Here is a 45,844-nt window from a genome sequence, read left to right as displayed (position 1 = left end):
TATGAGGCTCTCAAAATGATCATCGGAAAAAACGGCCCTGCCGCTTCCGGGAAGACCCACGGAAACCCCTGCAATGGAAACGGCACCCGTGTAGAAACCAAAATTTTCATAGGCTTTCAGGCGAAGGCCTTCCTGCTCTTTCTCATATTCCTCCAAAAGGGCAGCTTCCATGCGGCTGCGGTTGGCCTCTAAAAACGCGGCAAACCCTTGGGTTTGATCCTTTTTCATGGCGGCATTTCCCCTGACTTGGGTCTGATTTCCGGTGGTATGGTTCTTGGGCTGTGGCGGTGTCTCTCTTTTTTCAGAGAGGGAATTTTTACTGCCAAGACTTACGAGCAGGGCCTCCATGCTGGCGGTTTCACCCTTTTTGGGGTCAATGGCAGAGCGCAGATCCAGCCCTTCCAGGCGGTGGCTGTCCACCAGACGGGCCAGAAGATTGCCCGGCCCCACCTCAAGGAAGGAGCGGCAGCCCTGATCATAGAGGTGACGCACCCCTTCCATGAACTCCACGGGAGAAACCATCTGCCGGGTAAGGAGTTCTTTCACCGCGTTCTCATCTTCGGGATAGGGTTTTGCCGTGACGTTGGAGATGATGCGGGGCAAGGCTTTAGTTTGAAAACGCAGGGGAGCGAGGGCCTTGGCCATGCCTTTGGCGGCATCGGCAAAGAGCGGCGTGTGAAAGGCTCCGGAAAGGTTCAGTTTGCGGAAAAGCACACTTTTCTGGGTAAGAAACTCCCCAAAGCGCAGCATGGCCGTTTTTTCGCCGGAAACCACGGTCTGGCCGGGGGCGTTCTTGTTGGCGATGTACACCCCTTCGGCATTGAAGGCCGCAATCAGATCCGCCACCTCCTGCGGCCCTTTGAAGACGGCCATGATGCTGCCGGGAAAATCTCCTGCGGCCCGCTGCATCAGAGAAGAGCGGGCGAGCACCAGAGAAAAGGCCGCATCAAAATCTAAAGCGCCGGAGGCAAAGAGGGCCGTATATTCCCCAAGGCTGTGGCCCAGCCAGGCATCGGGTTTCAGGCCCTTTTTCACAAGCAGGCTGTGGATGGCGGCAGAGGCCAGAAATACCGCAGGCTGGGTGTTTTCCGTGTGGTTGAGATCCCCGCCCTTTCCTTCAAACATCAGGCGTAAGAGACTTTTTCCCCGTTTTGCCTGAAAGAGCCTTTCCGCCCCATCCCCGAGGCTGCGGATTTCAGGATAGGCTCCGTAGAGCTCCCTCATCATGCCCACCTTCTGGGCTCCCTGACCGGAAAGGAGCACGGACATCCCGCTAAGGGTGGCTGGCAGGACCAGAGAGGGCTGCAGGGAATCGGTCCGCCTTTCTTCTTTTCCGGCCTCTTCTTTCCGGAGGAAGGGCGGCAGGGCAGAAACCACCATATGCCCATGGTTGCCCCCAAAGCCATGGAGGTTGGTGGCAAGGGCCGGTCTTCGCATCTGGCCAAGATCTTCGGCCGCATCCGGGCTCACCAGAGGACCGCCCGCTTCCATGAGGGTGGTTTCCGGATCAAAGCTGTGGTGGGGCAGTCTTTTTCTGTTTTTTTGCATGAGAAGGAGCCGGGAAAGGATAATGGCGGGATTGGCTCCTTTGTAATACCCGTATTCCGGCTTGATGTTGCCAAAGGAAATGCCGGAGGCACCGTCAAGGCCCATGTGCACGGCCCGTTTTTCCATGCTGTCCGGAATTCTGTGGCCAAAGCCGAAGGGATCGAGGTGGTGCAGGTCCGAAGGCAGCATGCCCGCTTCCCGGTAGGCTGCCCGCATTTCCCTTGCCAGCAGATTTTCTGAAAGGGCGAAAACACTTTCTCCCGCTCTGGAGGCCATGGCAATGCTGCGGATTTCTCCTAAAATGGGAAGCCCCTTTTCCTTTGCTTTCCCATAGGTGGTGAGCACCTGCACCGCAGCCCCTTCCGAGAGGTTCACCCCTTGAGACTTGCCCTTGTCCCAGAAGCGGGTGCCGTCCTTTGAAAGCAGGCCCAGACGCTTGAAAACGAGGAGGGCCGCAGGATAAAAGGCCGAATCCACCCCACCGCTGATCACATAATCGCAGCGGCCGGACACAAGGTGCATCATGGCTGCCCGCAGGGCAAAGCCCGAAGAGGCACAGGCCGCATCCACGGTGAAATTGGGGCCGTTGCAGTTCAGCACATTGGCCACCCTGCCGGACACGATATTGGTGAGCAGGCCCGGTGTGGTGTCTTCCGTATTGGGCGGCAGCCGTTTGCGGAAGACAGCGGTCAGGGCTTCCGCCAGCTTTGCGCTTTTTTCCGGAGAAAGGCCCTTGGTTTTTTCCATGCAGGCCGCCACAAAATCAAGGCGGATGCGGAGAATGTTTTCCACATGCCGGGTACTGGATATGGCACCCAGCATCACCCCGACCCGGTTGGCAGGAGTTTTCAGCGCCTCTTCCAGACCCGCCCCACGGATGGCCCGATCCGCCGCCGTAAGGGCCAGAAGCTGGCCTCTGTCAATGAAGGCAAGGCTTTTGGGCGGAATGCGAAAGCGCATGGCATCAAAGGTGAAATCCCTGCACAGACCGGCTTTGAGAAAGGGAATGCGGTATTCCCTGTCTTCTTCCGCATAGGTTTTTGCATCAAAGCCCAGATGGGCTTTTTCCGTGAGAAGGCTTTTTCCCGAAGCCATGGTTTCCATGAAGCTTTTTTCATCCCCGGTTCCGGGCAGCACCAGCCCCATGCCCGCCACCACGATGCGCTGATCATTGGGATCAAAGGAAAGGTCGGGAAACACCTCCCGCTTAAGGGGCCTGTAATCTGGGGTGGGGGCTTCCAGCACGCAGTGGTAGTTGATGCCTCCGAAGCCATAGGCGCTGACCGCAGCCAGTAGCGGCTGATCTTTTTCTGAAGGCCAGGGAGAGGCCTCCTTCACCACAAAGATGCCCGTTCCCGAAAGATCGTGCACCGGCCCCAGTTCCTCAAAATCCCCGTTGGGCGGAAGGATACGGTGGTTCAGAGCCAGAAGAGCCTTTAAAAGTCCTGCGGCTCCGGCCCCTCCCAGAAGATGGCCCACCTGACTTTTGGCGGAACTCACCCCAAGGCTTGGGTTTTTGCCATAAAAACCCTTCACGCTTTCAAGTTCTGCCGCATCGCCCATGCGGGTGGAGGTGCCGTGGGCTTCCAGAAAGGTGACGGCCTCGGGCGAAGCGGGCCGTTTCATGTTTTCAAAGGCCCGGCCCATGGCCAGTATCTGCCCCTTCACATTGGGAGCGGCAATGGCCTTGCCCTTGCCATCGGAGCTGGCCCCCATACCCCGGATCACGCCAAAGATTTTATCCCCTTCGGCCATAGCATCCCGCATGCGCTTCAGGATAAAAACCACAGCCCCTTCGCCCAGCACAAAGCCGTCGGCCCGGCCGTCAAAGGGCCAGGAACCTTGGGCGGACAAAGCGCCCATCTTGGAAAAGCCCACAAAGGTTTCCGGAGCAAGATTGGTATTGATGCCTCCCACGATGGCCGCCTGGGCCCTGCCGGAAAGAAGCTCCTGCATGGCGCAGTCTAAAGCCGCAAAGCTGGTGGCACAGGCCGCGTCGATGAGATAGTTGGGGCCTTCCACTCCCAGGCAGGCGGCTACCCGGCTGGCCTCGATGTTGAGGACAGCCGTATCCGGCGGCTCATTGCGGAATTTTCCCGCAAGGCTTTCTCTGATCTCTTTCACCAGAGCGGCCTTTTCCCCTTCTTCAAGGGCTTCAAACTCCTGCAGGTCTTTCAGGACAGAAAGGATTTCCGGAGTCCAGTATTTCATGTGCAGATCATGGGTGAGTTCATTGCCAAGGCAGGAAGCAAGAATCACAGGCGTTTCTAAAGGAAGGGTTTTACTCCCCTTACTGTTTTGCACAGAAAATCCACCGGAGTTGGCTGCCTGATACGCGGCTTCCAGAACCAGCTGCTGACTGCGGGAAAGGCGGGCTCCGGTTTTGGCATCCAGCCCGTATGTGACCGGATCAAAGGTAAAACCCCGAACATCAGCAGCAACCGAGGTGTAGCTTTTATCTTCCGCACCTTTATCCTCACTCACATAGAGGGACGGCAGGCGGCTTTCCTCCATCTTCCGGATGGAAACATGGCGGTGTAAGATATTCTCCCAGAAAGCCTCTGGCGAAGGAGCATCCGGCAGCACACAGCCCATGCCCACCACGGCGATTTCATCATAAATTTCCCCATCGGGCCGGGTGAGCCGTTCCAGACTGTCGAGATGCCGCCGCAGGGCCGTCTTGTTCTCAAAAAGATGAGCGTGAATGGATTTTATGGTGCAGGTATCTTGGAAGAAGACCAGGGAATCGCCCACGCAGAAGTTGCCCTTTTCAAAGATGTCCTCTTCTTTAAGCATCTCGCATTCGAGACTTTTTCCGGAAAAATCCGGCACCATTCCCTTGGCCGCAATGAGAAGGGAGCCCATGTTGTCCTTTTCAAAGGCATCTTTCCGCTCAGAAAGGGGATCGCCCTTTTCCATGCGGCTGTGCTCCAGCTCCCGCATTCTGAGGGAAAAGGGGCTGGCCAGCGTGCGGGAGGGAAGGCCTACGGTGCGGCCAATCACCTGGGTTTCCTTCTGGTGCAGCACTTCCTTCTGATACCGGGCATGGAGAGCGCCCGTTTCCACAATCTCACGGGTGAAAAGATAGGCCGTGCCCACCTGAATGCCGATCTTAAGGCCCCTTTGGGAAAGACCTGCCGCCATGCCGGAGATGAAATGGGAGGCCGCTTCCGTGGAAATGCCCCCTGCATACACAAGGGTTTTTTCCTGTAATGCAGCATCCTCCAGCTGAGACAAAAGCTCCGTGCCCATTTCCCAGAGCACAAGGCTTGAGAGGGAGCCCACATGGCCGCCGCACTCCGTACCTTCCAGAATGAAACGGGACACCCCGCCGACAAGGGCGTTTTCCAGCATGCGGGTGGCGGGGGTATGCAGGTAGGTGCGGATACCGGAGGCTTCCAGCTCCCGCACCTGGGCGGGGCTTCCCCCTGCGATAAGGGCAAAGGGAATGTTGAATTTGCGGGTAAGGTCCATGTGTTCCGCAAGGCGGCGGTTGAAGGCCTCAATGCCGATGAGCCCCGCACCGCAGGGAATGCCCTTTTCCGAAGCTTTCTCCAGCATGGTTTCCGCCAGTGGAACAGGCAGGCTGCCCATGGCAAAAAAGGGGAGGCCTCCGGCCTCTGCCACCTTCTCGGCAAAGTCCGCATTGTCGCTGATGTTGGCCATGGGGCCCTGCATGATGGGGTACCTCACCCCGTGCTCCATCGCAAGGGGACTCCCGGCCCGTAAGGGGTCGGCCGTTTCTAAAACGGCAAGGCTTTTTCTCACTTCCTCAAAAAGCCCGTGGATCATGGCTTCCACACCGTCGCCCCTGCGAAGAAAATGCCTTGCAAACACGGCATCCTGCCCCAGATAAAAAAGACTCTGCACGCTTTCCGCAGACCCATCGGAAAGATCGGCCATTTTTTCCTTCAGGGTTTCAGAAAGGATGCGGGCTTCTTCGCTTTTCTGATCCGCACCCAGCACAAAGCGGGGCTCCAGCTTTTTCAGATCCTGGGCCACACGGGTGCCGAGCCTTGCAAAAAAGCGGTAGCGGGAACCTTCCGGGCCTTCCAGCAGCAGGGTGTCGAGATCCTCCATGCCATGGAGAAGTTTGCGGAAATTCTCCCCAAGGGGAGATTCCCGGCAGAGCCAGAGCTGGGCATCCAGCACAAGGCCGCTGGCTCCTGCACTGAAAAAACCCGCTGCCGTGTGCATGCCCACCCCTCCGTGGATAAAAAGGGGAAGATTACTTGCCTCAAGATACTCCTGCATGAGAATGAGGGCCGTGTGCCGGGAAACGGAGCCTCCGGCCTCAAGGCCCTTCAAGACCAGCCCATGAACACCCATGCGGGAAAGCTCCGGGCCGTGGCCTGTGTGTTTGATCTCCAGAAGACGTTTGACGGGCCAGGCTTTCAGATCCAGATTCTTTAAGGCATCCTCAAAATCATAGGAAAAAATAAGGGCTTCCAGATACCGGGGGGGATTTTTTTTAAGCTTCTCCAAAAGGTCTTTTCGGGAAAGGGGAACCCGGATGGCAAAGAGGATGTTTTTTTCATCCAGCGTCCTGCCTGCCTCCAGAAGAGTTTCTGTGTCCATGAACTCCGCATCCAGAACCGGAAGGGCCCCTGCCCTGTGCAGGCTTTCCATGTAGCTGAGATTGAAAACTTTCTGGGGCAGACAGGCAAGCAGGGGAAGGCGGGAATCCAGTAGTCTCTGCATGGGTTTTTTTTCTCCTTTATGGCGGGGCCTTTAAAAAATTGTAAGGCCCGAATGTTGCGGAAGGATGGGTAAAAATAAAGGGGTCTCCCTGTTCACGGGGAACCGGAACAGGGCCTTCAGCAGGATGTGTGCCAGAGAATGAAAAAGATGGGGGAGAAGGGGGGGTGGGCATGACTTAACGGTTTAAAATCAAAGGGATTCATGGGTGAAGCGGATTGCGGGCAGGGGGCGGATTGTCCCTTGATAAATTCTGTGTGTGTACATTCTGTGATAGGGTATGCTCAGTAAATGGACATGATTGGAGGCCCTGGGTCTGGCCCATGGAAAAAGCCTGGATCGGGATGGGGGCAGAAAAAATTGGGATGCCGTGAAAAAAATGACCCGGCTTGCAAAACGGTGAAATCAGAGGACAGGAGCGGCCTGGGTCTGGTTTTTGTTTCAGCACATGGTAAAGAATAGGAGTGAGGCCTTTTACAGGGGGCCAGGCCCTGTGCTCAGTGGGCCTGCCTGGTCAGGGTCTGGGGATTTTTCAGGAAAGGATGGGAATTACATGCTGAACCTGCTGGAGTGTACGCCCATTGCGCAGTTTGCCATTGGCCTGGATCATAGGGTTGTGGTGTGGAATAAGGCCTGCGAATTGTTATTCGGGATTCCTGCCCGCGAGATGATCGGAACGGATTTTCAGTGGAAAGTTTTCTATGAGTACAAGCGGCCCGTTCTGGCCGACCTCATCATTGAGCAGGATTATGAGAAGTTTCTCGAGATCTATGAAGGGAAGAATCCGGCAAAATCTGAAATTGTCCCCCACGCATGGGAAGCTACTGATTTTTTTGAGAATATTAATGGTAAAGCCCGATACATTTATTTTCTTGCCGCTCCGGTCTTTGACAGCAAAGGCAGGATGAGCGGAGCGGTTACCACGATTCAGGACATCACCCAGCAGAAGCTCTGGGAAATCCAGATGAGAAAGGAGTCAGAAGCCCTGCAACAGCAGAACAACCTTTTACGATCCTCCATGAAGGAACGTTTCAGATTCTGCGACATCATCGGTAAAAGCCGGAAAATGCAGGAGGTGTACGATCTTATTCTCAAAGCAGCGGACTCATCGGACAACGTGATCATTGTGGGAGAGTCTGGTGTGGGCAAGGAGTTGGTGGCCAGGGCCATCCATGACATCAGTGAGCGTAAAGACAGGCAGTTTGTTGCTGTCAATTGTGGGGCCATTCCTGAAACGCTCATCGAAACAGAATTTTTCGGCCATACCCGAGGCGCTTTTACAGGCGCGCATACGGAGAAAAAAGGTTTTCTCGACAAAGCAGACGGAGGCACCCTTTTTCTCGATGAAGTGGGGGAACTTTCCCTCGGGATGCAGGTGAAGCTCCTCCGGGCCATTGATGGGGGCGGTTATTCACAGGTGGGCAGCACTGAGGTGAAGCACTCGGATTTCAGAATTGTCGCCGCCACCAACCGCAATCTGTATGAAGAAGTGCATATCGGCAGGTTCAGGGAAGATTTTTTTTACAGAATCTATGTGCTTCCCGTGACCATTCCTCCCCTGCGTGAAAGAAAAGAAGACCTGGCCCTGCTTGTGGATCACTTTCTGAGTACCCTGGGATCCACCCTGAACATTGACGCCCTACCCGGAAGGGATATCGAGGCCCTTTACAATTACAACTGGCCGGGAAATGTCCGGGAGCTGCAAAACGTCCTTCGCCGTTATGTGACCCTCAAGCAGGTCGATTTTACGGGCAGGGGTCGAAAAGTTGGATCTGCGGAAAAAGAACCCATCTCCGATGGACTTTCCCTGAATGAGGCCCTGGAGCGTTTTGAGAAAAATCTTCTTGTGAAAACCCTTGAGAAGAACCGCTGGCATCGGATTCATACGGCCCAGGCCCTGGGGATTTCCCGGCGTACCCTGTTTCGGAAAATGGAAAGGTATGGGTTGGAAAAGGCTCAGGATGAGACATAGGTGGCACATTGTGGTATATGGCTTTATTTTTAGGTGTTTATCTTAAATATTTTTTAATTCTGTGACATTTATGGCTCATTCCGGATGGATTTTTTTGCGCGCCAAAGCTTTGTTTTCTTAAGCCTGAGAAAAGATTTCTCCAGCAGGAGTAGTTTTCATTCTTCTATGAATTCAAGATTTTAATTGTTTTCCCCCCAGGATCTCTCCTTTTTCCCTTTTCCTTTTGAACGCCCATGGACAAAGGCTTTGGACGTTTTTTTATAAAAAAAGAAGCAAGACCTTTTTTCTTTTTGAAAAAGGAGACTGGCACTCCCTTTGCTATCCCCCATTACAGACTTGCCATTTCCGCTGGCCTGGCAAGAAACAACGGAGACCCGGAACGGATCCGGGAGATCTGAAAAGAGTTCGCAGGGGTTGGCGCATCGGGTGGGGAAGGCCTTACCCGAAAGGATAAAAAAACAGATCTTTTTTGCAGGAAGGAGCGTTTGATTCATGAAGAGTGATACCTTGGCGAATCCTGGCCCATTGGGGCTTATGGGCTTTGGCATGACCACCGTTTTACTCAACATCCATAATGCGGGTTTTTTCCCCATCAGTTCCATGATTCTTGCCATGGGGCTTTTTTACGGCGGTCTTGCACAGATCATCGCCGGGATTCTGGAGTTCAGAAAAGGCAACACCTTTGGTGTTACGGCTTTTATCTCCTATGGACATTTCTGGCTGACCCTTGTGGCCCTGATCCTCATGCCCACCATGGGATGGGCGGAGCCAACCCCGCCGATTTTTATGGGATGGTATCTTTTTCTCTGGGGAGTATTCACGCTTTTCATGTTTTTCGGAACGCTCAAATCGAACAAGGGGCTTCAGTTTGTCTTTGGCAGCCTGACCCTGCTTTTCTTCTTGCTGGCCATCAAGGATTGGACTGGTTCCGAGCTGATCGGCAGAATTGCCGGTTTTGAAGGTATTATCTGTGGCTTAAGCGCCATTTATCTCGCCATGGCAGAAGTTCTTAATGAACAATACGGCAAAGCCGTCCTGCCTGTTGGGCAACATTAGATCCTCCTCCCCCGTCCTCCGGGAATACTTTTCCGGAGGACACCCCCCTTTTTTTCCGGCTTGTTCCTTTCCATCCTCATGAAGTGTGTTTTCAGCCTGAATCCATCCTTGTGGCAAAAGAGCCAGGGCCCATGTATAAACAGATCCAGCCCCAGGCGGCTGGGACCCTGGGATCATGCGTCCTTGTTCTGATTTTTTATCCAGAATCAGGAGAGGGAGCGGACCATGAAACCCCCTGCATTTTCATCTTTCATCTCAACACAGAGGAAATCATGCTATTCACACCCCCATTGAAAAGCAGGAGCATGAAAATCATGCTCCTTGGCAGTGGCGAGCTGGGCAAGGAAGTGGTGATTGAGGCAGCGCGCCTTGGCCTTGAAACCGTGGCTGTGGATTCCTATCCCCATGCCCCGGCCCATCTTGTGGCCAATCGCTCCCATGTTATTGACATGAAAAACAAAGAAGCGCTTCTCGATCTGATCCGCCGGGAAAAACCTGCATTTATTCTTCCGGAAATTGAAGCCCTGAGCATTGAAGCCCTGGAGGATGCTGAAAAAGAGGGATTTCATGTGATCCCCAACGCAGAGGCGGTGAGAAAAACCATGAACCGCAAAAACATCCGCGAGTTTGCGGAAAAGGAGCTGGGGCTTAAGACAAGCGCCTACCGCTTTGTGAAAACCCATGGGGAGCTGAAAGCCGCAGCCGGAGAGCTGGGCCTTCCCTGCGTGGTCAAGCCTGTGATGAGTTCTTCAGGCCACGGCCAGAGTGTTATCCGTTGTGAAGCGGATGTGGCCCGGGCATGGGAGCACGCCAAGGAAGCCAGAGGGGATGCCAGCGAGCTGATCGTGGAAGCCTTTGTGGATTTTGATTATGAAATCACCCTGCTTACGGCACGTACGGAAAAGGAGACGGTCTTCTGCGAACCCATAGGCCATATTCAGGAAGACGGGGATTATGTTCTCAGCTGGCAGCCCATGGACATGCCGGAAGCCGTCCTCAGAAAAGCCCAGGCCATGGCGAAAACCATCACCGAGGGTCTGGGAGGCAGGGGAATTTTTGGGGTGGAATTTTTCGTGAGCAAGGATGAGGTCTATTTCAGCGAGGTCAGCCCAAGGCCCCATGACACGGGCATGGTCACCCTCATCACCCAGAGTCAGAGTGAGTTTGCCCTGCATGTGCGGGCGGTTCTGGGGCTGCCCCTGGATTTTGTTTTTTACGGGCCGGGAGCCAGTGCGGCATTCAAAAGCAGCGAAAAAGCGTCTCTGCCCATGCTGGAAGTGCCGGATACGGCCTTTTCCCAGAATGCGTTTATCCGCATTTTCGGAAAACCCGTCAGCCATGTGGGCCGACGCATGGCTGTGGCCCTGGTCTTTGATGCTGTGGAAGCTGCAAGGAAAAAAGCCAGGGACATTGTGGCTTCCATCCGGGGATAGAAAAAGCGATCTCCAGAGCCCGGATCTTGTCCTGACTCCATAAGAAGGTCTCTGGGTTCTGGAGTCGCTTTGTCCTTTGTTTCATGCCTTTCCAGGGGCTGAGGTTTCAGCCTGAGGTTCCCGTTTTCCATAGGTGGTGTGCAGCAGTTTGTGGCTGAGGCAGCCGCAGGGACCATCGGTGAGAAATTCTTTGTAAATGGCCTGCACCACGGGATTTTCGTGGGACTTTCTCAGGGCGAGATTTTCCTCTTCCTGATACAGGGCCCGCGCCCGGGCTTCCCGGATTTCCGGGCTGGTGGGAATGGGTTGTCCGCCTCCGCCAAGGCATCCGCCCGGACAGGCCATTACTTCAATGAAATGCACATCCTCCAGCTCTCCGCGGGAAAGCATCGCCAGGATCTGCCTTGCCTGGCTGATGCCATGGGCCACCATGACCTTGAGGCTGAGGCCTTCGAGGAATTTCCAGGGTTTTTTTGCCTTCAGGATGGGTAGCTCCGCCCGCCGGATTCCCTGCATCCCCCGCACAGGCTCCACGCGAAGCCCGGAAAAGGGCACTTCTTCCCCGGTTACAATCTCGTAGGCCGTGCGAATGGCTGCTTCCATCACCCCGCCTGTGGCACCGAAAATCAGTCCGGCTCCGGAGCCTATGCCCAAAGGATCATCAAAAGAACTTTCTTCCATCAGGGTTAAGTCCATGCCGCCTTCCCGGATCATGGCCGCAAGTTCCCGGGTGGTCAGGACAAAGTCCACGTCTTTGTATCCCGAGGCCCGCATTTCCGGCCGTTCGCACTCAAATTTTTTGGCCGTGCAGGGCATGAGTGAAACCGAGACGATATGCTGGGGATTCAGCCCCATCTTCTCCGCATACCAGGTTTTGATCAGAGCGCCGAACATCTGCTGGGGACTTTTGGCTGTGGAAAGATAGTCAAGGCAGGAAGGATGGAAGGATTCGATGTACTGAATCCATCCCGGAGAACAGGAGGTCAGCTGGGGCAGCTTCACCCGGGTATCCTGGTCTGCGTATCTTTTTTTGAGCCGGAGTAAAAGCTCGGTGCCTTCTTCCATGATGGTGAGATCTGCGGTGAAATTGGTGTCAAAGACCTTGTTAAAGCCCATGTGTTTGAGGGCTGTATTGAGCTTATGGGTAAGAGAGACACCGGGAGGGCAGCCAAAGGCTTCTCCGATGGCCACACGGGGAGCCGGAGCGGTCTGGATCACCACGTGCTTTTCCGGGGTCTCCAGCGCTTTCCAAACCTCGGCTGTGTCGCTTTTTTCATGAAGGGCACCTGTGGGACAACGGTTCACACATTGGCCGCAGTGAATGCAGAGGGAGGCGGCCATGGGCAGATCAAAACAGGTTCCGATTTTGCTTTCTTCCCCCCGGCCCAAAACCTCCAGAACCCCCACCCCCTGCATATGCATACAGGTTCGCACGCACCTGCGGCACAGGATGCATTTGTCCATGTCCCGCACCAATACGGGGGAGGAGAGGTCTTTTTCGTAACGGGGCCTTTCCTGATGGCCAAAGGCATGGTCTGTGATGCCGTATTCCATGCACAGGGCCTGGAGCTCGCAGCGCGTGTTTTTGGTGCAGGCATAGCATGTTCCATGGTGGTTGCGCAGCATGAGGCTGAGAATATTCCTGCGCGCCCTTCGGATGGCCGGAGACCAGGTTTTCACACGGATGGGGCTGAAAACGGGATAGGCGCAGGATGCCTGGAGTGTGCGCTGGCCCTCCACTTCCACAAGACAGATTCTGCAGACGCCTGTGAAACAGAGGTCCGGGTGGTGGCAGAGGGTGGGAATGCGAATGCCGATACTGCGGGCGGCTTCAAGGATGGTTACGCCCCTGGGTGCATACAGGCTGATGCCGTCAATGTTCAGGGCTACCTGGCCTTCCGGGTTCACCCCATTGAGAAAGGGCTGGGAACCGGGGTTGGTGGACTGAGGGAAGATTTTTTCGGTAAGGGCTTGGTTTGTCATGGCTTTATACCTCCACCGTGATCCGTTGATATTCCTCGGGAAAGAGATTCAGGACATCGGAAAAAACCTTGGATGCCGTCTGTCCCAGTCCGCATTTGGAAGCCAGACGCATGGTTTCGGATAAAGAAAGGATTTTTTCGAGAAGACTGGCCTCAAGCCCCCTCTGGCGGATGGTCCGCAGGCTTTCCAGGAGAAACCCGATTCCTTCCCGGCAGGGGGTGCACTGACCGCAGGATTCTTCCTGAAAAAACTGAAGAAAATTTTCCGCCATATCCAGAAGATTCCGGTGTTGCCCCAGAATGATGAAAGCGCCGCTGGTTGCGGCATCTTCATATCCGAGTACACGGTGAAAACTTTTCCTGGGCAGGCAGGAGCCCGCAGCGCCTCCCACCACAACAGCCTTGGCCTTGTCTGCCTGAACCATGTCCAGGATATCTCCTATGGAAACGCCGTATTCCACCTCATACACCCCAGGGGCGCCGCAGTCTCCGGAAACGCTGAGAAGCTTGGTTCCTGAGGATTGTGCGGTTCCCAGTCCCTTGAACCAGGATGCTCCGTGGACGAGAATGGATGGCAGGCTGGCAAGGGTTTCCACATTGTTGACCAGGGTGGGCGCGCCCTGGTACCCCACCTCCACGGAAAAGGGCGGACGATTGCGGGGTTCTCCCCGTCTTCCCTCCAAGGATTCGATGAGTGCGGTTTCTTCACCGCAGACATAGGCTCCGGATCCCAGATGTACCCGGATGTCAAAATGAAAATCTTTTTTCCCCAGAACCGAGGAACCCAGCAGTTGGTCTTCCCGAAGCCTGGAAAGGGAAGATTCAAGACCCGGAAGCAGGCAGCCGTACTCGCCCCTCAGATAAAGAATCCCCTGGGAGGCGCCCGTGGCAAACCCGGCAATGAGCATGCCTTCAAAGACTTTCCGGACATACTCCGTAAGGAGAATCCGATCTTTGAACGTGCCGGGTTCCCCTTCACCCGCATTGCAGATCACATATTTCAAAGGCGCTTTCGCATCCAGAGCCATCTGCCATTTAAGGCCTGTGGAAAATCCGGCTCCTCCGCGTCCCCGCAGGCCGGAATGCAGAACTTCCTCCACAACCGCCTTTCTGCCAAGCTGAAAGGCCTTTTTCAGCCCACTCCAGTCTTCGTGCGGGGCGAAGAGCACAGGGCCTGACCGGGCCGCGTGTCCAAAGATTTCCCAGGCACAGAAATCCGGTCGTTTCCCTGCGCTCCGGTGTGTATGCAGGATGTGGCTCACCTCTTCGGGCGCACAGTCGGTGTAGAGGGTGTCATCCACCATAAAGGCCGGTGCGTGGTCACAGAGGCCGAGGCAGGATACGTATTCTAAGCCAAAGACGCCATCGGCCGTGGTTTGTCCTACGGATATTCCCAGCGTTTTTTCAAAGATTTCTGCCCATTTCTTTTTTTCTTTCATGCCGCAGCCAAGGCCCCTGCAGATGCGGATGATGTGCTTTGCCCCTTTGTCGTAGTGAAACAGGGAGTAAAAACGCACAACGCTGTACACTTCCACAGGATGTATGCCCAGTCCCTGGGCCAGGTCCCGGACATCCTTTTCTGTGATGGTTCCGTTTTTCTTCTGAATGGCCAGCAGTTCGGGCAAAAGTACGGATCGGGAGGTATGGGAAGAAACAACGTTTTCCGGACTGCCAGGGATGGGTTTTGACACGGCGGGCGTCTGGATCATGTTCGGCCTTCCTTCTGAAAAAGGGTTTAAGGCGATTGGGATGTGGTTTCAGGGGGTTGGGGGTTGGTTGAAGGGAAAAATCCGTGGTAAGGGGAAAAAAACAATTTTTACACTGTCCTCTTGCAGGGCCGGGCCTGGTATGCGGGGAGGGGAGCTTTAGAAAAAAACTGAATCTGTAAGGATGGAGAAGCCTAACATGCCTTTTAGAAAAAATAAACGCCTGAAAAACGGAACCGTTGAAAAAAATTGAAGAATATTTGAAAAGATCGCCTGAAAAAAGGGCGGTCCCCTTTGGCAGGGCCGCCCCGTATACCCATCGAGAAACATAGGGATCCCGAAGGCCGCACCTGTCTTCTTCCAGGTTGCCATGGGACCACCGCTTGCTGGAAGGCTTAGCGGATAAAGTTCATCTTGATTTTATCTTCCCGCTCCGGCGGGGGGAAAACCCCCTTTCCATGGGCCACCAGTTTCATGAGCCAGGCCATGTTTTTACCGAGCATACGCATAATCTGCACCCCTTCGGCATCCTGCGCCGCCTCGCCCGGCAGGGTGCCGTGGATCACGTTCCAGTAATTGGAGCCAGGCATGAGCATCTCCGAGTAGCAGATGAAATTGTTAAGCTGATTGAAGGTGGGAAGTCCGCCGCTGCGGCGTACCGCTGCCACCGAAGCCCCGACTTTGTGCCGCAGCATGGACTGATTAACCCCTGAAACATAAAAGGCGCGGTCAAGGAAGGATTTCATGGTTCCGCCAATGGCGGAGAAATGCACCGGAGATCCCAAGAGGATGCCGTCAGCTTCTTTCATGAGCTGAATCCATTCATTCACCGGATCATCGGTCTGAATGCACTCTTCATTTTTCTTTTTCGCGCATTGGCCACAGGCAAGGCATCCCCGGATGGCCTTGTTACCCACATGAATGATCTCGGTTCTGATGCCCTCTTCTTCCAGGACATCGGCCACCATCCGCAATCCATGCCAGGTGTTTCCCTGTTTATTGGGGCTTCCGTTGAATGCAACAACCTTCATCATGGTCTTTTCTCCTTTGCCTGCAATGATGTTTTTCCCTTTGTTTCCCATCCGGAAAATTTCAGGTTATATTGTGCCATCGGCGCCTGGGCGTCAATAACCGACTTTTTACACAGATGGCGAGAAAACCTGAAGCCCTGAGGGGTTTTCAGGACACAGGAGATATGCGGTGCTGAACATCAACAACAAGGCCAATCAGATCAAGCGGGAAATCCTCATCCGCATTGCAGAATACCAGCTTGCGGGAAAACTCACGGAAGCCATCCACTCCCTTCCTAAAAAAATGCTTCCTTTGCATGCGGAGCCTTTTCGCTGCTGCGTCCACCACGACCGGGAGATACTTCGCCTGCGCATCATTGCCCGCCTGGGTCACAGCATTGAAAATTATGATGAGGAAAAAGAGCTCTCCGCCTATGCCGCCGAGGCTCTGACACGGGAAAAGCCCACAGAACCCATGCTGACTGTTCTGGACGATGCCTGCAACGCCTGCATCCGTGCCTGCTATATGGTGACCAATGCCTGCCAGGCCTGCATCGCAAGGCCTTGTATGACCAACTGTCCTAAAAAATGCATCCATATCCGTAACGGCAGAGCCCTCATTGACGATGCAGGCTGCATCAACTGCGGACTCTGTGAAAAAAACTGTCCCTTCCATGCCATCATCAAGATTCCTGTACCCTGCGAAGAAGCCTGTCCTGTGAACGCCATCAGCAAGAATGCCCAGGGAAAGGAAAGAATCGATTACAGCAAATGCATCTTCTGCGGAGCCTGTGTGCGGGATTGTCCCTTTGGGGCCATGGTGGACAAGGGCCAGCTTGTGGATGTGGTCCGCCATATCATGGAGGGAAAAAGGGTTGTGGCCCTCTATGCTCCGGCCATTGCTGCCCAGTTCCGGGCAGCGCCCGGGCAGCTGGAGGCAGCCTTCCGCAGGGCGGGGTTTCATAAGAGCCTTGAGGTGGCCCTAGGCGCGGATATTACGGCCAAAAAGGAAGCCCTTGAGTTTGAAGAGCGCATGGCACACGGGGATACCCTCATGACCACCTCCTGCTGTCCGGCCTATGTGCGCGCCATTGAAATCTATGTGCCGGAGCTTCTTCCCTTTATTTCTGAGACCCGATCCCCCATGCACTATTCTGCGGCCCTTGCCAGAGAAGAAGATGCGGAAGCCATTCTGGTTTTCATCGGACCCTGCCTTGCCAAGCGAAAGGAGGGGTTTGACGACCCTTATGTGGATTATGTGCTTTCCGCAGAAGAGATCGGGGCCTTTTTTGTGGCAAAAGAGATTGATGTTTCAGCCATGGAGGCTCTTTGTCCTGAGATTCAGCCCAGTGGAGACGGAAGGAATTTTGCCCAGTCCGGTGGTGTTGCCAATGCCGTGAAAAACAGGCTGGCCCATCCGGAAACCCTGAAGGTTCGGGTGATCAACGGGCTGGATAAGGCCGGGATGAAGGCCCTGAAGGCCTATGGCCGGGCGGCTTCCGGAAAAACCCCGACCGATGCCAACCTTGTGGAGGTCATGGCCTGTGCAGGGGGGTGCATCAACGGGCCTCTGGTGCTGACCCACCCGAAAATTGCGGGAGGCCAGCTGAAAAAATATGTGGAAAGCGGGAGTGCCTCTGAATCCTTATGAAAAAGATCTGGTGGCAGGAGGAGGGAAAGAGACGGAAAGGAGGCAGACGGGTGGCTCCAGGTTTTCAGGTTCAGCGGGTTCTGACTGTGACGGCCGTTCTGCCAGGCTCTCATTTTGTGCCTGGGGTTCTGCGGTTTTCCTGAATGAAGCCTGGGGGCAGGCCCTGGGCCTGCCCCTGCGGATATGAATCGTTTTTTTCCTGCTTCAATGAGGGAAACGAAAATATCGATTACGTTTCCCTGGGAATTTCAGACATCAGCCGCCGAAACCCGCATCCTCCATGTCAATGGCAGCGCCATCCATGGCCCGGATGGAAGCCAGTCTGCCTGCGGTGACGGGAAGCTGGGTATTGATGAAGAAGCGGGCCGTGGTGACCTGGCCTTTGTAAAAGGCATCGTCCTTTTTCTTCTGGCCGATTTTGGGCTCCGCCACAACGGCCCGCCACAGGAGCATCCAGGCCATGGTGAGATCCCCCGTGGCTTCCAGGAAGGGATGGGTGAAGGCAAAGGCATTGAGTACCTTGTCGCTGGCTGCGGCCTTCCCCAGAACCATGGCTGTTTCCGTGTAGGTATTGAGAAGCTTTTCAAGATTTTCCGCCAGAGGCCGGAGGGTGTCCATGCTTCGGGCCTGCTCAATGATGCTGCGGATTTCCTCCAGGTAGGCCATGAAGGCGGCCCCTTTTTTCATGCCCATCTTGCGGCCCACAAGGTCCATGGACTGGATGCCGTTGGTGCCTTCATAGATCTGGAAAACACGGGCATCACGCAGAAGCTGGGCCACGGGATACTCTTCCACATAGCCGTAACCGCCATATACCTGCACAGCATGGGAGCAGACCTCAAAGGCCTTATCCGTGATGTAGGCTTTGATGATGGGGGTCAGCACCTCTTCAATGTTTTTAAGCCTTTCCTTTTCTTCCGGGCTGTCGGAAAGCTGGCAGCGGTTCTGGATCATGCCATTGTAGTAAATGAGGCTGCGCATGCCATCCACAAAGCTTTTCATGATCATGAGCTGGCGGCGTACATCCGGGTGTCGGATAATGGCGGAAGGCCCGGCATCAGCAGGATCGGTCATGTGCTTGGTCTGAATGCGCTGGCGGGCATATTCCAGGGCATACATATAGGCGGTGGTGGCGTTGGCAAAACCCTGAAGCCCTGTCATCTGACGGGCTTCATTCATCATGTGGAACATGGCAGCCATGCCCTTGTTCTCTTCACCGATGAGGGTGCCGATGCACTGGCCCTTACCTCCCAGGGTCAGAGAGCAGGTGGCATTGCCGTGCAGTCCCATTTTATGCTCAATGCCTGTGCAGACCACATCATTGAATTCTCCAAGGGAGCCATCGGCATTGATGCGGTATTTGGGCACCATGAAAAGGGAGATGCCGCGGGTGCCTTCGGGAGCCCCTTCAATGCGGGCCAGGGTGGGGTGGATGATGTTTTCCACCATGTCCTGCTCGCCACCGGAGATGAAGATCTTGGAGCCGGACAGGGAGTAGGTGCCGTCGGGATTGCGTCTGGCCACGGTGCTGAGGGCACCCACGTCGGAGCCTGCGTCCGGTTCGGTGAGAAGCATGGTGCCGGACCATTTGCCCGCGTACATGTTTTTCAGCACCTGATTTTTCTGGGTTTCTGTTCCGAAATTTTCGATGAGCCGGGCTGCGCCATGGGTGGCCATGTGAAAGAGCATGAAAGAGTTGCAGGCACCGTGGAAATACTCACTGGCCGCAAGGCATACGGGCTTGGGCATGCCCTGCCCTCCCCACTCCGGCGTATCCCCCATGGCCAGCCACTGGCCGTCCAGATAGTTTCTGTACACCTTGTGATAGGCCTCGGGAACACGTACTACGCCCGCATCAAACTCGCAGCCCGCGTCACTGATCTTCTGAAGGGGGAGGATTTCCTTGATGGCAAGATTTCTGGCTTCGGTGACAATGAGGTCTATGGTTTTGCGATTAAAATCAGCAAAGGTTTCATGCTGGGCAAGGTCTGTCACATTGAACTGTTCATGGAGTACAAAATCCACATCACGACGGTCGGCAATCAGCTGGGCCATTGGGAAACTTCTCCTTATGAATGTCTGTTGGGTGTTCCTCATCAGGATCCTTTGCCCTGGTGCATGTTTTTTTTGAAAACCGGCAAGGATTTCTGATGGAGAAACCGGTGAATCTCTATGGATGTGCCTCGGGTTGGCAGGTGCAGAACCGAGGCTTGGTATGAATCAGAATACCGCTCTGCTTTAAAATCATACTATTGCACCTCAGCGCAATAATCTTTATTCAAAATTCAGAATATTGATTCAAAAAAAGATTTGGCTATCTGATTTTCAAACGAATTCTGATATAAGGGCCGCCAGGTTCAAGAGGTCTTTCTTCCCCTTGACCGGATCGACTTTCCCAGGCATCCTGCCCATGGAAAGGGGGGCGGGAGAGAGGATCCCAGGGCAGGCATGAGAGCAGTCGGTCAGGATTCCTCCCAAAAACCAGGCTCGTACAAGGAGAGAACGCCAATGGACCCAAGCGTCTTCAAATTTACAGGCATCCATCACCTGGCCCTGGCAACCCGGAACCTGGGAGCCACCATTCTTTTTTGGCGGGATCTTGTGGGGCTTCCCCTTTTTCTGGGTTTTGGAAGAAAGGGCTATCGCCAGTATTTTTTTTCCATTTCAGAAACCACGGCTCTGGCATTTTTTGAATGGTCTGAGGTGGAAGCCCTTGAAGAAAAGGATCATGGCGTACCGGTCAAAGGACCTTTTGGGTTTGACCATGTTTCCATCGGCATGGAGAGCGATGCGGACCTCGCCCGCATGAAGGCGAGGCTTGAAGCGGCGGGCATCTGGGTTTCCGAAGCCGTGGATCACGGGTTCATCCACTCCATCTATACCTTTGACCCCAACCATATTGCTGTGGAATTTTCCGTTCCCGTAAAGGATGTGGATCTGAGAGCCCATCCGGTGCTGGCGGAAAAAAATCCGCCTCCGCAGGTGGCCGAAGGCCCTTTGCCCCTTCATCACCGCTTTCCGGATCCGGAGAATATTCCGGAGCTGGTCCTTTACCCCGGAGAGGGAAAGGATGTGCTGGGTGGGTGAAAAAACAGATTCCGCATGTCTGTGCGGCCATGGACTTTAAAAACGTCTGAAAATCCCAGGCGCATTTTCTGGAAAATGCCTGGAAAAACAAAAACGTTTTTTGGGATTTTGTTTGGCATGTCCGATTTCACGCTTTTACTCTTCAAGAAGATTGCACTGTGGTGCCCGTCATGCTGAGGGCCTGGTTTTTTGCCCGCCTTTCGGGACTGCGCCGGGTGGGAATCTTTCCCGCGTTTGCGTTTGTGGCCCTGGGGTGTGCGACGCCTGCTCCTCCCCTGCCTCCTCTGGCACCCCCGCCGGATCCGCCTCTGGTGGCGACTCCGCCTTCAAAGGCCAAGGTTTGTGCTGAGACCGCAGCTTTCCCCTTTCCCTCCCAGCCTGCGGAAACAGAATCCAGGGCCTTGTTCCCATACGCAGTCCAGGCGGGTGTTTTTTCCAGCGGCGAACGTGCCGAGGCCTTTGCGGATTATCTGATCCGAAAAGGGGTGGATGCCTATGTCCTTCTGGATGAGGATCAGTATTATAAGGTGCGTTTTGGGATTTTTGATTCCAGAAAAAGCGCCCGTGAGTACGCCGAAACCCTCAGAAACCAGGATGTGCTGGAATCCTTTTTCATTGTCACGGCCTCTTCGGAGCCTCCTTCCCCTGATCTGCGCAGGCAGTTGCAGGTCCGGCTGGTGGAAACCGCCCAGGCTTTTATCAAGACGCCCTATCGTTGGGGGGGTACCTCTTCCAAAACGGGTTTTGATTGCAGTGGCCTGACCATGACAGTCTACCAGCTTCATGGCATGGAGCTGCCCCGCAGTTCCGCAGACCAGTTTCTGGCCGGAGACCCTGTGGGCCTTGACAGCCTGGAAAAGGGGGATCTGGTGTTTTTCAGTATCCGCAACCCCCGACGTATCGATCATGTGGGTATATACAGCGGTGATGGAAAATTCATCCATGCGCCGGGGAGAAACAAGCATATCCGTGAAGCGGCTTTGTCCGAGACCTATTTCAGATCCCGCTTTAAAGGTGCGCGCCGATATTTCTGAGCCGGAGTCCACCTCCGGCTTTTTCAAGTCCTCCTTGTTTTGTTTAGACCTTCCGGCAGATGAGCTCAGCCTGCCAGGTTTTCCCTTCCTTTTCAGAAGACATCTGTTCTGTACATTCTGTGATCCATGCCCTACATTCATTGCCTGAAAGCCTGAGAAGCCAAGGGGTTTCCGGATATCTATGCCCGCCTTTCATATGGAGAAACCATGCCCCCCAGAAAACACTTGAGCGACGCAGAACGTAATTTTTTTGAGCTGGTTTTTAAGGCCGGTATGACCAACCCTTTCAGTGATGCCAGGAGCGCTCTGGACGCATCCATCGCCGGTGTTTTTCCGGAAATGGAAAAGCAAGAACGCATCCGGCGCATGGTGGAGGAAGTTTCCCGGAAAATCGCCCTTCTGGAAAAGGAAGGGCGCGCCAGTCTGGACGCCTACGAAGGTCGGGATAAGGTCCTTTTGCGCACCACCTTTCTTTTCGAGCTTTTTTATACCTTTCGCAGAAAATTTGATGCCCTCATTGAAGCCCAGATGGAGGCGGGTGCAGGCCCTGTGCGCGTGCCTTTCACCAAAGAAGCCCTGGCTTTGCTGCAAAAACGGGGACTTAAAACCAAAAATACCTTTGAGCTGGCCTTCCAGCTCCGCCGGGCTTACCACTTCATTGATCGCAGTCTTCTGGGGCGCTCCATATCCATGAAGCGTTTCCGGGAAAGTCTTTGGAATAATGTTTTTACCCAGAGCCTTGACCTGTATGAACGTTATCTTGTGAACCGCATGGAAGATTTCTCCACCCTTATTCTCGGGGAAACGGGTACGGGCAAAGGCAGCGCTGCGGCGGCCATCGGAAGGTCTGGCTATATTCCCTTTGATGCGGAGAAAGAACGCTTTGTGGAAAGTTTCACCGTGGCATTTGTGCCACTGAACCTTTCCCAGTTTCCGGAAAGTCTCATGGAATCGGAGCTTTTTGGCCATAAGAAAGGCTCTTTCACAGGAGCTGTGGAAGATTTCAAGGGGGTTTTTGCCCGGTGTTCTCCCCATGGAGCTATTTTTCTGGATGAAATCGGAGAAATTTCCACTCCGGTTCAGATCAAACTCCTCCATGTTCTTCAGGAGAGAATCTTTTATCCCGTGGGCAGCCACGAGGCCCTGCGCTTCCATGGCCGGGTGATCGCCGCCACGAACAAAAGCCTTGGGGATCTGCGGGAAAGGGTTTTCAGGGATGATTTTTACTACAGACTTTGCTCGGATATCATCGTGGTTCCGCCCCTGCGCCAGCGTCTTCGGGAAGATCCGGGGGAGTTGGACGCCCTTTTAGCGCACACCGTGAATCGCCTGGTGGGGGTGCCGTCACCGGAACTGGCCTCCATGGCCAAAACCGCCCTTGTGCAACGGCTGGGGCCTGAATATCCCTGGCCTGGCAATGTGCGGGAGCTGGAGCAGGCGGTGCGCCGCATTCTGCTGACCTCCGCCTATGAAGGCGAGTCCCGCAGAAGGCCGGCATCTCTGGATGACCATATTCTGGAAGGCATTGCCACCGGCGCTCTTACGGCTCAGGAGCTTCTCATGGCCTATTGCGCCCGTCGCTATGAAGCTTCCCGAACCTATGAAGAAGTGGCCCGACAGACGGGGCTGGATCGGCGTACGGTGAAAAAATACGTGGATGGATGGAAGGCTCTTCAGGTCGCGCCCAGTCCCGGTTCCTGATGGGCCGCAAAAAATTCAGGCACGAGCAGGGGGGACAGGCTTTGGGGAACTTGCCATGCTTTGCAAAGACCTTGTGAATGGTGTATCGTTTTCTGCCATCTGAAGAGGCTTTTGAAGGCTTTCCCATGAAAACGTTCATAAGGAGGACATATGCAGGAATGGAAATGCGCGGTCTGCGGTTACAAGCATAAGGAGTCGGACCCTCCGGAGGCCTGCCCCGTCTGTGGTGCAAGCAAAGCCGTATTTGAGCCCGAAACCGCTTCTCCGGCCCAGGAAGCCGCAGGCCAGGCTGCAAAGGAGCCGGGTTCCGCCTCGCGCTGGCGATGTGCCGTATGCGGTTATGTCCATACAGAAGCTTTTCCCCCGGATACCTGCCCGGTCTGCGGCGCGGATCGCAGCGCCTTTGAACCTGGGGGGGAGGCCGGGGCTTCCTCCCAGGCAGGGGCGGAAACGGGAAGGGCAAAGGGCGCTTCCCTTGAAGAAGAACTTCGTTTCACGGTGAAAGATCATCCGAGGCAGTGGGTGGATGCGCAGATTCTTCGCCACCATGCCCATCCCATTTCCGTACACATCCCCAATGGGGTTTTGCCCATCGCCGTCTTCTTTGCCCTCATCGGCATGCTTTTCAATGCCCAGGCATTCAAACTGGCGGCCTACTTCAACCTGACCATGGTCTTTCTCGCCCTGCCCCTTGTGATTTATACAGGATATGTGGAGTGGCGGGATCGCTACAGATCCGCCATGACCAAGGTCTTTCGCACCAAAATGCTCTGTGCCGCTGTCACGGTGATCTGCGTCATCCTTCTGGTGGTCTGGCGAAGCTTCAGCGCTGAGGCCGGTGGTTTCTTCTATCTTCTGCTCCACCTCATCGCACTTGGAGCTGCGGGCATCGCCGGTCATCTGGGCGGTAAGCTGGTCTTTGGCAGGCGGGGCTGAGCCCTTTTTTCCCATGAACCAAAACCCCCCTGCTTTCCGGGAAGAGGAAGGCAGGGGGGTTTTTGAGTTTATGGCCGGAAAAATCGGCCTTGCAGAATGCGTCAGGATTGGCGATCTGGCAAAAGCCCATATCTTGGTATGAATCAGCGTCAGGCTTCCCCAGCGTTTGAATGGTGCGATCCTGGCGGTGTTTGTTCTGAAGGCGAAGACCCCTGAGGTTCTTTTGTGAACAGGAGGCTTCCCCAGCCCTTTTCCTTCCCAGCGCCCCTTTCCCGCAGAAGGGCCCCATAGGTACGGGCCACAAGCCCCATCTCCCCTTCCCGCATACCGGAGAGTACGAGGCCGCCTCCGGGGGCCAGGGCCTCTGCCAGCACCTCCGCCAGTTCCATGAGGGTAGGAGGTCTGAGGTTGGCGGCCACCAGGTCCCATTGATTTTCTGGCGACCAGAGAGCTTCCACGCGCACGGCATGGTCAAGGCCATTGAGACGCACATTCTCTTTGGCTTCGTGCACAGCCAGGGGGTCATTGTCCACGGCCAGGGCCTCGGCCATGCCATGGCGCACCGCTGTAAGGGCGAGGACGCCTGTGCCCGTTCCCACATCCAGCATGCGGCCGCCCGGCTTCACCATGGATTCAATGCCCTCAATGCAGAGTCGGGTGGTGGGATGGTCTCCGCTTCCAAAGCTGGCTCCGGGTAAAAGAATCACAGGCACCCGATCCGGAAGAGGAGAAACTCCGGGTGCCAGGAGCTGGGTCTTTTTGCCAAGGGCCAGGGGTTTTTGCCAGCCCCGTTGCACGCAGGTCCGACCATGGCGCACGAGATATGTGAGCTCGCCCTTTTCAACGAGAGATGTCAGCAGGCCTTGCAGGAGGCGTCGGGAGGCGCCGGTTGCAAGGCCCATTTCCCGCAGAAGCTCTGCCGGTGTCCAGGCATGCTCCGCATCCAGGACCCACTGCATCAGGGTTTCAGACAGGCTTTTTTCATCCATCCTCGCTTCCCTTCTTCAGGTCTTGTCTTTTGGCCGGGGGCAGGGCGCGCCATTGCCTGCTTCCCAGGTCCTGTTTTTTTTAAAAGCAGCAGAGGCCAGGAAACGCAGGGATTCCTGGCCTCTGGCCATGTAGTGGACAGCGAGTTTTTTTAGGGTTTCTGGAGATCCGGATTCTTGCCTTCACGGATGAGAAGATCTCTGTACCAGAGGGCAAAATCATACAAGCCCCGGATCCGGTCATCGTTGTTCACGATCCCGAGGGCCATCTCATAGGCCGCTTTGCCATAGGGTGTGGAAAACCGCTCATGGGGTCGGGTTTTGAGGAACTCCTGAATCAGGTCATGGGTGGTTCTGTGTGTGCCTTCGGTTCGGATATCAATGGGATCCTTGGGTTCGGCAAAGGGGTCCCACGCATCATACCCATCCTTCAGGATTTTCTGCTGTCCCCTTTTACCCATGCTGTCAAAGATGGCTTTTTTTCTCTGGGCAATTTCCTCCGGAGAAAAGGGAGGGGCTTCGGCTTTGGGTTTCGGGCCTTGCATCAGGCGTTCTCCTCTTTGCCTTCGGGCTTTTCCGGCGTGATGCCAAGATAGGTGTCATCATAATCGGTGAGCAGGGCCATGGAAAGGGGCACCAGCATCTCCGCCATGCGTGTATACCGGGTCTTCATGGCATCTACCATGTCCTTGGAAACCTGATAGAGCTTCTCGTGCAGGGCGTCCATGTTGACCGTGGGATAGGGTTTGCCCTGTTCAAATCCCGACATTCCGCAGGTGTGGCTGACTCCATTGCTGGAAGTGGGGATGCCGTACAAACGACAGGTAATGGGGCGGAAGGCGTAGAGCTCACAGGTGTCATCCTCTCCAAGCAGGGGACAGGGCACCCGCTCCATGGACATGCGACCCAGGATTTCCACTTCGGAAACGCCTTCGTCCCTGGCTTTTACAGCATCCTTCTTGATGCGGTAAATTTTTCTGTCCGCCCGGTTGGCGCGTTCCAGGATGGCGTGTTTTTTTGCTCCGGAAAAGGTTTCGGAAAATTTCTGGTTGATATAGAGGGCCTCCACCAGAGAAAGATCAAAGAGGGCATGGCAGCAATCCGAACAGCGGGTGGCACAGCGCACGGCCTCCGGATGCAACTCCCGGACCCGATTGAAGGCTTTTTCCGCTGAAGCCACCAGCACTTCATACTGTTTGAAAAATTGTGTGAAATCCATGGTATCCTTTCCTGCGGCAATCCTGGGATTGCCGGTTTTTTTGATTCAAAGCCCTACTCCTATAACACCCCCATGGGCCGTATTCAACCGAAGATCCGTGGCCGAGGGCACGGGGATTTATCCCAGAATCCCCCCTGGTGTTCCACGTGGAACCTTCCGGCCGCCTCCTTCATCGGGAGTCCGGCGTGGAGACTTGCGGAGGCTGGCAGGGACGCTGGGTCCCTGGGCCCTGTCCTCCGGGCTTTCTTCCGGGGTTCCACGTGGAACCTTCCGGCCCCCATCCCCATCCCATGTTTCACGTGGAACATTTCGGCGCTCCTCCCCCGCAGAAACTCCCCTGGGGACCTTGGCCAGCGGTTTGTCTTCGGAAGCGCTGCGCCCGGATTTTCGCGGAGCGCCATGGGAAGAAAGATTTTCTCGTCCGGCCTTTTTGTCCAGGCGCAGCCCCCTTCCCTCTCCCTGCCAGAAGTCTTCATTCCTGGCAGAAGAGGAGCCCGTAAATTCCTCCATTTCCAACGGATCCAGATCAGGCTCCTCCTGGTCCGAGGTGTCGTCATTTTCCCTCTGGGTATTCAGGGCCCCTTCCCAGTCTTCCTGGCCCTCCAGTTTTTGCCAGAAAACCCGTTTATCTCCATAGCGCATCCGCAGGGAAGCCAGATAAGCGGCATGGTCCGGAATCAGGCCATAGTTCTTGAAACGTTCATCCAGGCGGGCCAGAATGCCGCAATAGCCCACGGCCTTGACATAGGCCCGGAAACGGGCCTCTTCCAGAATGCCTTCCACCAGGGTTCGGTAACAGAGGATCTGGCCCAGGGTGGAATGGGCGGCTTCAAATTTTTCCTGAATACGCAAAACCGCCGTGTGGTCATAGGCGGTGAGATCTGCCTGCCTTTCCACAAGAAGGGTTTCCGCATCCGTCACAGCCCCTACGGAAAGGAGAAGATTAAGACCTGAATACAGGCTTGTGGTATGGCGAGCCGTTTCCGGTGCTGTGGCAAGAAAGGCCTCCCTTTCCTCGGGGTCACAGACATCCAGCAGGGCCAGCAGATACTCCGCAGAGGGCTGGGCCGCATAGCGTTCCCTGCGGATCTGGAAAAGCATTTCCCGATCGTCCATGGCGCCATACACCTGGTCCAGAAGATCCAGGCGCTCCAATTCCCGCTCTCCCCAGTCGCCGGTAAGCCAGGCCAAGGCCGCTTCAGGCCCCTCATAATCGAGGTAAGCCTGTACAATATCCCCAATCTGCCGGGGACTGGGTTCGGTCTGCACGAGGGTGACACTCTGGGCCATGAGCTCCGGATCTCGCAGGGCCTGGGAAAGATAACGAAGGCCCATGGCAAGGCGGTAGCGCCGCCATTCCCCTCCGGCATCCAGGGCCTTTTCCTCGGCATCCGCCAGCATGCGATCCGCAAGGAGGGCCAGTTTTTCCTGGGAAAGCAGGCGATCGCCATGGCGCATCAGATTGGCGCGTACGCCAAAGCGGTCTTTGAGGAAGTGAGCCAGAATTTTTTCTCCCCATGGCATTGCCAGTCCGCTCTTTGCCGCCAGGTCCAGCCAGAGATCACAGGCCTCGGAAAAAACCGCCTGCAAAGGCCCGCCGCCCTCTTCCAGCCCGTCCAGAATGCGGTCAAGGTCCAGAAAACGGTCCACCAGATCCAGAGCCACACCCGCATCCAAAGGTGCCATGAGAATTTCCGTATCCGACAGGAAGGCACGGAAATCCCTGGCAAGGGGAAACAGATCCCGAAAACCCAGGGCTTCGGGAAGGGCATGAAAACTATCCAACCGGGCTTTGAGGCTTTCGGAAAGCATGGCTGCATCCGATGAAAGAAAAAGGGCCTCCACCCGTTCCCGGATCCGGGTGTCCTTTTCCGCAAGATCCGTGAGAAAACGATTGACCGTTTCCAGGTTCAGAATCGAAAGATCCCGTTTGACGTTCTTTCCCCCTGGCATGGCCCTTGTTTCATCATGCATGCTGCTCCCCCTTTTTTTGCGCTCCCATCCCCAAGGCTCCTCCCGCATTTTTTTCACAATCCGGGAACTTGCCATAATGGTTCCTGAACCGTTTTTTTTCAAGGGCCTTCTTGCGGACCTGGGTCTTGGGAAGGGCCTTGGATTCACATCCGCCCTTTACATGCTGCCAAGAATCCTGACAAGATCCATGCAGAGATCCTTCTTCCGTTTTTTACCTGCAGACCTGGATGGGGTCAGGCCTGGGGGCGGGGTGAACCAGAAATGAAAAAAGGGCCGTCCGGATGTCTCAGGGGTTCTTCCGGGCCCCGGATTTCCGGGTCTCAGCGCATAAAAAAGGTCGCCCCCAGGGTACATGGCACACAAGATGCAATTTCCTGGCATGAATTCAAAAACAGGAATTTTCCCGTAAAGGAGGGTGTTATGGAACAGAAATATCTCATTGCCATGGATGGTTCCGGGCCTTCCATGGTCACCGCCCATTATGCGGCCGCGATGTTGCCCAAGGAGGGCTCGGAAATTGTTCTTTTCCTTGTGGAGTTTGATATCCCTGAATCTTTCTGGGACATCTACCCGGAACCCGAAACCCGGCTTTACAAAGAAAGCATGGTGGAGTGGGCCGGTCGGCAGAGCAAGAGTTTTGCAAGCAGCCTGGAGATGGCGCGTAAGGTTTTTATCAACGCAGGCTTTCCTGAAAAAGCGGTGACCATCAAAATGCAGCGGAGAAAAACAGGCATCACCCGGGATATCGTGGCCGAGAGTCTGGATGGGTATGCGGCGGTTTTTGCAGGGCGCAAGGGATTTTCCAATCTTTCCCGTCTGCCAGTGGGCAGCATTGCCCGTAAGCTTGTGTCGCGGATCCAGAATCTCCCCCTCGTTCTTGTGGGAGACAACCCCGAAACCCGGCATGTGCTCATCGGGTTTGATGATTCCCACGGATCCAGGCGTTGTCTGCATCTGGCCGCAGATCTTTTTGGGGGAAGGGACAAGCAGTTCCATATCCGCCATGTGGCCCGCAGTATTGGGGGGTTTTCCGGTCTCTCGGCGGAAGAGGCAGAAGGGGGAAGCACGGCTCAGGCGGAACAGGAGTACGCCCGCAAGCTGAAAATCGAGCCTGCCCTGGCCCAGGCGGCCCAGTTGCTCCAGGAAAAGGGCGTGGCTTCGGAAAACGTGGATACAGGCATCATCCATGGATATGTGAGTCGTTCCCTGGGGCTCATTGATACAGCGGAAAGGGAAAAATGGGGAACCCTGCTGGTGGGGCGTCGGGGGCTTTCCCGGATCCAGGATTTTCTCATTGGAAGGGTGGGGGAAAAGCTCGTGGAAATGGCCAGGGAACAGACCGTGTGGATCATTTCCTGACCGTGGGTAAATCCGTGATATGTGCTGTTCCCCAGGTTCTGGCATCCATGGAAAGGGGTTTTAGGGGCTGAAGCGGGCAAAGGCATCGGCGCTGGCCAGGCCGTCCATGGCGGCAGAGGCGATACCGCCCGCATACCCTGCTCCTTCTCCGCAGGGAAAGAGCCCTCTTACCCCAGGGTGCATGCGGGTCTCAGGATCCCTTGGGATACGGATGGGCGCACTGGTGCGGGATTCCACGCCAAGGAGGGTTGCTTCTTCTGTGAGAAAGCCCCGGTATTGGCGGCCCAGAATCCGGAGCCCTTCGCTGAGGGCTTCGGAGACCACGGGCGGTAGCCAGGCATGGAGAGGTGCGGAATAGGCTCCGGGAATGTAGGCGGTTTCTGGAAGAGAAGCGGAGAGCCGGGCCGCCACAAAATCCGTTGCCCGTTGGGCCGGGGCTTCTTGGCTGCCATTGCCGCCGCGGAACATGGCGGTCTCCACCCGCCTCTGAAAATCCAGGGCGCAGAAGGGATTTTCAGAGGGGTCTTCTTTGAGGTCGGAAAGGCGGATTTCCGTAACAAGCCCTGCATTGGCAAAAGACCCCCCACGCTCGGCAAAGCTCATGCCATTTAACACCAGTTCGCCGGGGGCCGTGGATGCGGGAACCACATATCCGCCCGGACACATGCAGAAAGAAAAGACCCCCCTGCCTGTGGCCTGGCAGGTGAGCCGGTATTCCGCTGGCGGCAGATTTCTGTGCCGGGGTGAAGCCCCATAAAAAATGGCGTCCACCGCTGCCTGGGGATGTTCAATGCGCACACCCATGGCAAAGGGTTTGGCTTCCACCCGGATTCCTCTGGCATGGAGCATGGCATACACATCCCGCGCAGAATGGCCTGAGGCGAGGATGAGGCCCTCGCCCGCCACCCGCATCCCATCTTCCAGAATCACAGATCTGAACTGACCGTTTTCAAGCATGAGATCCCGGACAAAGGCCCCGAAGCGCACCTCCCCGCCTGCGGACACAATGGCTTCCCGCATGGCTTTCACAATGCCGGGGAGCCGGTTGGAGCCCAGATGGGGATGGGCTTCCACGCGGATGGATTCTTTGGCGCCGAAGGCGCAGAAAAGATCCAGCACCCTTCGCATATCTCCCCTTTTGGTGGATCGGGTGTGCAGTTTGCCATCCGAATAGGTGCCTGCTCCGCCTTCGCCAAAACAGTAGTTTGAATGGGGATTGACAATTCCCTTGTACAAAGCCTTGATGTCAAATCGGCGGGTGCGCACATCCTTTCCCCGCTCCAGCACAATGGGGCGGATGCCATGCTCCAGAAGCCGTAAGGCCGCAAAATACCCCGCAGGCCCTGCCCCCACAATCACAGCCCTTCTGTCGGAAAGGGAGGCGGGCTCAAAGCCCCGGAGGGTTTCAAGGGGAGGGCTTTCACCTTCCCAGCATTCGATGCGCAGCACAAAAACAGGATTTCTGCCCCGTGCATCCAGGGATTTTTTGGCGATACGCCAGTCAAAACGCTGGGGGGCGCTGGGCTTGGCCTGGGTGAGAATTCTGTGGTGAAGTTTTTCTCTGTCTTCAATTTCTTCCGGAGATACCCGGATTTCAAAGGATTTCATTTGGCATCTTTCGTTAAGCGGGCCTTCTTTTGGGGGCCAGGCCCGCTTCCTGGGGCTTTTGGGTATGATGTGAAGGTTATCTCAGGCGCGGTTTTGTCTTTTTAAGGCCAGAGTCCAGACCACTCTTTTCTTCCATATATCGCAGCCAGATTTCCCTGACCCCTTGCCGGAGTTTTTCAAAACGTCCCTGGGGAACCAGGGAGGGCTCGTTCTGAAGGTTTTTCCGGTGTACAGCCACACGCAGCAGAAGGAAGGCGCTGCGCAGGAAGGTGGCTTCTTCGGGCCGCATCACGCCGGTTTCAGAGAGGGTTTCCAAAATACGGATATTGTCCGTCCAGCGGGTGAGGGCCGGTGCCCTGTGGGCATGGGCCAACACCATGTACTGCACGAGAAACTCGATGTCCACAATGCCGCCTGGATCCTGTTTGAGATCAAAAAGACCGGCCTCTGGCCGGGGATGGGCTTGCCTTAATTTTTCCCGCATTTCCCGGATGGCTTCCCGGAGAATTTTCGGATCCCGTCTGACACAGAGGATTTCATGGCGAATGGCCGCAAAACGGTCGGCCAGATGATGGTTGCCGCAGATGGCGCGTGCCCGCACCAAGGCCTGGTGCTCCCAGGTCCAGGCCTGGCGGCGCTGGTATTCGCCAAAGGCCGAAACGGGAACCACGAGAATGCCGGAATTGCCGTCCGGCCGCAGGCGCAGGTCCGTTTCATAGAGGCTTCCAGCCCTTGTATGGGCTTTGAGGCAATGGATCACCCGTTGGCCCAGCCGGGTGAAGAACTGGGCGGATCCCAAGGGTTTTTCTCCCCCTTCCGTAAAACCTTCCGTGTCTTCATGGAGAAAGACAAGGTCCAGGTCCGAACCGTACCCCAGTTCCAATCCTCCGAGCTTGCCATAGGCGATGACGGCAAAACCCCAGCCTTCAATGGGTTCTCCCCTGGCATCCAGAGGTCTGCCATGGCGGTGCACCAGTTCCTGATGGGAAAAATCCACAATTTCTGAGACCACGCTTTCGGCAATTTCCGTGAGCCGGTCGCTCACCTTCATGAGGGGAAATTCGCCGGTCACATCCGCAGCCGCCACCCGCAGAAGACCGGATTGCTTGAACACGCACAGGGTCTCCAGCCGCGCTTCCAGGTCTTCAGGGTCAAGGCCCTCCATCCGACGACGGATGTCTTCTTGCAATTCCTCACGGTCCGGAGGCTGGTACAGGGTTCTGGGATCGAGCAGTTCATCGAGAAGTACGGGATGACGGGAAAGAAAATCCATGATCCAGGGGCTGGCATTGGCAAGGCGTACGAGATGGTTCAGGGCTGATGGGTGTTCCAGAAAAAGGGAAAAATACGTGCTTCTGCGCTGCACAGCGCGCAGCAGATCCAGAATGCGATCCAGGGCTTCTTCCGGATTTTCTCCCTTTGCACAGGATTCGAGAAGAAGGGGCATGAGGGTATCCAGTCGTTTTTTTCCCTCAGCGCTCATGGCCTGGTTCAAAAGCCCTTCGCGGAAATAATCGAGCTTGCGGAAAGCGGCTTCCGGATTTTTGTATCCGGCCTGGGCCAGAAGGCCCGTGGCGCTGTCTGGGTCCATATGCCTGTTTTTCCACAGGGCCGCCATGGGCCGGAGAATTTCCCTCCCCTCTTCCTCCACCGCGAGAAGGCCCCGGAAGTGGGTATGCACCCGCATGCGGTGGACATCCAGGGCTTTCAGGAAAAATTCCCAGGTTTCAAATCCCATGGCTGCGGCAAGCGCTTTGCGCGCGGCATTCTCCTGGGGCAGCCGGTGGGTCTGGCGATCTTCCCAGGCCTGAATGCGATGTTCCGTGTGGCGGAGAAAATAATAAGCGGCCTTCAGATCTTCCCGTGTGCTGGCAGGGATCAGGCGAAACCGGGTAAGGGTTTCAAGGATTTTCAGAATTTCCCGCTCCTGAAGTCCCGGCACCACGCCTCCCCGGAGGAGCTGGAAGGCTTGTCCGAAAAATTCGATTTCCCGGATGCCGCCGGAGCCGGTCTTGATATTGTCCGCCATCCCCTTTTTGCGGATTTCCACCATGATGGACTGCTTCATTTCCCGTAAGCTGTCAAAAACTCCGAAGTCGAGGTAGCGGCGGAAAACAAAGGGTTTCAGCCGCTGAAGCAGCTCCCTGCCCTGGTGGGGATTTCCCGATATGGGGCGGCATTTGATCAGGGCGTAGCGTTCCCATTCCCGTCCCTGGGTCTGATAATAAAACTCCATGGCGTCAAAGTGCATGACCATGGGACCGTTTTCCCCAAAGGGCCGGAGCCGGAGATCCACCCGGAAAAGGGGACCGCCCGTATTGCCGCTGAAAACGGCGGTGAGTTTACGCCCCAGGCGGGTGAAGAAGGTCTCATTGGCAATCACATCCGGGCCCGTTGTTTCTCCGGGCTCGGGATAGGCGTAGATCAGATCGATATCCGACGAAAAATTCAGCTCCCCTGCCCCAAGCTTGCCCATGGCCAGGACCACCAGACGCTGGGGGCTACCGGACTCCTCGCCCAGGGGCTCGCCGTGGAGGGAGATCATTTTTCTGTGCAGCCAACAGGCCGCCGCATCCACCACCGCCTCTGCGAGGGTTGAAAGGGAGCAAAGGGTTTCGGCCAGGGACGCCCGGCCGGAAAGATCCCGGAAGCAGATGGCCATCATGCGGATATGGCGGACCTTTCTTAAGAGGAGGGAGAGGCTTGCTTCAGAATCGGCCTTGGCCACGGCCCTTTCCACCGTATCCCGCACACAGGGGGGGGGGCCTGTCAGAAGATTCTCATCCCTGAGGTGGATCAGAAGATCCGCATCCAGTCGCAATCCCCTTGCGAAAAAATCACTCATGGCGGCTACCCGGCACAGATCCTGAAAAACATCCTCTGGCCAGAGGTGTCGGGAGGCCTTCAGGCAGGCAAGGGTCTCCGGATGCCGCTCCGTCAGGAGGGCGAGCAGATCTTCCGAGACCCGGGGGGCTGGGGTTTTTGTGCTTTCCCCCCCCCTGCTTTCCGTTTCCATACTTTTGTTCATCCCTACCCACCTTTTCCTTTTCCTGTCAGGCTATGATGCAGCCAGGCGTTCCTTTGGGCCAGAGGTTTTCCGGGAAAGGACGCCTGAGGATGCCCCTGTTTGCTCTGGTCCGTTGGGACTCCTTGCGGATTCCATGCCAGAGGTCTTAATAGTGCACAGCCAGCCAGAGGGTTTCCACTCCGGCCTCTGTCCATTCCACCCGATGCAGGGTATGGGCGGGAATATGAAGATAGTCGCCCGTCTCCAGGATTACCGTGGTATCCGGATCTTTGAAACGTATGGACGCACGTCCCTGCATCACAAGGACAAATTCGTTTCTTTTCTGATCATACCAGAAACCTTCAGGGGAGGCATGGGCGCAGGAAACAATCCTTTCAATGCTAACCCCCTTTTCCTCAACAAGGGTTTCAAAGATTTCCTTTTCAGGCCGAACAGGAATGTTCTGGAAAAACGAAGCTTTCATGGGATCAGCTCCTTAGGCTGGGGGTATCCGGTGGTTTTTTTCGGGGTGGGGCTTCTGGCGTTCAGGGTGGCAGAAGAAGGAGTTAAAAAGCAATTTTTCTTTTAAAATAAAAGGTTTTTGTGCCATGATCCTTTCATGCCTCATTTTTCAGGAATGCCAGTTCCTTAAAGATTACATTTTTGTGATCCGTATCACAAAAATCGTGGTATTTGCAAAAAAAGAAACCCATGCATCCCGTAAAAGAAATCCGAAAACAGAGGGTGCTCTTATGGCAAGCTATTGTCTTTATTAAGTAATGATAAATAAATTGGAGCTTGTATGTTTTTGGCACCTTTTGTGCATTATGTCCTGGAGTCAGGCAGGACCTGGAAAAGACAAGGCCCAAGGAGGCCTTTTCCATGTAAGGAGACGCAAGCATGTGCCGTTTATTTGCCGTAAGCAGTGACACCCCCCTTTCTCCCATGAAGGCCCTGGAAGCCCTGGACACCATGCGGGAAGGCCACGACGGCTCCGGCGTGGGCCTTTTCCTGAGGGATCTGGGCGGCCCCCTTGCAGCAGTCAAGGGCAGCCCCATCCTTTCGGGCATTTTCACGGAAGCGGGTTTGAAAAAACTCGATGCCCTGATGATGGACATCGGGTTCATGACCAAATACCGAATGGGCATCCGCCTTCCGGCCACCCCGCCTGCGGGCACGCCAAAGCGGGATATCTACCTCATCCGGGCCTACGATTATCCCAGTGCCTGGGAAACTCTTTCTGAAACGGAAAAGCACCGCCGTCTCATGGAAACCCGCCTCCGGCTCCGGAAGATGGGCGAGGCCGAGGGCGATATGATCGTCTTTTCCTTCTGGCCCGACGTGGTCATGATCAAGGAGATCGGTGATCCCCTCACCGTGGGCCGGTATCTGGATCTCGACCGCCATGGCCTCACCGCCCGCGTCATTCTGGCCCAGGGGCGGCAGAACACCAATTATGCCATCAATCTCTATGCCTGCCATCCCTTTTTCCTGGAAGGCTACGCCACCATGACCAACGGGGAGAACACGGCCTTCATTCCCGTAAAAGAGTTTTTGGAATCCCGGGGCTTTGAGGGCTACATGGGCTTTCAGTCGGACTCCGAGGTCTTTGTCCATATCCTTCATTATATGGAGCGTTTTCTGGATCTGCCCCTGGAAGCCTACAAGCACATCATCACTCCCCTTCCCGATGCAGCGCTTACGGCCCACCCCAACGCAAGGCTTCTGCGCACCCTTAAGCAGAGCTGCCGCAAGCTCATCATTGACGGGCCCAACTGCGTCATCGGCAGCCTGCCGGACGGCAGTGTATTCATGGCCCAGGACAGCAAGAAGCTCCGCCCCGGATTCGTGGGCGGCAAGCCCGGCATCTGGGGATTTTCCTCGGAAGTCTGCGGCCTGGACACGGTGATCCCGGATCGGGACAAAACCAAGGATTTTCAACCCATGCACCTGGATATGGCCGTGGTGGGCCCGGATCGCAAGGAGGTTACGGTATGTCGGCAAACGGACAGATTATCCCGTCAAGTTTAAGCATCAGCGACCTGCCCTGGCAGATCCGCTGGAATCAGGACAAATGCACCCTCTGCGGCAGCTGCACGGCCGTCTGCCCGGTGAACGCCATTGAGCTGGGGGTTTTTCGCAAACGGGAAATCACGGCAGGTCTCGGCCTTGCGGAAAAACCCGCCTCCTCCCAGACCATCCGCTACGGCATCCGTCAGCGCACCAGCCCCGCCTATGCCTGTGTGGGCTGCGCCATGTGTTCCATGGTCTGCCCCAATGATGCCATTCTTCCGGAAAGAAACGATGGCGGGGACAAGCTGCGTTTTCATATCAATCAGGGCGGGCAGCCGAGAAGCCGGGGCGGTCGGCGCAACGATCCCGCAGGGCTTCTCGATCAGATCAAGTTCATCCGCATCTCCATGCTCACGGACCCGGCGCTGGATGCCGGTCGCCATACCTTTGAGCTGAACACCCTGCTGGGCCGGGTGCTGGAACCCAGAGATGCCCTGAAACATCAGCGGGAGCATGGCTGGATGCCGCCCGTGCGGGAGATCTACCCTCTGGTCATCGGCGGCATGAGTTTCGGCGCCCTTTCTCCTCCCATGTGGGAGGGGCTTCAGATGGGGGTGGCCTACCTCAACGAAGAGCTGGGCATGCCTGTCCGCATGTGTACGGGCGAAGGCGGATGCCCGCCCCGGCTGCTCCGCTCCCGCTTCCTCAAATATGTGATTCTTCAGATTGCCTCCGGCTATTTCGGCTGGGATGAAATCATCCACGCCATTCCGGAAATGAAGGAAGATCCCTGCGCCATTGAGATCAAGTACGGCCAGGGGGCCAAGCCCGGAGACGGGGGGCTTCTCATGTGGCACAAGGTGAACAAGCTCATCGCCGCCATCCGGGGGGTTCCCGAACGGGTGAGTCTGCCCAGCCCGCCCACCCATCAGACCCAGTATTCCATCGAGGAATCCGTGGCCAAAATGATCCAGAGCATGAGCATGGCCTGGGGCTTCCGGGTGCCGGTCTATCCCAAGATTTCCGCCACCTCCACCACCCTTGCCGTACTGAACAACCTCACCCGCAACCCCTATGCCGCAGGCCTTGCCATTGACGGGGAAGACGGGGGCACAGGGGCCGCCTACAACGTGTCCATGAACCACATGGGCCATCCCATTGCCTCCAGTCTGCGGGATGCCTACTTAAACCTCGTGAAGGTGGGCAAGCAGAACGAGATTCCCCTCTTTGCCGGAGGCGGGGTGGGCAAGAACGGCAACCTCGCGGCCAACGCCGCAGCCCTCATCATGCTGGGCGCTTCGGGCATCCAGACGGGAAAATACATCATGCAGGCTGCGGCAGGATGCCTCGGCTCCGAGCAGGACCGCTGCAACATCTGCAACATCGGCCTCTGCCCCAAGGGCATCGCCTCCCAGGACCCGCGCATCTTCCGCAGGCTGGATGCGGAAAAGGTGGCGGAACGGGTAGTGGATCTGTATCTGGCCTTTGACATGGAACTGAGAAAGATTCTCGCCCCCCTCGGCCGCTCCACCTCCCTGCCCATCGGCATGTCCGATGCTCTGGGCATCAACGATTTCCATGCGGCCGAACGCCTCGGCATCCGCTATGTGGTGTAGGAGGAAACCATGCAGAAAACCAAAACGCTTATCATAGAAGGTAAAGACAGCGACGGTATCCGCATTGAGTCGCGGCTTCTCGAAGAACATGTGCAGGAAGCCGTGGAGGCGGGCATCCGCAGCCTCGAAATCCTGGCCGCAGGTCAGCACGGCATTGGCGGCAGGCTCTGGAAAGCATCTGAAACGGTGCGCATCCGGGTGAAGGGCACGCCGGGCCAGCGCCTGGGCAGCCTTGGGTATCCCAACACGGAAATCGAGGTGATGGGGCCCGCCTCCGAAGACACGGGCTGGCTCAACGCCGGAGCCAGCATCCTCATCCACGGAAACGCGGGCAACGGCACCTGCAACGGCATGGCCCAGGGCAGGGTCTGGGTGGCGGGTTCCGTGGGCTCCCGCAGCATGACCATGACCAAGCGCAACCCCCGCTTTGCCCCGCCGGAACTCTGGGTGCTGGGGTCCGCAGGGGACTTTTTCGGAGAATTCATGGCGGGCGGCAGGGCCGTGATCTGCGGATGGCAGCCCCAGAATCCGGACAACATCCTGGGCCACAGGCCCCTCGTGGGCATGGTGGGCGGTCAGGTCTTCTTCCGGGGGCCCATGGCGGGTTTCAGTCAGGCCGATGCCCGCATGGCGGTGATCGAGGAGGAAGACTGGCTCTGGCTCAAAAAGGGTCTTTCCGAATTTCTCCTGAAAATCAAAAAGCCCGAACTCTACGACAAACTGGCCATACGGGAAGACTGGCAGTGCCTTGTGGCGCGGTCTCCCATGGAAAAGCGGGAAGTGGCCCGCCGTTCCATGGCAGATTTCCGCAAAGGCATCTGGGACGGGGAGCTGGGCAAGGGCGGGCTCATCGGCGATCTTTCGGATCTGGACATGAGTCCCCTTCCCCTCATCACCACAGGGGAGATGCGGCGCTTCATTCCTGTCTGGGAAAACCGGAAATTCAAGGCCCCCTGCGAAGGCACCTGCCCCACGGGTATTCCCGTGCAGCAGCGCTGGCAGCTCATCCGGGATGGCCGTATGGACGAGGCCGTGAACATGGCCTTAAGCTACACCCCCTTCCCTGCCACGGTCTGCGGCTATCTCTGCCCCAACCCCTGCATGGGAGCCTGTACGCGGGGAAGTGCCCTCATGGCCCCTGTGGATGTTCGCCCCCTGGGCCGGGCTTCCATTGCCGCAATTCTGCCCGTTTTTCCCGCCCTTTCCGGCAAGAAGATCGCCGTCATCGGCGGGGGGCCTGCGGGCATTTCCGTGGCCTGGCAGCTTCGGGCCAAAGGTCATGAGGTGGTGGTGCTGGATCAGAGCAAGGAGCTGGGCGGCAAGATGCGCTCGGTGATTCCCGAGTCCCGTATCCCTAAGGAGGTGCTGGATAAAGAGCTGGAGCGGGCTGCATCGGTGCTTCCCCATATCCACATCAAACAGCCCCTCACCCGCAAGGATGTGGAGCGGCTCCGGGCGGATCACGATTATGTGATTCTTGCCACGGGCGCATCCAGACCGAGACTGCTTCCCGTAGAAGGCGGAGAGCGTCAGATCTCTTCCCTGGAGTTTCTGGAAAAGGCCAAGGCCGATGCCATCCGTCCCGGTAAAAACGTGGTGATCATCGGTGCGGGCAATGTGGGCTGTGACGTGGCCACAGAAGCCAAACGACTGGGAGCGGAAAGCATTCTCCTCATCGACATCCAGAAGCCTGCGGCCTTTGGCGTGGAACGGGATGAGGCGGAAAAGGCCGGAGCCGTATTCCGCTGGCCCTGCTTTACACGGGCCTTCACCAAAAAGGGCGTGCTGCTGGAGGACGGAGAGCTGATTCCCGCTGATACCATCGTCACGGCCATCGGGGATGCGCCTGTGCTGGATTTTCTGCCGGAAAGCGTGCTGGTGGAAAAGGGGCGGGTTATGGTCAATGAATACGGTCAGACCACAGACCCGAGGATTTTTGCCATCGGCGACATGGTGGGCCAGGGCCTTATCACCGATGCCATCGGTGCGGGCCGGAAGGCGGCCCAGGCCATCTGCGACATGGCCGCAGGTCGGCTTCCGGAAATGGACTCCCGGGACATTCTCAAGCTGGAGCGGGTGCATCTGGAATATTTTGACCCCAGGGTTCCGGCCAAAGAAGAGCTGGGCGGCTGCGGTTCCCAGTGTGCTTCCTGCGGCAGCTGCCGGGACTGCGGCATCTGTGTGGCGGTCTGCCCCAGGGGAGCCATAGCAAGGAAAGAGGAAAAGGCCGGGGGCTTTGCCTATGAGGTGGATGCCAACCGCTGCATTGCCTGCGGGTTCTGCGCCGGAGCCTGTCCCTGCGGGGTCTGGGATCTGCATCCCGCAGTCCCTCTGGCCTGATCCTGCCTCTCCCTTTGGGCTGGGCTTTACCCACAATTTTTATCAAGCCTGTTGAGTTGCAAAAATGTAGTTTTGAGGGTGTCCCAATGCTCTTTTTCCCTCACTTTCCTTAAAGACCTTAAAGACCTTAAAGTCCTTAAGGTCATTAAGGTTCTTAACGACAATATTCACGACCGGCCTCAGCGCCATAAAGGAGCAGGTAGGGCAGACACAATCTGCACCTGCGAATGAATTGTGCAGCCTCTGTTTTGTAGGAGCAGGCCCCCGTGCCTGCCCTTCCGACCTCATCCCTTTGGTTTTTTATATTTTTTCGATAAAAACATTTTCATGCTTTACATGGAAAAGATCCGGTGCTAACTATCACAGGTTTTTATTTACGGCATGACCGCATCCACCCGAACATATTTTTCCTGTAAAAAATGGCGCGTTTTCCCGTCCGGGAGAGCTGCGCCGTTTCCACGCAAGGGGGTTCCATGAAAGCGATTCTCGCCCTGGAAGACGGCCGCGTCTTCTCCTGCCGGAGTTTTACCGGCGCGGGGGAAGTGGGCGGCGAGGCGGTGTTCAACACCAGCATGACCGGGTACCAGGAGGTGCTCACAGACCCTTCTTACAGGGGACAGATGGTCACCATGACCTATCCCCTCATGGGCAATTACGGCGTGAACCCCGAAGATGTGGAGTCCGACCGCATCCAGGTTTCGGCTTTCATCGTCAGGGAGTACCAGGATTTTTACAGCAACCACCGCGCCACCTCTTCTCTGGCCGCCTATCTGAAATCCCAGGGCGTGATGGGCATTGAAGGGCTGGATACCCGCGCCCTCACCCGGCATCTGCGGGAAAAGGGAGCCATGCGGGCCGTGATTTCCACACGGGAAAGCGATGCCGCCCTTCTGGTGGCCCGCGCCAAAGCCCTGCCTTCCATGGCGGGTCTGGATCTGGCCAGGGAAGTTTCCACCGAAATTCCCTACTTCTGGCGGGAAGGACGGCGCATTCCCGTGGACGCTTCCAAAAAACCGGATGCCTCCCTCTGGCGGAAAAACCGGGCCCATACGGTGGTGGCCTTTGATTTTGGGGTGAAGTACAACATCCTGCGCTCCCTTGAGGCCGCAGGCTTTGAGGTGCTGGTACTGCCCGCCGCCACACCTGCGGCCACGGTAAAGGCCCTGAACCCGGACGGCATCTTTCTTTCCAACGGCCCCGGAGACCCCGAGCCCGTTACCTATGCCGTGGAAACCATTCGGGAACTTCTCGGTTTCAAGCCCATCTTCGGCATCTGCCTTGGCAACCAGCTTCTGGGTCTTGCCATGGGAGGCAAAACCTTCAAGCTGAAATTCGGCCACAGGGGCGGCAACCAGGCCGTGCGCAACGAGGCCACGGGCCGGGTGGAAGTGACCAGCCAGAACCATGGCTTTGCCGTGGATATTACCACCCTGGACCCTGACCTTGTCACCGTCACCCATGTGAACCTCAATGACGGCACCCTGGAAGGCTTCCGCCACAACCATCTTCCCGTCTTTACGGTGCAGTATCACCCCGAAGCCGCCCCCGGCCCCCATGATGCCCACTATCTCTTCAGGGATTTTTCTGAAATGGTGGCGGAATGGAAAAAAGAAAAAAGGGGTTTAACAAAAGGGGTCTGACCCCTTTTATCAATACGGAGAAGACTTCCATGCCCAGAAGGACGGATATCCATAAAATCATGATCATCGGCGCAGGCCCCATCATCATCAGCCAGGCCTGCGAATTTGACTACTCCGGCACCCAGGCCTGCAAGGCTCTGCGGGAAGAAGGCTACGAGGTGGTGCTGGTAAACTCCAACCCCGCCACCATCATGACAGACCCGGAAACGGCGGATCGCACTTATATCGAGCCCGTAACCCCGGAAACCGTGGCCCGCATCATCGAAAAGGAAAGACCGGATGCCATTCTGCCCACCCTGGGCGGACAGACAGGCCTCAACACGGCCTTAAGCCTTGCCCGCATGGGCGTTCTCGAAAAATACAAGGTCGAGATGATCGGTGCCTCCATAGAGGCCATTGAAAAGGCCGAAGACCGGGAGCGCTTCCGGGATGCCATGAACAAAATCGGGCTGCGTATCCCCAGAAGCGGCTTTGCCCACACCCTGGATGAGGTGCGCCGCATCGGAGAGGAAATCGGCTTTCCCATCATCGTGCGTCCGAGCTTCACCCTGGGCGGTACGGGCGGGGGCGTGGCCTACCACATGGAGGAGCTGGAAAGAATCGCCAAGGCCGGGCTGGATGCCAGCCACATCACCCAGGTCATGCTGGAGGAATCCGTTCTCGGATGGAAGGAATACGAGCTGGAGGTGGTGCGGGACAGGGCCGACAACGTGGTCATCATCTGCTCCATTGAAAACATCGACCCCATGGGCGTACACACGGGGGACTCCATCACCGTGGCACCGGCCCAGACCCTGTCCGACCGGGAATATCAGGTGATGCGGGATGCGGCCATTGCCATCATCCGGGAAATCGGCGTGGATACGGGCGGCTCCAACGTGCAGTTTGCCGTGAATCCGGAAAACGGGGACATGATCATCGTGGAGATGAACCCAAGGGTGTCCCGCAGCTCGGCCCTGGCCTCCAAGGCCACGGGCTATCCCATTGCCAAGATCGCGGCCAAGCTCGCCGTAGGCTACACCCTGGATGAGCTGAAAAACGACATCACCGGCGAAACCCTTGCCGCCTTTGAACCCACCCTCGATTACTGCGTGGTGAAGATTCCCCGCTGGACCTTCGAGAAATTCCCGGAAAGCCCGGACGTGCTCTCAACGGCCATGAAGAGCGTTGGCGAAACCATGTCCATTGGCCGCACCTTTAAGGAAGCCCTGCAGAAAGCCCTGCGAAGCCTTGAAATCGGCCGCTTCGGTCTTGGGGCCGATGGCCGGGACATTGAGGATCTGGAAGGAAGAAAGCCCACCCAGGCGGAACTCTACCACAAGCTTGCCACCCCCAATTCCCGCCGCCTCTTCTACGTCCGGGAAGCCTTCCGCCAGAAAATGAGCGTGGAGGCCATCCATGAACTGACCGCCATCGACCCCTGGTTTCTCCATCAGATTCGCCAGCTGGTCTCCTTTGAGGAAGAAATCCGGGCTGCGGGAAGCGCCATGGACAGAGAGTTTCTTTTAAAGACCAAGGAAATGGGCTTTTCCGACGTACAGATCGCCTGGCTGACGGGAGTGAAGGAAAAGGACATTGCGGCAAGGCGCAAAGCCATGAACCTTGCGCCCGTGTATAAGCTTGTGGATACCTGTGCTGCGGAATTCCGGGCCGCCACGCCCTACTACTATTCCACCTGGGAAGAGGAGTGCGAAGCCAGGGTATCGGAAAAAAAGAAGGTGATGATCCTCGGCGGCGGTCCCAACCGCATCGGTCAGGGCATAGAGTTCGATTACTGCTGTGTCCATGCGGCCTTTGCCCTGAGGGAGCTTGGGGTGGAATCCATCATGGTGAACTCCAACCCGGAAACCGTTTCCACGGATTACGACACATCGGACAAGCTCTATTTTGAACCCCTCACCCGGGAAGACGTGCTGCACATCATTGAGAAGGAAAAACCCGACGGGGTTATCGTGCAGTTCGGCGGTCAGACACCGCTCAACCTTTCCGTGGCCCTCCATGCCGAAGGCGTGCCCATCCTCGGCACCCAGCCCGAAAGCATTGACCGGGCCGAAGACCGGGAGCTTTTCCAGGCCATGCTGCACAAGCTCGGCCTGCGGCAGCCGCCCAACGGCACGGCCACCAGTGTGGAAGGAGCCCTGAAGGTGGCCCATACCATCGGCTATCCCGTGGTGGTGCGGCCTTCCTATGTGCTGGGTGGCAGGGCCATGAAAATCGTGTATGACGATGAGGCCCTGATTTCCTTTACCCGCCTTGCCATGGAGGCCTCCCCCGGCCACCCCGTACTCATCGACAAATTTGTCTCCGATGCGGTGGAGCTGGATGTGGATGCCATCAGCGACGGCGAAACCACGGTAATTGGCGGCATCATGGAACATATCGAGGAAGCGGGCGTACATTCCGGAGACTCGGCCTGTGTCCTGCCGCCCTACAGCATCAGCGCCGCCATGATCGAAGAAGTGACCCTTGCCACCAAGGCCATGGCAAAAGAGCTGAAGGTGGTGGGCCTCATGAACGTGCAGTACGCCATTCAGGAAAACACCCTCTACGTACTGGAGGTGAATCCCAGGGCTTCGCGCACCATTCCCTTTGTGAGCAAGGCCACGGGCATTCCCCTGGCCAAACTCGCCACACGGGTGATGCTGGGAGAAAAACTTATCGATATGGGCTTCACAAAAGAGGTGATTCCCCTTCATTATTCCGTGAAGGAAGTGGTGCTGCCCTTTGACCGCTTCCCCGAGGTGGACACCCTGCTCGGCCCTGAAATGAAATCCACGGGCGAGGTCATGGGGATGGACAGGGATCTCGGCATGGCCTTTGCCAAGGCCATGTTCGGTGTGGGTCAGAAAATTCCCTCTTCGGGCTGCGTCTTCATCAGTGTGAAGGATGCGGACAAGCCTGCGGCTTTAAAACTTGCCAAAGAGTTTGCCTCTTTGGGCTTTTCCATTACCGCCACCCGTGGAACCTCTGCCTGGTTTAAGGAAAATGGCGTGGAAAACCGCATGATCAAAAAGGTTTCCATCGGCCGACCCCATGTGGTGGACGCCATTAAAAACGGAGAAATCCAGCTCATTGTGAACACGGCCAGCAACGACACCCGCATTCAGGAGGACGGCTACCAGATCCGCAGGGCGGCCCTCCAGTTCAAGGTACCCTACACCACCACCATGGCGGGAGCCCGATCCATCCGCCATGCCGTGACGGTCTTGCAGCAGGGTGCGCCGGATGTCCGCAGCCTGCAGGAATACCATTCTTAATCCCCCTCTCCCAATGGGAAGGAAGAAAAACAGCCATCCTCAAGGCCCCCTCTCCCTCTGGGAGAGGGTTGGGGTGAGGGTATAATTTCAGAAAAATTCAAACCCAAATAAGGCACGATACCACTAAGGAAAAACGCCATGACCTGCCATCGCCCAAAGGAAGCCTGTGGAATCTTCGGTGTTCATCAGCATCCGGATGCCGCCCAGCTCTGTTATTTCGGACTCTACGCCCTGCAGCACAGGGGCCAGGAAAGCGGCGGCATCGCCGTCAGCCGGGATAAAACCATCCTCTGTCACAAGGGCATGGGGCTGGTTCCGGACATCTTTGAAAAACAGGACATCCTCACCCTTGGCGGTGGCACGGGCATCGGCCATGTACGCTACTCCACCACGGGCGGCTCCCACCTGGTGAACGCCCAGCCCTTTGTGGTGCAGCACAAGGGCAGGCAGTATGCCCTTGCCCACAACGGCAACCTCGTCAATGCCCATATCCTGAAACGGGAACTGGAGGATGAGGGTTCCATCTTTCAGACCACCATGGACTCGGAAATTGCCATCCATCTTTTCATCAAAAACCTGAAAAATGCCACCCTGGAAGAGGCCCTGTGCCGCACGGCCTTGGGGCTGGAAGGGGCCTACGCCTTTGTGGCCGCCACCAGCCACGGAGAGCTCATCGGCATGAAAGATCCCAACGGCTTCAGGCCCTTATGTCTCGGAAAACTCAACGGCCGCTATGTGCTGGCCTCGGAAACCTGTGCGCTGGATCTCGTGCAGGCAGAGTTCATCCGGGAGCTGGATCCCGGTGAGATTGTCATCATCCATGAGGACGGCATCCGCTCCTTCAATCCCCATCCCGCACCCAAAAGACATTTCTGCATTTTCGAATACATTTATTTCGCCCGGCCGGATTCCACCATCTTTGAAAAGAATGTCTATGAAACCCGCAAGGCCCACGGCAGGGCTTTAGCCCTGGAGGCACCGGTCAAGGCCGATCTTGTCATGCCCTTTCCC

General features: G+C 56.3%; 27 protein-coding genes. 15 read left to right on the top strand and 12 right to left on the bottom strand.

The genetic code is table 11. From position 1 onward, the window contains the following. Positions 1–6,249: polyketide synthase (locus RBR60_RS11415; protein ID WP_320356854.1), on the bottom strand; the 6,249-nt coding region annotated here is incomplete at its 3' end. A gap of 550 nt (positions 6,250–6,799) precedes the next feature. Here RBR60_RS11415 and RBR60_RS11410 point away from each other — a divergent pair. From RBR60_RS11410 to purT, 3 genes are all read left to right on the top strand, one after another. Further along, positions 6,800–8,218 (top strand): sigma-54 interaction domain-containing protein, encoded by a 1,419-nt coding sequence (locus tag RBR60_RS11410; protein ID WP_320356852.1) that lies wholly within the window; start codon positions 6,800–6,802, stop codon positions 8,216–8,218. A gap of 492 nt (positions 8,219–8,710) precedes the next feature. After that, positions 8,711–9,274 carry an acetate uptake transporter gene (satP, locus tag RBR60_RS11405; protein ID WP_320356850.1) on the top strand — a complete coding sequence of 188 codons (564 nt, stop codon included), beginning with the start codon at positions 8,711–8,713 and terminating at the stop codon, positions 9,272–9,274. Between the two features lie 131 nt (positions 9,275–9,405). Continuing rightward, positions 9,406–10,707 carry a formate-dependent phosphoribosylglycinamide formyltransferase gene (purT, locus tag RBR60_RS11400; RefSeq protein WP_320356848.1) on the top strand — a complete coding sequence of 434 codons (1,302 nt, stop codon included), beginning with the start codon at positions 9,406–9,408 and terminating at the stop codon, positions 10,705–10,707. A gap of 81 nt (positions 10,708–10,788) precedes the next feature. On the opposite strand, the gene RBR60_RS11395 is transcribed toward purT, so the two are convergent. From RBR60_RS11395 to RBR60_RS11385, 3 genes are all read right to left on the bottom strand, one after another. Next, entirely contained in the window at positions 10,789–12,690 is a 1,902-nt protein-coding gene (locus tag RBR60_RS11395) for an NADH-dependent [FeFe] hydrogenase, group A6 (protein WP_320356846.1), read from the bottom strand. 4 nt (positions 12,691–12,694) lie between these two features. Next, the gene (locus RBR60_RS11390; protein ID WP_320356844.1) at positions 12,695–14,398 is read right to left on the bottom strand and encodes an NAD(P)H-dependent oxidoreductase subunit E; all 1,704 of its coding nucleotides are present in this window, start codon (positions 14,396–14,398) and stop codon (positions 12,695–12,697) included. Between the two features lie 392 nt (positions 14,399–14,790). Further along, entirely contained in the window at positions 14,791–15,429 is a 639-nt protein-coding gene (locus RBR60_RS11385; protein ID WP_320356842.1) for a flavodoxin family protein, read from the bottom strand. Between the two features lie 166 nt (positions 15,430–15,595). Between RBR60_RS11385 and RBR60_RS11380 the strand changes: the two genes are divergently transcribed. Beyond that, entirely contained in the window at positions 15,596–17,056 is a 1,461-nt protein-coding gene (locus RBR60_RS11380) for a monomeric [FeFe] hydrogenase (protein WP_320356840.1), read from the top strand. Positions 17,057–17,311: 255 nt separating this feature from the next. On the opposite strand, the gene RBR60_RS11375 is transcribed toward RBR60_RS11380, so the two are convergent. Continuing rightward, positions 17,312–19,111, bottom strand: a complete 1,800-nt coding sequence (locus RBR60_RS11375; protein ID WP_320356838.1) for an acyl-CoA dehydrogenase — start codon at positions 19,109–19,111, stop codon at positions 17,312–17,314. Between the two features lie 453 nt (positions 19,112–19,564). Here RBR60_RS11375 and RBR60_RS11370 point away from each other — a divergent pair, with 453 nt between their 5' ends. The 4 genes from RBR60_RS11370 (at position 19,565) to RBR60_RS11355 (ending at position 23,814) form a co-directional block, all read left to right on the top strand. Continuing rightward, entirely contained in the window at positions 19,565–20,143 is a 579-nt protein-coding gene (locus RBR60_RS11370) for a VOC family protein (protein ID WP_320356836.1), read from the top strand. Positions 20,144–20,313: 170 nt separating this feature from the next. Further along, the gene (locus RBR60_RS11365; protein WP_320356856.1) at positions 20,314–21,177 is read left to right on the top strand and encodes a C40 family peptidase; all 864 of its coding nucleotides are present in this window, start codon (positions 20,314–20,316) and stop codon (positions 21,175–21,177) included. Between the two features lie 207 nt (positions 21,178–21,384). Further along, on the top strand, positions 21,385–22,878 hold the full coding sequence (locus RBR60_RS11360; protein WP_320356835.1) for a sigma 54-interacting transcriptional regulator: 1,494 nt from the start codon (positions 21,385–21,387) through the stop codon (positions 22,876–22,878). Positions 22,879–23,028: 150 nt separating this feature from the next. After that, on the top strand, positions 23,029–23,814 hold the full coding sequence (locus RBR60_RS11355) for a rubredoxin-like domain-containing protein (RefSeq protein ID WP_320356832.1): 786 nt from the start codon (positions 23,029–23,031) through the stop codon (positions 23,812–23,814). 149 nt (positions 23,815–23,963) lie between these two features. On the opposite strand, the gene RBR60_RS11350 is transcribed toward RBR60_RS11355, so the two are convergent. The 4 genes from RBR60_RS11350 to RBR60_RS11335 all read right to left on the bottom strand — a co-directional run bounded on the left by RBR60_RS11350 (position 23,964) and on the right by RBR60_RS11335 (position 27,993). Beyond that, on the bottom strand, positions 23,964–24,803 hold the full coding sequence (locus RBR60_RS11350) for a 50S ribosomal protein L11 methyltransferase (protein WP_320356830.1): 840 nt from the start codon (positions 24,801–24,803) through the stop codon (positions 23,964–23,966). Between the two features lie 149 nt (positions 24,804–24,952). Beyond that, positions 24,953–25,345 carry a hypothetical protein gene (locus RBR60_RS11345; protein WP_320356828.1) on the bottom strand — a complete coding sequence of 131 codons (393 nt, stop codon included), beginning with the start codon at positions 25,343–25,345 and terminating at the stop codon, positions 24,953–24,955. Further along, the gene (locus RBR60_RS11340) at positions 25,345–26,019 is read right to left on the bottom strand and encodes a YkgJ family cysteine cluster protein (protein WP_320356826.1); all 675 of its coding nucleotides are present in this window, start codon (positions 26,017–26,019) and stop codon (positions 25,345–25,347) included. The genes RBR60_RS11345 and RBR60_RS11340 overlap by 1 nt, the downstream gene beginning before the upstream one ends. A gap of 117 nt (positions 26,020–26,136) precedes the next feature. After that, positions 26,137–27,993 (bottom strand): DUF6880 family protein, encoded by a 1,857-nt coding sequence (locus RBR60_RS11335; RefSeq protein ID WP_320356824.1) that lies wholly within the window; start codon positions 27,991–27,993, stop codon positions 26,137–26,139. Positions 27,994–28,413: 420 nt separating this feature from the next. Between RBR60_RS11335 and RBR60_RS11330 the strand changes: the two genes are divergently transcribed. Next, positions 28,414–29,352, top strand: coding sequence for a universal stress protein (locus RBR60_RS11330; RefSeq protein WP_320356822.1), 939 nt, complete (start codon positions 28,414–28,416; stop codon positions 29,350–29,352). A 60-nt stretch (positions 29,353–29,412) separates the two neighbouring features. On the opposite strand, the gene RBR60_RS11325 is transcribed toward RBR60_RS11330, so the two are convergent. From RBR60_RS11325 to RBR60_RS11315, 3 genes are all read right to left on the bottom strand, one after another. Continuing rightward, positions 29,413–30,960: an NAD(P)/FAD-dependent oxidoreductase gene (locus RBR60_RS11325; RefSeq protein ID WP_320356821.1), complete on the bottom strand. Its 1,548-nt coding sequence runs from the start codon at positions 30,958–30,960 to the stop codon at positions 29,413–29,415. A 76-nt stretch (positions 30,961–31,036) separates the two neighbouring features. Beyond that, the gene (gene glnE / locus RBR60_RS11320; RefSeq protein WP_320356819.1) at positions 31,037–33,988 is read right to left on the bottom strand and encodes a bifunctional [glutamate--ammonia ligase]-adenylyl-L-tyrosine phosphorylase/[glutamate--ammonia-ligase] adenylyltransferase; all 2,952 of its coding nucleotides are present in this window, start codon (positions 33,986–33,988) and stop codon (positions 31,037–31,039) included. Between the two features lie 145 nt (positions 33,989–34,133). Next, positions 34,134–34,451, bottom strand: a complete 318-nt coding sequence (locus tag RBR60_RS11315; RefSeq protein WP_320356817.1) for a cupin domain-containing protein — start codon at positions 34,449–34,451, stop codon at positions 34,134–34,136. Between the two features lie 416 nt (positions 34,452–34,867). On the opposite strand from RBR60_RS11315, the gene RBR60_RS11310 reads away from it, so the two are divergent. The 6 genes from RBR60_RS11310 to RBR60_RS11285 all read left to right on the top strand — a co-directional run. Continuing rightward, the gene (locus tag RBR60_RS11310) at positions 34,868–35,998 is read left to right on the top strand and encodes a glutamate synthase (RefSeq protein WP_320356816.1); all 1,131 of its coding nucleotides are present in this window, start codon (positions 34,868–34,870) and stop codon (positions 35,996–35,998) included. Next, the gene (locus tag RBR60_RS11305; RefSeq protein ID WP_320356814.1) at positions 35,962–37,596 is read left to right on the top strand and encodes a glutamate synthase-related protein; all 1,635 of its coding nucleotides are present in this window, start codon (positions 35,962–35,964) and stop codon (positions 37,594–37,596) included. Before RBR60_RS11310 ends, RBR60_RS11305 begins: the two co-directional genes overlap by 37 nt. Positions 37,597–37,605: 9 nt before the next feature. Further along, positions 37,606–39,936 carry an FAD-dependent oxidoreductase gene (locus RBR60_RS11300; protein WP_320356812.1) on the top strand — a complete coding sequence of 777 codons (2,331 nt, stop codon included), beginning with the start codon at positions 37,606–37,608 and terminating at the stop codon, positions 39,934–39,936. A gap of 473 nt (positions 39,937–40,409) precedes the next feature. Next, complete coding sequence (carA, locus tag RBR60_RS11295) at positions 40,410–41,576, top strand: glutamine-hydrolyzing carbamoyl-phosphate synthase small subunit (RefSeq protein ID WP_320356810.1); 1,167 nt, start codon at positions 40,410–40,412, stop codon at positions 41,574–41,576. 29 nt (positions 41,577–41,605) lie between these two features. Continuing rightward, positions 41,606–44,833 (top strand): carbamoyl-phosphate synthase large subunit, encoded by a 3,228-nt coding sequence (carB, locus tag RBR60_RS11290; protein ID WP_320356807.1) that lies wholly within the window; start codon positions 41,606–41,608, stop codon positions 44,831–44,833. A gap of 138 nt (positions 44,834–44,971) precedes the next feature. Continuing rightward, a partial coding sequence (locus RBR60_RS11285; RefSeq protein ID WP_320356805.1) for an amidophosphoribosyltransferase occupies positions 44,972–45,844 on the top strand: 873 nt, incomplete at its 3' end.

This window comes from Desulfobotulus sp. (genome assembly GCF_034006065.1).
Taxonomy (GTDB): Bacteria; Desulfobacterota; Desulfobacteria; order Desulfobacterales; family ASO4-4; genus Desulfobotulus.
The sequence above is the reverse complement of the archived record's forward strand: the minus strand, read 5'-3'. Positions and strand labels throughout refer to the sequence as shown.

Excerpts from the sequence above, each read along its gene's own strand:
- RBR60_RS11410 (WP_320356852.1), top strand. The coding sequence starts at position 6,800 with ATGCTGAACCTGCTGGAGTGTACGCCCATTGCGCAGTTTGCCATTGGC.
- satP (WP_320356850.1), top strand. The coding sequence starts at position 8,711 with ATGAAGAGTGATACCTTGGCGAATCCTGGCCCATTGGGGCTTATGGGC.
- purT (WP_320356848.1), top strand. The coding sequence starts at position 9,406 with ATGTATAAACAGATCCAGCCCCAGGCGGCTGGGACCCTGGGATCATGC.
- RBR60_RS11395 (WP_320356846.1), bottom strand. The coding sequence starts at position 12,690 with ATGACAAACCAAGCCCTTACCGAAAAAATCTTCCCTCAGTCCACCAAC.
- RBR60_RS11390 (WP_320356844.1), bottom strand. The coding sequence starts at position 14,398 with ATGATCCAGACGCCCGCCGTGTCAAAACCCATCCCTGGCAGTCCGGAA.
- RBR60_RS11385 (WP_320356842.1), bottom strand. The coding sequence starts at position 15,429 with ATGATGAAGGTTGTTGCATTCAACGGAAGCCCCAATAAACAGGGAAAC.
- RBR60_RS11375 (WP_320356838.1), bottom strand. The coding sequence starts at position 19,111 with ATGGCCCAGCTGATTGCCGACCGTCGTGATGTGGATTTTGTACTCCAT.
- RBR60_RS11370 (WP_320356836.1), top strand. The coding sequence starts at position 19,565 with ATGGACCCAAGCGTCTTCAAATTTACAGGCATCCATCACCTGGCCCTG.
- RBR60_RS11365 (WP_320356856.1), top strand. The coding sequence starts at position 20,314 with ATGCTGAGGGCCTGGTTTTTTGCCCGCCTTTCGGGACTGCGCCGGGTG.
- RBR60_RS11360 (WP_320356835.1), top strand. The coding sequence starts at position 21,385 with ATGCCCCCCAGAAAACACTTGAGCGACGCAGAACGTAATTTTTTTGAG.
- RBR60_RS11355 (WP_320356832.1), top strand. The coding sequence starts at position 23,029 with ATGCAGGAATGGAAATGCGCGGTCTGCGGTTACAAGCATAAGGAGTCG.
- RBR60_RS11350 (WP_320356830.1), bottom strand. The coding sequence starts at position 24,803 with ATGGATGAAAAAAGCCTGTCTGAAACCCTGATGCAGTGGGTCCTGGAT.
- RBR60_RS11345 (WP_320356828.1), bottom strand. The coding sequence starts at position 25,345 with ATGCAAGGCCCGAAACCCAAAGCCGAAGCCCCTCCCTTTTCTCCGGAG.
- RBR60_RS11340 (WP_320356826.1), bottom strand. The coding sequence starts at position 26,019 with ATGGATTTCACACAATTTTTCAAACAGTATGAAGTGCTGGTGGCTTCA.
- RBR60_RS11335 (WP_320356824.1), bottom strand. The coding sequence starts at position 27,993 with ATGCATGATGAAACAAGGGCCATGCCAGGGGGAAAGAACGTCAAACGG.
- RBR60_RS11330 (WP_320356822.1), top strand. The coding sequence starts at position 28,414 with ATGGAACAGAAATATCTCATTGCCATGGATGGTTCCGGGCCTTCCATG.
- RBR60_RS11325 (WP_320356821.1), bottom strand. The coding sequence starts at position 30,960 with ATGAAATCCTTTGAAATCCGGGTATCTCCGGAAGAAATTGAAGACAGA.
- glnE (WP_320356819.1), bottom strand. The coding sequence starts at position 33,988 with ATGAACAAAAGTATGGAAACGGAAAGCAGGGGGGGGGAAAGCACAAAA.
- RBR60_RS11315 (WP_320356817.1), bottom strand. The coding sequence starts at position 34,451 with ATGAAAGCTTCGTTTTTCCAGAACATTCCTGTTCGGCCTGAAAAGGAA.
- RBR60_RS11310 (WP_320356816.1), top strand. The coding sequence starts at position 34,868 with ATGTGCCGTTTATTTGCCGTAAGCAGTGACACCCCCCTTTCTCCCATG.
- RBR60_RS11305 (WP_320356814.1), top strand. The coding sequence starts at position 35,962 with ATGTCGGCAAACGGACAGATTATCCCGTCAAGTTTAAGCATCAGCGAC.
- RBR60_RS11300 (WP_320356812.1), top strand. The coding sequence starts at position 37,606 with ATGCAGAAAACCAAAACGCTTATCATAGAAGGTAAAGACAGCGACGGT.
- carA (WP_320356810.1), top strand. The coding sequence starts at position 40,410 with ATGAAAGCGATTCTCGCCCTGGAAGACGGCCGCGTCTTCTCCTGCCGG.
- carB (WP_320356807.1), top strand. The coding sequence starts at position 41,606 with ATGCCCAGAAGGACGGATATCCATAAAATCATGATCATCGGCGCAGGC.